Genomic DNA, 56,834 nt, shown 5'->3' on the forward strand with positions numbered 1-56,834 from the left:
AGGTGCTCAGAGCCCGGCTTGTCCAGGGACTCGACCTCGCGCTGCTGCCCGCCGGCGCTCCGGCTCCGAACACTCCGCTCTTCGCACGCTGAGCGTCACCGGCGGCGCCCCGAGAGGCACATTCAGCACTTCCGACGAATAATTGCGGAGAAATCCGACAATCTTCGTGAGGTGTGAGCTATGGAGACGACGGAGACGCGGAGGATAGCCGCGGAGTTCCTCGGGACTCTGCTACTGGTGTTCGTCGCGGTGGGGTCCGTGGTGCTCGCGAGTGAGTACATCGGTGCCTTCGGCATCGCGCTCACTTTCGGCTTCGTCATGCTGGCGCTTGCGTACTCGCTCGGTGCGATCTCGGGCTGTCACATCAACCCGGCCGTGACGCTGGGCATGCTGCTGGCCGGGCGTATCGATGTGCGCCGTGCGGTGGAGTACTGGGTCGCGCAGTTCCTCGGCGCCATCGTCGGCTCCGCACTGCTCTTCCTGCTCACGAAGCAGGTGCCGGGGATCAAGACCGACGGCCTGTTCGGCAGCAACGGGTACGACAGCCGCTCGGCCGTGCACATCAACCTGGGCGGCGCCTTCCTGGTGGAAGTGGTGCTCACCTTCGTCTTCGTCTTCGTCGTCCTGGCCGTGACGCACAAGGTGGCTGTCGTGGGCTTCGACGGACTGCCCATCGGCCTGGCGCTCGCCACGGTCCACCTGATCGGCATCCCGCTCACCGGCACATCGGTGAACCCGGCGCGGAGTCTCGGCCCGGCCCTCTTCGCCGGTGGCGCCGCGCTCTCCCAGCTGTGGCTCTTCATCGTGGCGCCACTGATCGGCGCGGCTCTCGCCGCCTACGCCCACCGGTTCACGCACCCCGCGGGGATCGCGCACGCCGACGCCACTGTCTGACGCCGCTGCCTGAGGCCTTCCGGTGTGCCCGGCGCCCGTGCCGCGGCGCAGTCCCCCCGCAGGGACCGGCCGCCGGTGATCCGGCGGCCGGTCCTCGGCGGTCCGGGCTCAGCCGTAGACCGGCCCGGTGAACTTCTCGCCCGGCCCGTCGCCCGGCTTGTCGGGCACGACCGACGCCTCGCGGAACGCCAGCTGGAGCGACTTCAGGCCGTCGCGCAGCGGAGCCGCGTGGAAGGAGCTGATCTCCGTGGCGCTCGCCGTGATCAGTCCGGCCAGTGCCTGGATCAGCTTCCGGGCCTCGTCGAGGTCCTTGTGCTTCTCGCCGTCCTCGGCCAGGCCCAGATTGACGGCGGCCGAGCTCATCAGGTGCACCGCGACCGTCGTGATCACCTCGACCGCGGGGACGTCCGCGATGTCACGGGTCATGGAGTCGAAGCCGGGGGCTTCTTCGGGGGTGGGGGAGGGGGTCGCGTCGCTCATGCGGCCCACGATATGCGGTGCCCTCCGCGCACTCGCGCGGAGGCCGGTGCGCACCGGTTCGCCGCATCCCGTCCAGGGTGCTAACCTTGTGTAACGACCGGCCGGACACATGTGTGCCCGGCCCACAAGTGGAGGCTCCGATCTCCCACCTGACTGTCCTCCGGGACGGCGGGTCACCGGTCAGGCGGCGCCCATCGTTCCGTACGGACGATGGAAGCCACCCGATGTGCGCCCCGCGGTTGACGCGGCGGTGCTCCGGTATGTGAGGAGCTCCCGCCTGTGTCCCGTCCGGGGCGTTTTTCTTGTTCCAGGTTCGGTTGGTCTGTCTAAACAGACGTTACGCGGCTGTCTGCCAGAGAGCCGTGTGGTGCTACCGAGGAGGATCCATCAGCGCCGAGCCCCGCATCAACGACCGGATTCGCGTTCCCGAGGTGCGACTTGTCGGACCCAGTGGTGAGCAGGTGGGCATCGTCCCGCTCGCGAAGGCCCTGGAACTGGCACAGGAGTACGACCTCGACCTGGTCGAGGTCGCGGCGACCGCCCGTCCGCCCGTGTGCAAGCTCATGGATTACGGGAAGTTCAAGTACGAGTCGGCCATGAAGGCCCGTGAGGCGCGCAAGAACCAGGCGCACACGGTCATCAAGGAGATGAAGCTCCGGCCGAAGATCGACCCGCACGACTACGACACCAAAAAGGGTCACGTCGTGCGCTTCCTCAAGCAGGGCGACAAGGTCAAGATCACGATCATGTTCCGCGGTCGCGAGCAGTCCCGCCCCGAACTGGGTTTCCGGCTGCTCCAGCGTCTCGCTTCGGACGTCGAGGACCTCGGGTTCATCGAGTCGAACCCGAAGCAGGACGGCCGAAACATGATCATGGTGCTTGGCCCGCACAAGAAGAAGACCGAGGCCATGGCCGAGGCGCGCGAGGCCCAGGCCGCCCGCAAGGCGGAGCGCCAGGGTTACGCGACCGACGGGTCCGCGGACGACGACGAGGTCGCCGAGGCTCCGGCCGAGGCAGAGGCCGAAGCACCGGCCGAGACCACATCCGACGCGTAACCGGAGGGGCCGCCAGCCAGGCGGCCCCGGGGTTCCGCCCGGAACACATACCAATGATCTGACGCTCCCGGTCTCCGGTGCCCGCACCGGGGGAGCGCCACTGACGAGGAGAGTACGGCGCGATGCCGAAGAACAAGACGCACAGCGGCTCCAGCAAGCGCTTCAAGATCACCGGCTCCGGCAAGGTGCTCCGTGAGCGCGCCGGCAAGCGTCACCTGCTGGAGCACAAGTCGTCCAAGAAGACGCGTTCGCTGTCCGGCACCGTCGTGGTGGCCCCGGCCGACGCCAAGAAGATCAAGAAGCTTCTCGGCAAGTGACGTCGCAGCCCCCGGTGACCACCGGGGGCGCGATGTCGGGACCGGGACCAATTCGTTTCCGGGCCGTGTGAGTTCACCCACGGCCCCGCTACAAGGAGTCAACAAGTGGCACGCGTCAAGCGGGCAGTCAATGCCCACAAGAAGCGCCGGGCAGTTCTCGAAGCGGCCAAGGGCTACCGCGGTCAGCGTTCGCGCCTGTACCGCAAGGCCAAGGAGCAGGTCACTCACTCCCTGGTCTACAACTACAACGACCGCAAGAAGCGCAAGGGCGACTTCCGTCAGCTGTGGATCCAGCGCATCAACGCCGCTGCCCGCGAGAACGGCATGACGTACAACCGCCTCATCCAGGGTCTGAAGGCCGCCAACATCGAGGTGGACCGCAAGATCCTCGCCGAGCTGGCCGTCAACGACACCAACGCGTTCGCCGCGCTGGTCGAGGTCGCGCAGAAGGCGCTCCCGAGCGACGTCAACGCGCCGAAGACCGCTGCCTGATCCAGGCAAGCTCTTCGACCGGAGCCCAACCGGCAGGACCCGCAGGCGGAAGCCGCCTGCGGGTCCGCTGTGTTCCACAGACCGATGTCCGACCGGGCGCGAGTGACCCGGGCGCACCGCACTTCCGTACCTGAGTTAGGTGAAACGCCGACCATGGGCACCCCCGCCGAGCTGATCTCTCCGCGCTCCCCGCGCGTCGCCGCCGCGAAGCGGCTCGCCCGGCGCAACTTCCGTACCAAGGAACGCCGGTTCATCGCCGAGGGGCCGCAGGCCGTGCGCGAGGCGGTGCAGCACCGGGTCGCCGGTGAACCGACCCTCGTGGAGCTGTTCACCACCGTGGAGGCCGCCGAGCGGTACGCCGGCGTCGTCGAAGCGGCACGGGGTGCCGGGGCGCGTATCCATCTGGCGGGCGACGACGTGCTCGCCGAGCTCTCGCAGACCATCACCCCACAGGGGATCGTCGGGGTCTGCCGCTTCCTGGACTCCCCCTTCGACGAGATCCTCGCGGCGCGGCCCCGGCTGGTGGCAGTGCTCGCGCACGTCCGCGACCCCGGCAACGCCGGTACGGTGCTGCGCTGCGCCGACGCGGCGGGCGCCGACGCCGTCGTCCTCACCGACGCGTCGGTGGATCTGTACAACCCCAAGTCGGTACGCGCGTCCGTCGGTTCGCACTTCCATCTGCCCGTCGCGGTCGGCGTTCCCGTCGAGCGGGCCGTCGCCGGGCTGAAGGCCGCCGGGGTGCGGATCCTCGCGGCCGACGGAGCGGGGGACGACGACCTCGACGCCGAGCTCGACGCGGGCACCATGGGCGGCCCGAGTGCCTGGGTCTTCGGCAATGAGGCCTGGGGACTCCCGGAGGAGACCCGAGCGCTCGCCGACGCCGTGGTGCGGGTCCCCATCCACGGCCGGGCCGAGAGCCTCAACCTCGCCACGGCCGCCGCCGTCTGCCTCTACGCCTCCGCGCGTGCGCAGCGTGCTTCCGGAGGGTGCCGCTCCGTCACCTCCACCTAGTAGGGTGACCAGTTCGGGGGCCCACTGCGCTATTCGGAGAGGTGGGATACGGGGATGGCCGGCTCAGCGGGCGGTGCGTCGTCGCACGGGAGGGGATCCGTGCTGAACGGATCCGGTGCGTCCGGCGGTCCCGGGGGTCTCACCTCGTGCGGGATCGACCCCGACGAACTCCCCGACGGCCTGGTCGTCGCCGACGAGCACGGCCGGATCACCTGCTTCAACGCGGCCGCCGCACGGATCACTGCCGTACCGCGCACCGCCGCACTCGGTTCCCCGCTGGAGCAGGCGCTGCCCCTCGAGGACCTCAAGGGGCGCCGCTGGTGGACGCTCACCGACCCGTACGGCGGGCTCGCGATCCGGTACGGCCAGCCGGAGCGCAATCTGCTGCTGCCCGGCGGACGCGAGGTGCTGGTCTCCGCGCGGTACATACGGAAGCACCCCACCGGTCCCGTCCAGCGGCTGGTGATCTCGATCCGGGGCACCGAGGCGCGGCGGCGCACCGAGCGCAGCCACGCCGAGCTGATAGCCACCGTCGCACACGAGCTGCGCTCCCCGCTGACCTCGGTCAAGGGGTTCACGGCGACGCTGCTCGCGAAATGGGAGCGCTTCACCGACGCCCAGAAGCGGCTCATGCTGGAGACCGTCGACGCCGACGCCAACCGGGTCACCCGGCTGATCGCGGAGCTCCTCGACATCTCGCGCATCGACTCGGGCCGCCTGGAACTGCGCCGCCAGCCCGTGGACATCGCCGCGGCCGTCCACCGTCACATCCAGGCCCACATCGCGTCGGGCCAGGCCCCCGACCGGTTCCTGGTCCGGATCGAGCAGCCGCTGCCCGATCTCTGGGCGGACCCGGACAAAGTGGACCAGGTGCTGGGGAACCTGCTGGAAAATGCGGTGCGCCACGGTGAGGGAACCGTCACCATCGAGGTCGCGGCGGCCGCCGCGAAGAACGACGAGAAGGGGACGGGCGTCACGGTGACCGACGAGGGCCCCGGTATCCCCGAGGAGTCGATGAGCCGCGTCTTCACCCGCTTCTGGCGGGGCAGCAAGCGCGGCGGTACCGGGCTCGGCCTGTACATCGTCAAGGGCATCGTCGAGGCGCACGGCGGGACGATCACTGTCGGCCGCGGATCCGGGGGCGGCGCCGAGTTCCGATTTATCCTGCCCGTGGGTGCTCCGGCCTACCTCACGTAGGAGGTATCGCGCAGCCTGGCGCCAAGTGCGGCGGCGGGCGACGGGCGGGCCGGGGGACCTGCGGGCCCCTCCCGCCCCGCGCGACCTCTAGAATCGACCTTTGGCACGTTTGCGTCCTTGACGTCGCTGTCGGCGAGCAGGTCGCCTCAGCCAGAAATCGGAAGTACGGGAAGAGATGTCGGCACCGAACAAGTCGTACGACCCTGTTGAGGTCGAGGCACTGAAACCGGAAGAGATCGAGCGGATGCGGAGCGAGGCGCTCGCCGCCTTCGCCACCGCGGGCGACCTCGACGCGCTCGCGCACGCGAAGACCGCGCACACCGGCGGCACCTCGCCGCTGGCGCTCGCCAACCGCGAGATCGGCGCGCTGCCGCCGCAGGCCAAGGCCGACGCGGGCAAGCGCGTGGGCATGGCGCGCGGCGCGGTGAACAAGGCGCTCGCGGCCCGCCAGGCGGAGCTGGAGACCGAGCGGGACGAGCGGGTCCTGGTCGAGGAGGCAGTGGACGTCACGCTGCCCTACGACCGCACACCCGCCGGCGCCCGCCACCCGCTGACCACCTTCATGGAGCGGGTCTCGGACATCTTCGTGGCCATGGGCTACGAGATCGCCGAGGGCCCCGAGGTCGAGGCTGAGTGGTTCAACTTCGACGCCCTGAACTTCACGCCCGACCACCCGGCCCGGCAGATGCAGGACACGTTCTTCGTCCAGGGCCCCGAGGGCACCGACGGCGACGAGTCCGGGGTCGTGCTGCGGACCCACACCTCACCCGTCCAGGCACGCACGCTGCTCGACCGCGAGCCGCCCGTCTACGTCGTCTGCCCGGGGCGGGTCTACCGCACCGACGAGCTGGACGCCACGCACACCCCGGTCTTCCACCAGATCGAGCTGCTCGCCGTGGACGAGGGCCTGACCATGGCCGACCTCAAGGGCACCCTGGACCACATGGTGCAGGCACTCTTCGGCCAGGACATGACGACCCGGCTGCGCCCGAACTACTTCCCGTTCACCGAGCCGTCCGCCGAGATGGACATGCAGTGCTACGTCTGCCGCGGCGCGTCGGTGGGCAACCCCGACCGCCCGTGCCGTACCTGCTCCAGCGAGGGCTGGATCGAGCTGGGCGGCTGCGGCATGGTCAACCCCAAGGTGCTCACCGCCTGCGGTGTGGACCCCCAGAAGTACAGCGGATTCGCCTTCGGGTTCGGCATCGAACGGATGCTGATGTTCCGCCACAACGTCGAAGACATGCGAGACATGGTCGAGGGTGACATCCGGTTCACCCGGCCGTTCGGGATGGAGATCTGATGCGGGTCCCGCTTTCCTGGCTGCGGGAGTACGTCGATCTCCCCGCCACCGAGACCGGCCGTGACGTGCAGGCCAAGCTGGTCGGCGTCGGCCTCGAGGTCGAGACCGTCGAGCAGACCGGCGCGGGCCTCAAGGGCCCGCTGGTCGTCGGAGAGGTACTGACCATCGAGGAGCTGGAGGGCTTCAAGAAGCCCATCCGCTTCTGCACGGTCGACGTCGGCGCCGCCAACGGCACCGGCGCGCCGCAGGAGATCGTCTGCGGCGCCCGGAACTTCTCCGTCGGCGACAAGGTCGTCGTGGTGCTCCCCGGTGCGGTCCTGCCCGGCGACTTCGCCATCGCCGCACGCAAGACGTACGGCAAGACGTCGCACGGCATGATCTGCTCGGGCGACGAGCTCGGCATGGGCGACGACGGGACTCACGGCATCATCGTGCTGCCCGCCGGACACGAGCCGGGCACCGACGCCATCGCGCTGCTCGAACTGGTCGACGAGGTCCTCGACATCGCCGTCACACCCGACCGCGGCTACGCCCTGTCGATCCGCGGCGTCGCACGGGAGACCGCCACCGCCTACGGCCTGCCGCTGAGCGACCCGGCGCTGCTCGACGTGGAGCCGCCCAACGCCTTCGGCTACCCGGTGCAGATCGCCGACCCGCAGGGCTGCGACCGCTTCACCGCCCGAACGGTCACGGGCCTCGACCTTGAGGCCCGTACCCCGATCTGGCTCCAGCGCCGCCTCCAGAAGGCGGGCATGCGACCGGTCTCGCTCGCCGTCGACATCACCAACTACGTGATGCTGGAGCTCGGACAGCCGCTGCACGCCTACGACCGCACCCGGATCGACGGGCCGATCGGCGTCCGCAGGGCCACGCCCGGCGAGAAGTTCACCACTCTCGACGGCGCCGCCCGCGTGCTCGACGCCGGTGACCTGGTCATCACCGACGACCGGGGTCCCATCGGTCTCGCCGGTGTGATGGGTGGGGCCAACACCGAGATCGCCGATGTCACCGCCGACCCGGAGACCGGCCTGCTCCACGGCACCACCGACGTGATCATCGAGGCGGCGCACTTCGACGCCCTCTCGATCTCGCGCACAGCGCGCCGCCACAAGCTGCCGTCCGAGGCGTCCAAGCGCTTCGAGCGGGGCGTCGACCCGGAGGCGGCATCGGCCGCCGCCCAGCGGACCGTGGACCTCCTGGTGCTGCTCGCGGGCGGTACCGCCGAGGCCGGCGTCACCGAGGTCGTCGCGCCCTCGGCGCCGCGCTCCCTCCAGATGCCCGCCGACCACCCGGACAAGGTGGCCGGCGTCGCGTACGGCCGGGAGACGGTCGTACGCCGGCTCCAGCAGGTCGGCTGCGACGTCTACGGACAGGACGTACTCGTCGTCACCGTGCCGTCCTGGCGCCCCGACCTCGCCTACCCCAACGACCTGGCCGAAGAGGTCATCCGGCTCGAGGGGTACGAGAACCTCCCGTCGACGCTGCCGAGGCCTCCGGCGGGCCGCGGGCTCACCGAGCGGCAGCGGCTGCACCGCAGGGCCGGCCGCGCGCTGGCCGGCGCCGGGTTCGTCGAGGCGCTGAACTACCCGTTCACCGGCGACGCCGCGTTCGACCAGCTCGGGCTCCCCGCCGACGACCCGCGCCGTGCGACGGTCAAGCTGGTCAACCCGCTCTCCGACGAGGAGCCCGCGCTGCGCACCACGCTGCTGCCGGGCCTGCTCGGCGCGCTGCGGCGCAACACCGGACGCGGCTCGCACGACCTCGCGCTGTTCGAGACCGGTCTGGTCTTCCGGCCGACGGGCGAGGAGCGCGTGCCCGCGCGGCTGCCCGTCGACCGCAGGCCCACCCAGGAGGAGATCGCCGGGATCACCGCCGCGCTGCCGCGTCAGCCGCGCCGGGTCGCAGCCGTCCTCGCCGGTGCGCGCGAGCAGGCCGGCTGGTGGGGCAAGGGCCGCCCGGCCGACTGGGCGGACGCCGTCGAGGCGGCCCGCACCGTCGCCCGCGAGGCCGGTGTGGAGCTGATCGTCCGCGCCGACCGGCACGAGCCGTGGCACCCCGGCCGCTGCGCCGCGCTGTACGTCACTGCCGACGGCGCGGAAGTACTCGCCGGGCACGCCGGTGAGCTGCACCCGCGCGTCATCAAGGCGTTCCACCTCCCCGAGCGCAGCTGCGCGATGGAGCTGGAGCTCGATGTACTGGAGCGGGCCGCCGTCGCGCTCGTCGCACCCCGGATCTCCTCCTTCCCGGTGGCGACCCAGGACGTCGCGCTCGTCGTTCCCGCCGGGGTACCGGCCGTCGACGTCGAGGCGGCGCTGCGCGAGGGCGCCGGTGAACTCCTCGAATCGCTGCGGCTGTTCGATGTCTTCACCGGTGAGCAGATCGGCGAGGGCAAGAAGTCCCTGGCGTACGCGCTGCGTTTCCGCGCGGGCGACCGTACGCTGACCGTCGACGAGGCCACGGCCGCGCGTGACGCCGCCGTCACGCTCGCCGCGGAGCGTACCGGGGCGGTGCTGCGCGGCGCGTAACAGCCGTACCGCGTGCGGGAACCACTGAGGGGCGTGTCCAGATGATCTCCGGGCGCGCCCCTCACCCGTTCGGGTGGGAGGGGCGCCCTTTCCCCGCGTCCGCCCCGGGTGATCGGGCGGCTGCGCGGGGCGGCACGCGGGGGGTGCGCCGCCCGTCCTGCCACGGAGCGCCGGGCAGTTCCGGCAGGGCGGGCGGCGCCGGGAGCGGGCCGTCGCACTGTACGAGGGGGAGCCGACGGCCCGGCCGCCTCCTGGGAGGCAGTTCAGTCAAGCGCTCGGGGTCCCGCGGCGGAAGGGAACTGGGCGCCCCGGCCGGGGTGTTCCGTTCGCACCCCGTGTGAACCCCGCTCCAGTACGCTCTCCCGCACCCCCATCCGCCGGTCGGTCCAGTCACCGGAAGGGCCCACATGCTGCCGAACACCCAGCTCGACGCCCTGCTCGACGAGGCCGGGATGTCCCATGCGGGCCTCGCTGTCCGGGTCAACCACGCGGGCGCCGCCCGCGGTCTGGCCCTGCGGTACGAGCACACCGCCGTCGCGCGCTGGCTGAAGGGCCAGCGGCCGCGCGGCCAGGTGCCCGACCTGCTCTGCGAGGTGCTGGCCGCCCGGCTGCGCCGTACGGTCACGCTCGACGACATCGGCCTGGGCGTACCCGGTGAGCCCGTGCCGGCGCATGCCACGCCGCTCCGCGGGTTCGTGGAGCGGGCGGCAGCGCTGTGGCGCTCCGACGCGCAGCACCGCCCCCACCTGCTGGGCTACGCCCCGGTGGCCGGGACGCCCGCGGTGCTGCCGGTCTGGGAGTGGGAGAACCCGCCCGAGGACGCCGATGTCTCCCGCAGCGGCGGCGGTTGCGGGGTCGGCCGGGCCGACACCGAAACGCTCCGGGCGGCCAGGACGCACTACGAGCAGATGTACCGGAAGGCGGGCGGTGTCGCGACCCGCGCCCGTATCGTCCGGTTCCTCGACTCCGGGACGGCTCCGCTGCTGCGCGGCACGTACGGCGATGCCACCGGGCGGGAGCTGCTGCGGGCCACTGGCGGACTGGTGGCCATCGCCGGTATCTGTGCCTACGACTCCGATGCTCAGGGCCTGGCCCAGCGTTACTTCCACCAGGCGCTGCGGCTCGCCAAGGCCAGTGGCGACCGGGCGCTCGGCGCGTACGTCGTCGCGCTCCTCGTCAACCAGGCGCTCTTCATGGGGGAACACCGGCAGGCCGTCGCCTTCGCGGAGGCGGCACTGCGTACGGCGGGGCGCGCGCTCACTCCCGCCCTCGGCAGTGATCTGCACGCGATGCAGGCCAAGGCGTACGCCTGTCTCGGCGACGGGGGCAGCGCGCTGGCCTGCATCGGGCGGGCGGAGGCAGCAGCGGGGCGCATCAGACCGGGCTCCGAACCCGACGAGACCGGCTATGTCCAACCGGGCCTCGTCCATGTGCAGGTGGCCGAGGCGCTGCTGACGCTGGGCGATCTGCCGGCCGCGAGGTCGCACGCGGTCGCCGCCGCCGGTGCCCCGGCACACGACCGTGGCCGGGTCCACCGGCTGGCGACGCTCGCCCGTATCGAACTGCGCCAGGGAGACGCCGACCGCGGTGTGGCCACCGCCGAGGAGATGGCGTTCCAGGCACGGGGGATGGAGTCGCGACGGCTCCGGGACCGGCTGCGGGGCGTACGCGACGACCTGCTGGAGAGCCGTTTCGGCCGGGCGGGCGAGGCCGCCGCTCTGATCGATGGGGCGCTGCGCGTTCCGCTGTGACCGTGCTCCTGCTGCCATATGGCCATCGACTTGTCGGAAGGTGGCAGAACTGTGCAGTGGACGAACTTGAGCGAACGAAATGTGTACAAGAACCGCTGGTTCCAGGTCAATCTGGCGGATGTCGCGCTCCCTGACGGCACCCGGCTCGACCACTACGTGATCCGGCTGCGAGCCGTGGCGGCGGCAACCGTCGTCAACGAGGGGAACGAGGTGCTGCTGCTCTGGCGGCACCGGTTCATCACCGACAGCTGGGGCTGGGAGCTGGCCGCCGGCGTGGTCGAGGACGGCGAGAGCGCCGAGGGGGCGGCGGCCCGCGAGATGGAGGAGGAGACGGGATGGCGGCCGGGCCCGCTGCGCCATCTGCTCACGGTCGAACCGTCCAACGGGCTCTCGGACGCCCGGCATCACCTCTACTGGTCGGAGCAGGGAACCTGCACCGGCGCCCCGCAGGACGCGTTCGAGTCCTCACGGCGTGAGTGGGTACCGCTGAAGCTGGTGCCGGACATGATCGCGCGCGGCGAGGTCCCGGCGGCCAACATGGCGGCGGGGCTGCTGATGCTGCACCATCTGCGGCGCGGCTGACCCCTGTCCGGCAGGGCAGCCGCTCACCGCCGGTGACCGCGCGGAGAGTGCGGGGCGGGCGCAGGGGCGCCGTCCGCCCCGCATACGCCCGGTCCCGTCACTCTCCGCGCGGACCGGTCAGGCGTACGGGTAGAAGCCCGAGCCGGTCTTCCGGCCGAGCCGTCCCGCGTCGACCATGCGCTGCAGCAGCGGGGGAGCGGCGTACAGCGGCTCCTTGAACTCCGCGTACATCGAGTCGGCGACGGATGCGACGGTGTCGAGACCGATCAGGTCGGCGAGCTTCAGCGGGCCCATCGGGTGGGCGCAGCCCATCTCCATGCCGTTGTCGATGTCCTCACGGCTCGCGATGCCGGACTCGAACATCCGGATCGCGGAGAGCAGATAAGGGATGAGCAGGGCGTTGACCACGAAGCCCGAGCGGTCCTGCGCGCGGATCGCGTGCTTGCCGAGTATGTCCTGGACCAGGGCCTCGGACCGCTTGACCGTTTCCTCGGACGTCGTCAGCGCCGGAATCAGCTCGACGAGCTGCTGCACGGGTGCCGGGTTGAAGAAGTGGATACCCATCACCTGGTCGGGGCGGGAGGTCGCCACGGCCAGCTTCACCAGCGGGATGGACGAGGTGTTGGAGGCCAGGATCGCGTCCTGCCGGGTCACCACCTGGTCGAGGACCTGGAAGATCTCCGTCTTCACCTGCTCGTTCTCCACGACGGCCTCGATGACGAGGTCGCGGTCGGCGAACTCCCCGAGGTCGGTCGTGAAGCTCAGTCGGCCGAGCGTCGCGTCGCGCTCCTCCTCGGTGATCTTGCCGCGTTCGGCAGCCTTGGAGAGAGAGTTGTGGAGCCGGGTGCGGCCGATTTCCAGAGCCTCGCCAGTGGTCTCGGCGACCATCACCTCAAGGCCGCTGCGGGCGCAGACCTCTGCGATCCCCGCGCCCATCTGGCCACAGCCCACCACTCCGACGCGTTCGATGTCGGTCACATCCAGCCTTTCGCAGATCGTCGCGGGCGAGTACCCCGTATGGTTCCGGCGCCCGCCCGGCCCCCAGACGTTACCTCCGACCTGCCGGTGACCGGGCCTCCGGGTTAACAATCGCTCACTCCGCAAATCCCGACTTTTCCGTCTATACCGTTCTCGATCGCTGGGTGACCGCGATGCAGACGAGGACCGCGACCGCGGCGACCGGAGCGGCCACCGGGAGATGCTCGTGCAGCAGGAGGACCGACCAGACCAGGGTCAGCAGTGGCTGTGCCAGCTGGAGCTGGCTCGCCCTGGCCACACCGATCTCCGCCATGCCGCGGTACCAGACCACCAGCCCCAGGAACTGTGAACCGGCCGCCACCCAGAGGACCCCGGCGATGCTGTGCCCGGTGAGATGTACGGGTTCCAGCGCCGACGTCACGACCGCGGCCGGCACCGCGAGCGGCAGGCAGAGGACCAGGGCCCAGCCGATCACCCGCCAGCCGGGCATCTCGCGCGCCAGCCGTCCGCCCTCGGTGTAGCCGGCGGCGCAGATCAGCAGGGCCGCGAAGAGATACATGTCACCCGTGGACAGCGCGCCGCCGGACTGCTGCACGGTGAACGCGATCACCACGGCGGCTCCGGACAGGGCGGCGGCCCAGAAGGTGCGCGAGGGACGGGACCCGGTCCGCACGGCGGAGAAGGCGGCCGTGGTGAGCGGCAGCAGCCCCACCACCACGGCCGCGTGCGAGGTCGTGGACGTCTGCAGTGCGAGCGTGGTCAGCAGCGGGAAGCCCACGACGACGCCGGCGGCCACCACGGCGAGACCTGCCCAGTGGCGCCTTTCCGGAACGTGGGCGCGCACGGCGAGGAGGGCGGCGCCGGCCGGCAGGGCGGCGAGCACACAGCGTACGGAGATGAGCGACCAGGGCCCGAAGCCTTCCAGCCCCCAGGCGGTCGCGGGGAAGGTCAGTGAGAAGGCGACGACACCGAGAGCGGCGAGCAGGGTGCCGTTGCGACCCGGACGGGCGGTCGCTCCCGCGACGCTCCCACCTCTGTGACTGCCGCTGACTGCTATCGGTGAATCCGCGGTAGCGCTATTATCTACTGTCATGTATCAGCGTAGCAGTGTGTCTGATCTGGCAAAACTGCTGAAAGACGAGCTCGACCGCTATCCAATTGATGGAAAGCTGCCATCGAGTCGTGCCATGGTCGAGGCCTACCGTGTCAGCCCGGTGACGGTTTCCAGGGCGCTCGCCCAGCTTGCCGCCGAGGGCCTAGTGGTGACCCGTCCGGGCGCTGGGGCGTTCCGCGTCCGGCCGCGCACGGAGCTGCCCGGACCCGGCGACACCTCCTGGCAGGAGATCGCGCTCAGCGCCCACGGCGCGTCGGACGCAGCTCCCCGCGCGGTGGACGCATCCGGGGTGCTGGTCACACTCGCCGTGCCGCCGCCCGGCGTCATCGAGTTCAACGGCGGGTATCTGCACGCCTCGCTCCAGCCGGAGCAGGCCATGGGCGCCGCTCTCGCCAGGGCGGGCCGCAGGCCAGGCGCGTGGGGGAGGCCGCCCGTGGACGGGATCCCCGAGCTGCGCGAGTGGTTCGCCCGGGGGATCGGCGGTCCGGTCACCGCGGCCGACTGCCTGGTCACCGCGGGCGGGCAGAGCGCCCTCAGTACGGCACTGCGCGCCCTCGCCCCGCCCGGCGCCCCCGTACTCGTCGAATCCCCGACCTATCCCGGCATGCTGGCCGTGGCCCGTGCGGCCGGGCTGCGGCCGGTGCCGGTGCCGGTGGATCCCGAGGGGGTGCGCCCCGGACTGCTCGCCGACGCGTTCCGCGCCACCGGGGCCCGGGTCTTCGTCTGCCAGCCGCTCTTCCAGAACCCGACCGGCGCGGTGCTCAGCGACGCGCGCCGACCGGAAGTCCTGCGCATCGCCCGGGAAGCGGGGGCGTTCGTCGTCGAGGACGACTTCGTCCGCAGACTCGTCCACGAGGACGCCGGGCCGCTCCCGAGGCCGCTGGCGGCCGACGACCACGACGGTGCGGTCGTCCATGTCTGCTCGCTCACCAAAGCGACCTCGCCGAGTCTGCGGGTGGGTGTGATGGCCGCTCGCGGCCCGGTGCTCGAACGGCTGCGGTCGATCCAGGTGGTCGACAGCTTCTTCGTTCCCCGCCCGCTCCAGGAGGCCACGATCGAGCTGGTCGGATCGCCCGCCTGGAACCGTCATCTGCGCTCGGTCGCAGGGCAGTTGAGGGCCCGCAGGGACGCACTCGCCGGCGCACTCCGCAGCAGTCTCCCCGAACTGGACCTCCCGTACGTCCCCACCGGCGGCTACCACCTCTGGCTGCGGCTGCCCGACGGCTCGGACGAGGCCGCGGTGGTCGCGGCTGCCCTTCGCGCCGGAGTCGCGGTAGCTCCGGGGCGCCCCTACTTCTCCGCCGAACCACCCGCCCCCCATCTGAGGCTGAGCTTCGCCGGGGTGGCCGGTGGGAGTGAGATCACCGAAGGTGTACGGCGGCTGCGTACGGCGTGCGACGAGGTGTTCGGCTGAGCCGGGGCGGACCGCGTCAGGGGTGTGCGTGCGACCCGCCGGTCCGGATGCTGCCCGGAGAGTCGGATCCCGGCCGACGGGACCCCGCTCCCGTGAGCCGGGTCGCCGCCACCTCTTGACCCGTCATGGATTCAGTCGCACGATCGCGGCCATGAGCACCCGCGTCACGCTGGTCGCCGCCGCGCGCAGTTCCTCCCGGCTCGCCGAGCGCTTCGACGACGACCGGCCACTCGACCGGGCCGGCTGGCACGAAGTGCAGCTCTCGGCGGGCTTCCTCGTCCCGCTGGCCGCGGCCGAGCTGCGCTACTGCTCGCCCACCGCCCGCAGCCGCGCCACCGGTGACGCACTCGGTTTCGCGCCGCTGCTCCAGCCCGCGCTGAGCGACTGCGACATGGGCCGGTGGCGCGGCTTCACCCTGGCGGAGGTGGCCGCACGTGAACCCGGGGCCGTCGATGTCTGGCTCTCCGACCCGCGCTCGGCACCACACGGCGGTGAATCACTGCTGGGGTTCATCTCGCGGATAGGGGGCTGGCTGGAGACCCGGCCCCCGTGCGACGGGTCCATCGTCGCGGTCGCCGAGCCGTCCGTTGTCCGGGCCGCCCTGGTCTACGCGCTCGGAGCGCCGCCGTCGACGTACTGGAACGTCGATGTCCGGCCACTCTCGACAGTGACCCTGACCGGTATGCCGGGGCGCTGGAGCCTGCGTCTCGAGGCGGCCGCGTGCTGACGTGCGGGGGGCTGTCACGCCCGGTCACGGGCTGAACCGGCCGCCCCGTGCCGTGGTCTCAGCCGGCCGGTGCGGTGCGCAGGTCGAGCTGGTCGAGGACCAGGGGCCACGCGTCGGCGGTGCGGTCGCAGGACTCCTCGTCCACGAAGCCGGCGTGGGTGAGCGTAAGGACGCTGCCGTCGCCCTCCGGTGCGAGTTCGACGGTGACGACGGTCTCGGCGCCTTCGGTGCCACCGGCTCCTGTGACCCAGGTGAGTTCGACCAGCCGGTCCCGCTCCAGCCGCAGGAACCTGCCGTAGTGCGGGTGCCGGGTCACCGGGCCGTCCGGCTCGGGCGCGTACTCCGTCTCGAAGAAGAAGGGCTCGGCCTGCTCGGCTGTCATCCGCACCGAACCGGGTGCGGCGAACCACTGGTCGATGTGTTCGGTCCAGGCCAGGTAGAGGACGCCGGGCGCGGCCCCCATGGTGCGCGTGGTCGTCAGCCGGAAGGGCCGGGACGTCAGATCCGGGATGCGGAAGGGTTCCTGGGGCATTCCGTACGCCTCACTCCACAGCTGGGCATCAGGACAGTTCTCCCCATCCGACCACACGCACTCGCCGGGCGCCGCGGCGGCGGCGCCGCGGGCCGGCCGACGTCACACCGTGGGCGCTTCCAGGGCCGCCTTGAGGTTGCGCAGCGTGGTCCCGATGTTCTTGCGCTGGAACACGGCGAATACGTGCCCGCGCGTAGCGATCCGGTCGAAGGCGTTGGCCGCGAAGTCCGGCCAGGAGCGCCGGTCGTCCGTCCAGGTCTCGGTGACCTTCGTGCCCGTACCGGCACTCTCGAAGCGGTACTCCCAGGTGGCGATGGGCCCCCGCAGCCGCGGCCGCCTGATCCCGATTGCGTGCACCCGGAACGCGAACCGCTCGCCGGGGTCGGCCGCTGTCACCGTGCAGCGTGTGGTCCAGCGGAAGGCCCCGCGCTTGTTGTGCCCGTCGAAGGCCATGCCGACGAACGCGCCGCCACCTGTGCCGTGCAGTGTCGCCCCGAGATTCTCCGGGCTCCACCGGCCCATCAGGGCGGGGTCGCTGACCTGCTCGTACACCGCGGAGGGTGAGGCGTCGACCACGACGCTGCCGGACACTGAGAATGTGCGGGCCATGGTGGCTCCGTTCCTCGGGGCCTCGACCCTACCGGCCAGTAGTAAACGTGTCAGCACCGGCCGCCCAGGACCTCGGGCGGCCGGCTGACGGCGCTCCGCGCTCGCACGAGTGGCGGCAGGCCGTCAGCAGGGCTCGCCGCCCGGGGGGCGGTTCCTGACCGGCCGCGTATGGATCTTCGCCATACAGGCCGGGACGGCGTCACCGGGGTCATGGCTCCGGGCCCGGTAGCTGCTCGGGCTCTCGCCGACCAGTTCGGTGAAGCGCGAGCTGAACGACCCCAGCGACATGCACCCGACAGCGAAGCAGACCTCGGTGACGGACAGATCGCCACGCCGCAGCAGCGCCGCGGCCCTCTCGATACGGCGGGTCATCAGATAGCTGTAGGGCGTCTCGCCGAAAGCGGCGCGGAAGCTGCGGGAGAAGTGGCCGGGCGACATCAGGGCGCCGTGCGCGAGCGCCGCGACGTCGAGGGGTTCGGCGTAGTCGCGGTCCATCCGGTCGCGGGCCCGCCGAAGCCGGACGAGGTCGTCGAGATCCTGCCGTGTCACCCGGCCAGTTTCCCACGGCGCCCGGAGGCGGGCGGGAGAACGTGTCGTGCACCGGAGAACGCGTCGTACACCGGGGCGCGGCCCCGGTACCGGTCAGGAATCGAGAAGCGCGGCCGTCCGGCCGCGGCTAGCGTGACGGCATCCGGGCCGGTGACAGGCCGCGCAAGCCGCTCCGCCCCACACGCAGCCCCGCCGCACAGATGGAGACACGAAGAGCATGGCCACCAGGAAGAACACGCGAGTGCCCGCGCTGCCCGCTGCCGACAGCCACGACGTGATCCGTGTCCACGGCGCTCGCGTGAACAACCTGAAGGACGTCAGTGTCGAGATCCCGAAGCGCCGGCTGACGGTGTTCACCGGCGTCTCCGGCTCGGGAAAGAGCTCCCTGGTGTTCGGCACGATCGCCGCGGAGTCGCAGCGGCTGATCAACGAGACCTACAGCACCTTCGTGCAGGGCTTCATGCCGACGCTCGCCCGGCCCGAGGTGGACGTACTCGACGGGCTGACGACAGCGATCATCGTCGACCAGGAGCGGATGGGTGCCGACCCGCGCTCCACCGTCGGCACCGCCACCGACGCCAACGCCATGCTGCGCATCCTCTTCAGCCGGCTCGGCAAGCCCCATATCGGTTCGCCCCAGGCGTTCTCCTTCAACGTCGCCTCGATCTCGGGGGCGGGTGCCGTCACCGTCCAGCGCGGCGGCCGCGCGGTGAAGGAGAGGCGGAGCTTCAGTGTCCTGGGCGGGATGTGCCCACGCTGCGAGGGGCGGGGCACGGTCAACGACATCGACCTCACCCAGCTGTACGACGACAGCAAGTCGCTCAACGAGGGGGCACTCACCGTCCCCGGCTACAGCATGGACGGCTGGTACGGCCGGATCTTCGGCGGCTGCGGCTTCTTCGACCCGGACAAGCCGATCAGGAAGTTCACCAGGAGGGAGCTCGCCGACCTGCTCCACAAGGAGCCGACCAGGATCAAGGTCGACGGCGTCAACCTGACCTACGAGGGGCTGATCCCGAAGATCCAGAAGTCGATGCTGTCCAAGGATGTCGACGCGCTGCAGCCGCACATCCGCGCCTTCGTGGAGCGGGCGATCACCTTCACCGTCTGCCCGGAGTGCGACGGCACCCGGCTCAGCGAGGAGGCGAGGTCCTCGAAGCTCAACAAGATCAACATCGCCGACGCCTGCGCCATGCAGATCAGTGACCTGGCCGACTGGGTCCGCGGCCTCGACGCGCCGTCGGTGGCGCCGCTGATCGCCACGTTGCAGCACACGCTCGACTCGTTCGTGGAGATCGGGCTGGGCTACCTCTCGCTCGACCGGCCGTCGGGCACACTCTCCGGCGGCGAGGCGCAGCGCACCAAGATGATCCGTCACCTCGGATCGTCACTCACCGACGTCACCTACGTGTTCGACGAACCGACGATCGGGCTCCACCCCCACGACATCGAGCGGATGAACGAACTCCTGCTGCAACTGCGGGACAAGGGCAACACGGTGCTCGTCGTGGAACACAAGCCGGAGGTGATCGCCGTCGCCGACCACGTCGTCGACCTCGGCCCGAGGGCCGGGACCGAGGGCGGTGACGTCATGTACGAGGGGACCGTCGACGGGCTGCGGGCGAGCGACACGATCACCGGCCGCCATCTCGACGACCGGGCGGTCCTCAAGCGGGAGGTCCGGACCTCGTCGGAGGTTCTGGAGGTCCGCGGCGCGGCCACGCACAACCTGCGGGATGTCGACGTCGACATCCCGCTCGGTGTCCTCGTCGTCGTCACCGGGGTCGCGGGCTCGGGCAAGAGCTCGCTGATCCGCGGCTCGGTGTCGGGGCGGGACGGTGTGGTGACGGTCGACCAGGGCGCGATCCGCGGTTCGCGGCGGAGCAACCCGGCGACGTACACCGGACTCCTCGACCCGATCCGCAAGGCGTTCGCGAAGGAGAACGGCGTGAAGCCGGGGCTGTTCAGCGCCAACTCCGAGGGCGCCTGCCCGAACTGCAACGGCGCCGGCGTCATCTACACGGACCTCGCGATGATGGCCGGTGTCGCCGCGCCCTGTGAGGTGTGCGAGGGGAAGCGGTTCCAGGCATCGGTGCTCGAATACCGGCTCGGCGGCAAGGACATCAGCGAGGTGCTCGCGATGCCGGTGGCCGAGGCCGAGGAGTTCTTCGGGGGAGGCGGGGCGAAGCTTCCGGCCGCTCACCGGATCCTGGGGCGGCTCGCAGACGTCGGGCTGGGCTACCTCACCCTCGGCCAGCCGCTCACCACACTGTCCGGCGGCGAGCGGCAGCGCATCAAGCTGGCCACGCACCTGGGGGAGAAAGGCGGCATCCACGTCCTGGACGAGCCGACCACGGGTCTCCATCTCGCCGACGTGCAACGGCTGCTCGGCCTGCTCGACCGGCTCGTCGACTCCGGCAAGTCGGTGATCGTCGTCGAGCATCACCAGGCGGTCATGGCGCACGCCGACTGGATCATCGACCTCGGCCCCGGCGCCGGCCACGACGGCGGCCGGATCGTCTTCGAGGGCACGCCCGCCGATCTCGTGGCCGACGGTTCCACCCTCACCGGCGAGCACCTCGCCGCCTACGCCCGCACCTGACCGGGGCCGCTTCGGCGCCGTGGGGCGGGTGGCCCGAGCCGCTGTCCGTACGGTGCCTGGCCCGCCGTACGGATGGCCGCTCGTCGCCCCCACGGCTTCGCGCCCTGCTCGTGAAGTGCGCACCGCGTCTCGCGGCGTTGCCGAAAGGCCCCGGTGGCGGGCCGAGGCGGGTGCCGCGGCTCCGGGAGGCGACACGAGGGGCCCGAGGCCCCGGGAAACAACGCAACAGCCCTTGGTGCAAAGCTGCTTCGGCCGTCCAGGTGCACCCGCCGCGCCGGGACGGACGCGTACGGCCGGGCGTTGCCCCGCTGCGATCCGGGCGGACAGCGCAATCGTCACCAGGGAGACCGCATGAACACCCCGCCATCGCCACCCGGAGTGGAGCGGACCGGCGGCCCGTCCGTTCGGATCGGCGCGCTCGTTCCGCTGACCAGGCCCGGCTGGACCGAGGCAGGCCGGCACCTGCTCGCTGGACTCGAATTGGCGGTCCGCGAAGTCAATGACGCCGGCGGAACAGCCGGAAGGCCGCTGGAGCTGGTGGTCCGGGACACCGCGGCTGACCCGCGGAAGGCCGCGGCGGCCGTGGACGAACTGGCCGGGTCGGGTGTGGCTGCCTTGGTGGGGGAGTATCACAGCGTCGTCGCACGCGCCGCTGCCTCCAGGGCCGATGCCCTCGGTCTGCCGTTCCTCTGCTCGTCAGCGGTGATCGACGCGCTCACCGAACAGCCGACGGAATGGGTGGCGCGCCTCGCCCCGGCGCAGTCCCACGGCTGGCAGATCTACGCGGACTTCCTCCTCGGCGCGGGTCACAGCCGTATCGCGGTGGCAGCCGCGCCGAGTGTCTACTGGTCATCAGGGACCCGCATCCTGCGGGACTGCCTCGCTCCGCGCGGCGGCACCGTCATCGAACTCGACATGCGCGCGCTCAGCCCCACGGCCGTGTGCGACCAAGTGGCCGCCCATCGCGCCACAGCCCTCCTCCTGCTGGTCGGCCATCCTGAACCGGCGGTGTCGGTCGTCAGGTCCGTCCGCCGCGACCCGCGCCTCGCCGGGATCATGATCGGTGCCCCGGCGGGGCAACCGGAGTTCGCCGAATGGGCGGACTCGCTCGGTGAGGACGGCGCCGCGATCCCGTTCCTGCGCTACCTGCCGGAGCGTCTCGGCCCACTCGGCGCGCGAGTCGGGGCTGCCCTTGCCGAGCGGCTGGCCGAAGCGCCCTCGTTCGTCGCCTTCGAGGGCTACGACAGCGTCGTCGTCCTGGCCGAGATGCTGCGTTCCCACGGCGCCGACCGGGCGTGTACCGCCGAATCCTGGAGGCGCATCGCGGTCGAAGGCACCCGCGGGGAGATCCGGTTCTCCCGTACGCCAGGCATCAGCGTCCGCCAGTGGGCCTGGCCGCCGGTCCAGGTCGTCGACCGTGATCCGGCGGAACCCGGTCGTTTCCGGGTCCTTCACGCGGGCTGAGAGCGCGGAGGTCCGGCTGCGCCGACAGGTTCCCGCAGCGGATGTGGCGGAGGATGTCGAGAGAGGCCCGGCTGCACCGTCCCAGGGCAGGTGGGCCTCGGTGGCCGCACCGCACCGAGGAGGCCGGGTATGACGATTCAGCGGATGGACCACGTCGGGGTGGTTGTCCACGATCTTGGGGCTGCTACGGCGTTCTTCGTCGAGCTCGGTATGGAGCTGGAGGGTGAGGCGCCGGTCGGGGGAGGCTGGGCGGACCGTGTCGTCGGGCTCGACGACGTGCGGGTCGATGTCGCGATGATGCGGACCCCGGACGGCCACGGCCGGCTTGAGCTGACGAAGTTCCGCACACCTGCGGCGGTCGGTGCCGAGCCCGCGAACGCACCGGCGAACACGCTGGGCATCCGCAGCATCATGTTCGCCGTCGAAGGCGTTGAGGACGTCATCGCCCGTCTGCGCACCCACGGCGCCGAACTCGTCGGGGGGCTGGAGCAGTAGGAGGACAGTTACCGGCTCTGCTACGTCCGCGGCCCCGACGGCATCATCGTCGCACTGGCCGAGCAGCTCGGCTGACTGTACCGGTGGGTGATCATCGTGTACCGGGCGACGCCGGGGAGCGCGTCCGGGGCGGCCCTGGCCCGGCTGCCGCGACGCGTGCGGCAACTGCACGCGACCCGGTGGCGATACGGCCCGCGACCGGAGCCCGGACGGCCACTCGTCGGCGACTGAGACCGAGTGCTTCATCCGGCGGGTGAGCACGTCAGTTGGCGGGCCACTGTGGCTCAGCCGGTGGGCACCGATCCGTCTCCGGCGACCTCGCGCCGGCCCATCGGTGCTGACATCGGGGCGGGGCTCACGGCTTCCGGCAAGTGTGATCCCGAGGCAGAGGTGGCACTTGACGTACAACCGTTCGAGATCGGCAAGGGTCTAGCAATCGAAGGACCGTTCTCCCCGAAGGCACCGTCCGTTTACCCGCATCCCAGCAGAGGGCCTCTCCATGCCGATACCCCCACACAACCGTCGTGCCGCCGCTGCCGCGGCCCTCGGCGCTGCCGGCCTGTTCGTGCTCGCCGCGGCCCCCGCCGCCTTCGGCGATGGAACCGCACCCGAACTGGTCGTCGGAGGCATCGAGCCGATCCACGGGTTGAAACCGGGGGGCACCTTCGACCTGCCGGTCACCGTGGCGAACAAGGGCGGGACCGCCGGGAAGATGTGGGTCTCCTATTCCGTCACCCGGGGGCTCGACTTCATGGACGTTCCCTCCAATTGCCGTGTACAGCACATCAGGTCCTACGACGAGATGCCCGAGACCTGGACCGCGACGTGCGCGTTCGACCAGGCGGTGGAGCCGGGCGTCGTCTACACGCCCGAGAAACCTCTCCGTGTCGAGGCACTGGACCGCGCGTACCACGACGAGCTGCACGTGGAGGTCGGGGACGGCGGCGCCCCGATGGACGACGAGAACGGAGAACCGTCGGTGGCGGGGACCGCGCCGGCGGTGAAAATGGTCGAAAAACAGGCCGGGCGCGAGGGCTCCGCGAAACGTGTCGATGTGTCGATCACCTCAGTCAACACGGCTGACTACCAGGTGACGGGTGCCGCGTTGAGGGGGAGGGTCGGTGACACGGTGACGATGAAGGTGAAGTTCGCCAACGCCGGGCCCGCCTGGCTTCTGGAAGACGAAGCGGAGCAGGACGTCCAGATCATGATCACGCCTCCCGCCGGAACCTCGGTCGTCAAGCGCGACTACTACTGCCACGCCGAGGGCGGGACGTATCGCTGCCCCCCGCACCTCGGTCCGTACATGGCTGAGGACGCCCAAATGGTCTACACCTTCAAGCTGAAAATCGACAAGCGGATCGCGGGCGCCAAGGGTTCGATCGCACTGACCACCCAACTGCGGCCGTTCGACCACAACAAGGCCAACGACAAGGCCGACATCACGCTGGACGTCACGGGCGGGGGGTCGACCGGCTCGACGGGCGGCTCGACCAGTGGCTCAGACAGTTCGACGGGCGGCTCGACCAGTGGCTCGAACGGTTCGACGGGCGGCTCGACCGCTGGCTCGGCCGGCGGGTCGTCGTCGACCGGTGACGACGGAACGTCGTCGAACGGCGGCAAGCTGGCAGAGACCGGCTCCTCGACACTGCCGATCACGGGCGCGGCTGCCGCGGCAGTGGTCACGGGGGCGGGCGCGCTCCTTATCGCGCGCCGCCACCGGGCCCGGAACCTGGGCTGACAACCGTCCGACGCGAGCGGAGGTGCCCGTCCCGGGCTTCTGGTCCGGGGCTTCCGCGCTGCCTTGACCGGTGGTGCCTCAGGCGGTTCCCGGTACCGGGCCTACGTGTTCGAGTCCGGGCGCGCCTTCGCCAGGTCGTGCGGCTCGACGGGCCCGGACTGATCGAAGTATCCGGCGACAGTCGACGACCAGGCGGATTGCTGTGCGGCGCCATCCGGACTGCTCCATCTCGCCAACCGCACCGCTCATCCGCCAACTGAATTGCTCAGTCACAGTGACCCGTAACGGCCACCCCCGACGCGTTGCATAAAAGTGCATGCTTGCGTATAGTCATGCCCTCGACGAGGAGGATTCGATGGCGGTACGTGCAGCAGTGGCAGGAGCAAGCGGATACGCCGGCGGGGAGCTCCTCCGCCTGCTCATCGGCCACCCGGATGTCGAGATCGGTGCGCTCACCGGCAACTCCAACGCGGGCCAGGCGCTCGGCGGCCTTCAGCCGCACCTGCGGCCACTGGCCGGGCGGGTGCTCCAGCCCACCACGGCGGATGTCCTCGCCGGTCACGACGTCGTCTTTCTCGCCCTGCCGCACGGGCAGTCCGCCGCCGTCGCCGACCAGCTCGGTGACGATGTCCTGGTCGTCGACATGGGTGCCGACTTCCGGCTGAAGGACGCCGGGGACTGGGAGCGGTTCTACGGCTCTCCGCACGCGGGAACCTGGCCGTACGGTCTGCCCGAGCTCCCCGGGGGGCGGACCGGGCTCGCCGGATCGAAGCGGATCGCCGTTCCCGGCTGCTACCCGACAGCGGTGTCCCTCGCGCTCTTCCCCGCCTACGCGGCCGGCCTCGCCGAGCCCGAAGCGGTGATCGTCGCCGCGTCCGGTACGTCCGGCGCGGGCAAGGCGGCCAAGCCGCACCTGCTCGGTTCCGAGGTGATGGGCTCGATGTCGCCCTACGGTGTCGGCGGCGGCCACCGGCACACCCCCGAGATGATCCAGAACCTCAGCGCGGTCGCCGGTGAACCGGTCACCGTCTCGTTCACGCCGACCCTCGCTCCCATGCCGCGCGGCATCCTCGCCACCTGCACCGCGAAGGCGAAGCCCGGTGTGAGCGCCGACGCCGTCCGTGCCGCGTACGAGAAGGCCTTCGCGGACGAGCCTTTCACCGAGCTCCTGCCGGAGGGGCTGTGGCCGTCGACCGGTGCTGTGTACGGCTCCAACGCCGTACAGATCCAGGTCGCGTACGACGCGGCCGCCGGGCGGATCGTCGCCATCAGCGCCATCGACAACCTCGCCAAGGGCACCGCGGGCGGTGCCCTGCAGAGCATGAACATCGCACTCGGACTTCCCGAGGGCCGAGGGCTCTCCACGGTCGGAGTGGCGCCGTGAGCGGCGGACGCACAGCCATCGGCAGGCACCCACGGACGGAGGCCGCGCCGCCGCGCAGCGCGGCCGGCAGTGATACGAGCCGCCACAGCGGCGGGGCGAACGAGGAGATGCAGTGAGCGTCACGGCAGCGAAGGGATTCACGGCCGCGGGTATCGCCGCCGGGATCAAGGAGATCGGCGGACCGGACCTGGCCCTCGTGGTCAACACCGGCCCCCGCCTGGCCGCCGCGGGTGTCTTCACCTCCAACCGCGTCAAGGCCGCGCCGGTGCTCTGGTCCGAGCAGGTACTCAAGGGCGGGGCCGTCGGAGCTGTGGTCCTCAACTCCGGTGGCGCCAACGCCTGTACCGGACCGAGGGGCTTCCAGGACACCCACGCCACCGCCGAGAAGGCGGCCGGGGTACTCGGCGGCAACGCCGGCGAGGTGGCCGTCGCGTCGACCGGGCTCATCGGTCTGCCGCTGCCCATGGACAAGCTGCTGCCCGGCATCGAGAAGGCCGCAGCCGAACTCTCGACGCACGGCGGCGAGAAGGCCGCCATCGCCATCAAGACCACCGACACCGTCCACAAGACCGCTGTCGCCGGCGGGGACGGCTGGAGCGTCGGCGGAATGGCCAAGGGTGCCGGCATGCTCGCCCCCGGCCTCGCCACCATGCTCGTCGTGCTCACCACCGACGCCGACCTGGACAGCGCGGCCCTCGACAGGGCGCTGCGCGCCGCCACCCGGACGACCTTCGACCGGGTCGACTCCGACGGCTGCATGTCCACCAACGACACAGTTCTGCTGCTCGCCTCCGGAGCCTCCCGAGTAGCGCCCGGTTACGAGTTGTTCGCCGAGGCCGTCCGCACCGTCTGCGCCGACCTGGCCCGCCAGCTGATCGGCGACGCCGAGGGCGCCAGCAAGGACATCCGGATCGAGGTGGTCAACGCCGCGACGGAGGACGACGCCGTCGAGGTCGGCCGCTCCATCGCCCGTAACAACCTTCTCAAGTGCGCCATCCACGGCGAGGACCCAAACTGGGGCCGGGTGCTCTCGGCGATCGGTACCACCGCCGCGGCCTTCGAGCCCGACGAGCTCAACGTCGCCATCAACGGCGTCTGGGTCTGCAAGAAGGGCTCCGTCGGCGAGGACCGCGAGCTCGTCGACATGAGGTACCGGGAGGTGAAGATCACCGCAGACCTGGCAGCGGGCGCCGAGTCGGCCGTGATCTGGGCCAACGACCTCACCGCGGACTACGTCCACGAGAACAGCGCGTACAGCTCATGAGCGCGCGAAAGCACACCGCGCTCCCCAAGGCCCAGACACTCATCGAAGCGCTGCCCTGGCTGACGCGCCACCACGGCAAGACCGTCGTCATCAAGTTCGGCGGCAACGCCATGGTCGACGAGGAGCTGAAGGCCGCCTTCGCGCAGGACGTCGTCTTCCTGCGGCACGCCGGACTCAGGCCGGTCGTCGTGCACGGCGGCGGCCCGCAGATCAGCGCGCAGCTCGACCGGCACGGCCTGGTCAGCGAGTTCAAGGCCGGACTGCGCGTGACGACGCCGGAGGCGATGGACGTCGTACGTATGGTCCTCGCGGGCCAGGTCCAGCGCGAACTCGTCGGACTGCTCAACCAGCACGGCCCGTTCGCCGTCGGGATGACCGGCGAGGACGCCAACACGATCACCGCGGTCCAGCACTTCCCGCAGATCGACGGCGAGGCCGTCGACATCGGCAGGGTCGGTGAGATCACCGGCATCGACATCGGCGCGATCGACGCGCTGCTCGACGACGGCCGCATCCCCGTCGTGTCCTCCATCGCACGCAGCGCCGACGACCACCATGTCTTCAACGTCAACGCCGACACGGCGGCCGCAGCTCTCGCGGCCGCGCTGAACGCCGAGACGCTGATGGTCCTCACCGACGTCGAAGGCCTCTACGAGGACTGGCCGAACAGCGACGACGTCATCAGCAGGCTCACGGCCAAGCAGCTGGAGAAGCTCCTCCCGGAGCTCGCCAGCGGCATGGTCCCCAAGATGCAGGGCTGCCTCTTCGCCGTACGCAACGGCGTCAACACGGCCCGCGTCATCGACGGGCGGGTCCAGCACTCGATCCTGCTGGAGATCTTCACCGACGAGGGAATCGGCACGATGGTCGTGCCGGACACAGAGACAGACACCGACGGCGCCACTGAGGGGGAGTCATGACGAACCAGGAACTCGCACAGCGCTGGCAGGGCGCTCTGATGGACAACTACGGCACACCGAAGCTCTCGCTGGTCCGTGGCGAGGGCGCCACCGTGTGGGACGCCGACGGGACCGCGTACACCGACTTCGTCGGCGGCATCGCGGTCAACGCGCTGGGTCACGCCCATCCCGCGGTCGTCGAGGCGGTCTCACGGCAGATCGCCTCGCTCGGCCACGTCTCCAACCTCTACATCGCCGAACCGCCCGTCGCGCTCGCCGAACGGCTGCTCCAGGTCTTCGGGCGCGACGGGCGGGTGTACTTCGCCAACTCCGGGGCCGAGGCCAACGAGGCCGTCTTCAAGATCGGCCGGCTCACCGGGCGTACGCACATGGTCGCCACCCAGGGCGCTTTCCACGGCCGGACGATGGGCGCGCTCTCGCTCACCGGGCAGCCCGGCAAGCAGAACGGGTTCGAGCCGCTGCCCGGTGTGGTCACCCATGTTCCGTACGGTGACGCGGAAGCCCTGCGCGCGGTCGTCACGGAGAACACCGCCTTCGTGATCATCGAACCGATCCAGGGCGAGAACGGCGCTGTCGTCCCGCCGGCCGGCTACCTCACGGCCGCCCGCGAGATCACCCGGGCCACCGGCACCCTGCTGGTGCTCGACGAGGTGCAGACCGGGATCGGGCGCACCGGCCACTGGTTCGAGCACCAGGCGCACGACGGGGTCGACCCCGACGTCGTCACGCTCGCCAAGGGCCTCGGCGGGGGGCTCCCGCTGGGCGCGGCCGTGGCCTTCGGCGCGGCCGCCGAGCTGCTGAACCCCGGTCAGCACGGCTCCACCTTCGGCGGCAACCCGGTGGCGTGCGCCGCCGGACTCGCCGTGCTCGACACGATCGCCGCGGACGGAATCCTCGACCGGGTGAAGCGCACGGGAGAGAAGCTGCGGACCGGAATCGAAGGCCTGGGACACCCGCTGGTCGGCCAGGTCCGCGGCGCCGGGCTGCTGCTGGGTATCGTGCTCACCGAGTCCCGCGCGCACCGGGTGCAGCAGGCGGCTCAGGACGCAGGATTCCTGGTGAACGTGACCGGCCCCGATGTCGTACGGCTGATGCCGCCGCTGATCATCGGTGACCACGACGTGGACGCGTTCCTCCGGGCGCTGCCCGGCGTTCTCGACCAGGCCAACGGGGAAGAGTGATCCGCAGAATGAGGCGACGATGACCGAGGCGCAGCAGACCGATCACGAGGCACACGACGCCGAGCACGGGGGGCCGTCCGTGCCGCAGACCCGGACCGCCCGCCACCGCCGGATCGTGGACATCCTGAACCGGCAGCCAGTGCGTTCGCAGAGCCAGCTCGCCAGGCTCCTCGCCGACGACGGGCTGAGCGTCACCCAGGCGACGCTCTCCCGTGACCTCGACGAACTGGGCGCGGTGAAGATCCGCAACACCGGTGGTGAGCTGATCTACGCGGTGCCCAGCGAGGGCGGATACCGCACGCCTCAGGCGCCGCTCGGCGAGTCGGCCAAGGAGGAGCGGATGCGCAGGCTCTCATCCGAACTGCTGATCTCGGCGGAGGCCTCGGCCAACCTGGTGGTGCTGCGCACGCCGCCCGGCGCGGCCCAGTTCCTCGCGTCGGCCATCGACCAGGCCGAACTGCACGACATCCTCGGCACGATCGCGGGGGACGACACGCTGATGCTGATCAGCAGGGACCCGGCGGGCGGGCAGGCGCTCGCGGACCATCTGCTGCGACTGGCCCAGAACCCGCGCTGAGAGCACGGCGGCATCGCCCGTACGGCGCTCAGTAGCGGCTCAGGGCGGTCGGCCCGGACCGCGTGCCGATCGCGATGTGCGGACTGCGCCCCGGATCCGCCCAGGTGAGGATCCGGTCGACCGCGGCCGCCGGTACGGACACACAGCCGGCGGTCGCACCGCGGCCGTTGACGTGCAGAAAGATCCCGGCGCCCCGGCCGCGTACCGGCCGGGAGTAGTTGAACCCGATGACGAGCGCCCGCGCGTACTGCGTGGGATAGCTGCTCAGCCGCTCCGCCTCACCCGCGCGGCAGTCCGCGGGCCGCGGATCCACCCAGCGGTTGTACGCACGGGACGCGTTGTCCTCGCACCACCACGAGTCCTTGTCGACCGACCGGTACGGGTAACGGGTGCCCGCGGGGGCCGCTCTGTTCCCGAACGCGTAGGGCAGGCCGTAGATCCCGGTGGGTGTGGTGTCCGTGCCCTGTCTGCGCGTCGCGCCCTCGGCAAGGCCCTTCGCCCCGAACCGGGCGGCCGCGGACCCGGTCTCCCGCCAGCTGCCGCCACGCAGGTCCCACCAGGTCACCGTGCCGGTGGTGGCATGGAGCGACGCGGCCTGTGCGGTGATCAGCTGGGAGCCCCCACCGGTGTCGGCGAGCCGTTCCGGCAGCGGCCCGGCCCCGGCGGGCCGCGCCGCGAGTGAACATCCGACGGCCAGCAGAACCGTCCCCGTCACCAGGAATCCGCGCATGGTCCGGACCGTATGCGGGGCCGGAGCGGACCGCTCGCGCGGCTGCTCCGTACGGTCCAGCGGGGCCGCCCCTCAGGCGGATCCGGCCTTGCGGGACCGGTACGACATCCAGGCCGCGACCAGCGCACCCGACACGTTGTGCCAGACCGAGAAGATCGCCGCGGGCAGTGCGGCCAGCGGGCTGAAGTGCGCGGTGGCCAGTGAGGCCGCGAGGCCCGAATTCTGCATACCGACCTCGAAGGCCATCGCCCTGCTCCCCGGCTTCCCGAGACCGGCCGCCTTGCCCGCTCCGTAACCGAGCAGCAGTCCCAGGCCGTTGTGCAGGACGACGGCAAGCAGCACCATCGCCGCCGCCGACTTGATCGCGGCCGCACTTCCCCCGACCACGACCGCGACGATGACCGCCACCGTGAGGGCGGACAGCCAGGGGAGCGCGCCCAGCACCCGGTCCACGTAACGGCCCGCCAGGAAGCGCACGGTGAGACCCGCGAGGACCGGCAGCAGCACCGTCTTGAGGATGTCGCTCATCATGGAGCCCGCGTCGACCGGCAGATAGGAGCCCGCAAGCAGCAGCGTCAGCGGCGGCGTGACCAGCGGCGCCAGCACGGTCGAGACGGTGGCCACCGATACCGAGAGCGCGACGTCGCCGCGCGCCAGATAGGTGACGACGTTGGAGGCCGTGCCGCTCGGGGCGCAGCCGACCAGGATGACGCCCGCCGCCAGCTGCGGGGAGAGGCCGAGGACATGGGCGATCAGCCAGCCGAGGCCCGGCATGATCACGTAGTGCGCGACCAGCCCGAGCCCCACGGCCCAGGGCCGCTTCGCCACTCCCAGGAAATCCACCTTGGTCATGGTCAGGCCCATGCAGAACATGACCACGCCCAGCAGGTACGGGACGGAGTCGCTCCACCCCGCGAAGGTGCCCGGCGAGGCGAGGCCCATCGCCCCCGCCACCAGGACGAGTACGGGAAAGACGGTGACCGCCCGGCGCGCGGCGCGGTCGGTGGAGCCCGTGGTGTCGGCGGGGACGCCGGTTTCCTGGATCACTTGTTCGTTCTGCACCTGTGTGATGCAACGCTGCTCGCGCACTCCGCCGCAATCCCGTCTCGTTATGTGGTCCATACATCGACTGCGCGGAGGCTCAAGGGGCTCAACCGGACAGCACGGCCAGCCGCTCGGCGAGCGGGTCGTCACCGAGGAACGCGACCAGTTCCGTGAGGTCCGGCGCGGTCGCGGGCCCGCGCCGGGTCACGGCGCAGGCCGCCGACGCGTTGGCGCCGCGCGCCGCCGACAGCGGGTCGAGCCCACGGCCCAACAGGGCGAGGAACGCCCCGACATGGGCGTCGCCCGCACCGTTGCTGTCCACCGCGTCGACCGGGAAACCCGGCACATGGACCGGCTCCGCACCGGGCACCGCCAGCCAGCAGCCGTCCTTGTCGGCGCGCACCAGCACCCCCGCGCCGGGAGCGAGCCGCTCGCGCAGCACGGCGGCGGCCTCGTACGGGTCCCCGTGTCCGGTCAGAAGCCGCCCCTCGCGGGTGTTGCAGCTGAGCCAGTCGGTCCGCGCGAGGACCGGATCGAGGACCTCACGAGGGATGTCCGCGACCAGGGGAGCCGGGTCGAAGCAGACCGTTACCCCGGCCGGCAGCGCGGCGGTGAAGCGGGAGAGGAGGGGGCCGTTCACGGGCATCACCAGGCCGTACCCGGACAGCTGGACCATGTCGCCGTCCCTGAGCCGTCCGGTGACGACGGCCAGTTCCGCCGCGGTCAGCCTGGCGTCGACCCCGAAGCTGGTCACGAACGTCCGCTCGCCCCCGGCATCCACCAGCGCGACGCAGAAGCCGGTGTCGCCGTCCTCGCGGACCGGCAGCACGGTCCGCACCCCCTCCGTGGACAGGGCCTCCCGTACGAGATCGCCGTGCGGGCCCGTGCCGTGCAGCCCCGCGTACACCGCGTCCGTACCCAGCCTGCGGGCCGCGACCAGGGTGTTGAACCCGCCGCCGGCAGTCCGGGACGCGTGCGAGCCGATGACGTCGCCGCCCCGCTCGGGCAGCGCGGGGATCTCGATGACCAGATCGACGATGACGTTTCCGGCGAGGACCAGGCGGGGGTTCATCGGACGGCCTCCTCAAGGGTGGGGTCGGGGGCGGCGGTCACCGTGGAGCGGCGCCCGGCCAGCAGGTGGACGGCGGCACCGACCGCCATGGAGACGGCCCAGCCGAGCCCGTTGGTGCCGAACCAGCTCCCGGCCAGCGGTCCGGAGAACCAGACGTCGTTCTTGCCGGTGGACGCCTCGGTGAAGAGGAGCCCGGCCACGATCGCGGCGACCCAGGCCAGGACGGCGGGCAGCCGGAAGCCGCCGGTGTACCAGTAGGCGCTGGTGCGGGTGGTGTTCATCAGGGCCGCCTCGTCGTAGGTGCGGCCGCGCAGCGTGTCCACGGCGATCACCCCGATCCACGCCGAGATCGGCACGGCCAGCAAGGTCAGGAAGGTGGAGAACGGACCGTAGAAGTCACCTGCGATCAGCATGAAGTAGATGCCGCCGAGGAACATCAGGACGACGTCGACGAGCACCGCGGCGGCCCGCGGCACCTTCAGACCCAGCGTGATCATGGTGAGGCCGGCCGAGTAGGTGGAGAGGTGGTTGGACATCAGCAGACCACCGAAGGCCGCGATCAGATACGGGATCGCCATCCAGGAAGGCAGCATCGCGTTGATGGCGGCGACGGGGTCCGACGCCGTGGCGAGGGCCGGGTCGCCCGCGGTGAGCAGTGAGCCGAGCGAGATCAGCAGCACCAGCGGGATTCCGGCGCCGAAGGCGGAAGCCGTGATCAGCCTGGAGCCCGGTACCGAGCGCGGCAGATAGCGTGCGTAGTCCGCGCCGGCGTTGGCCCAGCCGATGCCGGTGCCCGCGGCGATGAACCCGATCCCGGCGATGACGCCGCTGGTGGGTCCGGACGGCGCGTGCAGCACCTTCGTCCAGTCGACGGTCGCGACCAGGAAACCCATCACGATCAGGTTCAGTACGCCGAAGAGGACCGTGGCCCACTTGTTGATCCACATGATGGTGGCGTGGCCGAGACCGCTGATCAGCAGGGTGCAGGCGATGAAGACCAGCAGACAGACCACCGTGAGGAAGGCGTTCTTGTGCACCCCGAAGGCGACTCCGAGCAGCGCGAGAAGCGCGTAAGCGGCGGTGGTCGTCGTGATCGTCTCCCAGCCCACCCGGCTCAGCCAGGTGATCAGGGTCGGGCCCGCGTTCCCGCGCTGCCCGAAGACCGCCCGGGACAGTGTGAGCGCCGGGGCCCCGCCCTTCTGGCCCGCGATGCTCAACGCGCCGACCAGCGCGAACGAGCCGAACGCCCCCACGACGGCGACCAGCGCCGCCTGCCAGATGTTCAGGCCTCGGAAGGCGACGAGCGTCGCACCGAGCGGCAGCCCGAGGAGCGAGATGTTGGCGGCGAACCAGGTCCAGAACATCTGGCCCGCATGGCCATGGCGTTCGCTGTCGGGGACCGGTTCGATACCCCGGGTCTCCACGGTGCCGACGCGATCGTTCTTCGTTGAAGCGGCCATGACGGAACCTCCTTGCACGGTGCGTTGCGGATGGGGGTCTGGGGTGCGGGGCTCAGCGGAGCGCGAGCAATTCGGCGGTCAGTGATTCCAGGGCGAGACCGTTGACGGTGCGGAGTGTGCGTACGGCTTCGGAGGGAAGCCCCGCCAGGCCGTGCACGGACCCGGCGACCGCGCCTGCGATGGCCCCGATGGTGTCGCTGTCCCCGCCGAGGTTGGCGGCCAGCAGGGTGCTGCGCCAGGGGTCGCCGCCGGTCATCGCGAGGACGGCGAAGGCCGCGGGGACGGACTCCTGGCTGGCGACACTGGTGCCGATGAGCGCGACGACCCGGTCGAGTGCCTCCGCCTCGTCCAGGCCGCGCACCAGCTCGCGGGCCCAGATAATCCGGGCGGCGATGTCCGCGCCGGCGATCCAGTTGCCGCGTGCGGATCCCTCACGGGCCGCCAGGACCGCCGCCTTGAAGGCGTCGTCCAGGCTACCTCCCGCGACACCGGTGCTCACGGCTGCCGCGACGGCCGCTGCTCCCGCGATGCCGACGTTCGTGTCGTGCGTGACCTGGCAGGACTCCACCACGCGGTCGAGGAAGCGGGGCAGCGGCGCCACGGCGGACGCGATGCCGACGGGGGCGACGCGCATGGCGGCGCCGTTGGTCGTCCCGTACCGGCCCGCCTCCTTCAGGTCCGCGCCACCGGCGACGGCGTCGAGCGCCGCCTTCGTCGAGGGGCCGAGCAGATCGAAGGAGCCCTTGGCCTTCATCTCCTTCTCCCAGGCGAGCAGCTCACCGGCGAAGCGCAGCGGGTCGATGCGGCCGCCGCCCTCCACGAGCAGCCGCCCCACGATGACCGCCTGATCGGTGTCGTCGGTGACCGAGCCCGCAGGCATCCCGGCGCTGACCGGGTTGTCGTGCTGGGCGGGCTCGAAGCCGGTGACGCGGCCGTAGACCCGTACGACGTCCGCCCGGGACATCACCTGGGTGGGCATGCCCAGGGCGTCCCCGAGCGCGAGGCCGTAGAAGGCGCCGAGGGCGCGGTCGAGCAGGAGTGGGTCGGTCATGCGTGGCCTCCTCGGCCGGTGGTGCGGATGTGCAACTGGAACCGGGACGGGTCGAGCAGGCTGGTGACCTGTTCGACGACGGAGCCGTCGGCCGCCCGGAAGACCTGGGACTGGTGGAGGAACGCCTCACCGGGCGACCGGTGCAGCGTGGCGGCATCCGGCACATCGATGCCGGAGACCGAGATCCTGGCCTCGCCCGATTCGGCGATCCGGCCCGCGGCGACGAGCGCCTTGTGCAGCGAACCGTCCTCCAGGCCCCGGTCGGGCAGCCCGGCGAGCGCGCCCACGGCGGGCACGCGGCTGCGCTCCAGCGAGATGCCGTGCCCGCCGGGCAGCCGCCTGACCCGGTCCAGTGCGATGAAGTCGGCGGCCGCCAGACCGAGTTCGGCGGCGAGCGGCTGATCGGTGACGGTCTCGAACCGCAGCACCTCGGTGGTCAGTTCGGTGCCCCGGTCGGCGAGGGCCTGGGTCCAGCCGAGCCGGTTGTCCAGCGGCGTGCCGTCGAACGTGACGAACGAGCCGATCCCCGCGTGGGTGGCGATCAGTCCCTGCTCGCCGAGTTCGTTCAGCGCCTGCCGCACGGTGGTGCGGCTGACCCCGAAACGCTCGCGCAGGGTGTGCTCGCCCGGCAGCTTGCTGCCGTCGGCGTGCACACCGGCTCGGATCTCCTCGGCGAGGATGCGTGAGATGCGATGATGCTTATGAACCTGTCCAGGCATGTCTAGAACGTAAGCGGAATGGACCCCTCCAGTCCATGGGTCACGGCGAAAATTTTTCCGGCGGCCCCGGTGCGCTCCGTCTCGTCCCGGGGTGCTGGTGCGCGGGCGCGGCGCCGTGCGACCGGTCGGCAGGGGCTCGGGTGGGCCTCCTGGCCCGGTGGTCCGGGCAGGGCCTATGCGGCGTCCGTCCGCGGTGGCGCTGCGCCGTTCCGGCTCGCTCCGGTCAGGGGCGGCAGCGGAAGCGGCAGTCCGGGAAGGCCGTCGATACTGGTCGCGACGTGCTCCTTCTTCTCGAAGTACGCGCCGAGGCTGTTGTCGTCCTCGCGCTCGAAGCGTCGGGCGTGCAGTGTCCGGTCGCCCTCGTACGCCATGTCCGGCACCGCGAATCCACAGGTGTCCCGGATCAGTTCGGCGGTCACCACGATGATCGCGCGCAGCCCGTGCCTGGAGTGGCCGGAGCCGGGGAAGTGGCCGAGGAGCCCGGCGAACCGCGGGTCGTCGCGGAAGACGGCTTCGCCGCTGCCGTGTACCCGCACGATGCTGGGCGGCCCCTGGAAGGCACACCACATCAGGGTGATCCGCCCGTTCTCCCTGAGGTGGGCGATGGTCTCCGCGTTGCTCCCGGCGAAGTCCAGATAGGCCACGGTCCGCTCGTCGATGACGGCGAGCGAGCCGCTGATCCCCTTGGGGGAGAGGTTGACCGTCCCCTCCCTGTCGAGTGGGGCTGTCGCGGTGAAGAAGATGTGCTGTTCCTCGATGAAGGTCCTCAACCGTCCGTCTATGCGCTCGTAGATCTTTCCCATGCGGAAATTATCGGCCCGGCGCTGTCCGCGGGCGGGGGTTTCCACTCCGTGGGACCGGTGTGCGGCGCTCACCGATGCTTTGACAAAGCATACGGGTCACTGCATAGTTATGCCTATCGGTGATCGTGCCGACCGCCCGCACCGAGTGCTTGCCCCGTGAGGAGAAACCCGTGATTGAGCGCGTCGTACTCGCCCACTCGGGAGACCAGGACACCTCCGTGGCCATCGGCTGGACCGCCGAGGAGGCGGGTGCCGAGGTCATCGCGGTCGCTGGGGCGGGCCGGTCCACGGCGGACCGCGGTCCGCGCCGCTCGAACGGGCCCCGGCCGGTCCCGTCGACGAGGCCGGCCGGTCACGGCATCGGCGACAGCCGGACGGCGCAGCACGGTGGCCGCGCCACCGTCACCGGCCGGAAGCCCAGTGAGTCGCTGTACGACTTCAACCCGGCGCCCTATGGCTCGGGCGATACTTTCGACCGGTCCGGGGCAAAGGGCTTCATCGACGTCTTCGGCCTCCCCGCGAGGATCGCAGCCAAGCGCGACCTGGCCTGAACCGGCCTGCAGCGCAACCGCCTCCCCGGACCTCCGCGCGGGGAGGCCGTCGCACATCCCGTGTGTACCGATCGCGTTCGGTACCGCCACCGTCTTGAGGAGCAACACAGTGAGCAGCAGCAACGGCGACGTCCGGCTCTGGGGCGGACGTTTCGCCGACGGCCCCGCTGAGGCCCTGGCCCGGCTGTCCGCGTCCGTCCACTTCGACTGGCGGCTCGCCCCGTACGACATCGCCGGTTCCCGCGCCCACGCCCGCGCGCTGCACAAGGCCGGGCTGCTCACCGAGGACGAACTGGCCCGGATGCACGACGGCCTCGACCGGCTGGCGGCGGACGTCGCCGACGGCTCGTTCACCGGCACCGTCGCCGACGAGGACGTCCACACCGCACTGGAGCGAGGACTCCTGGAGCAGGTCGGTCCCGACCTCGGCGGCAAGCTGCGGGCAGGCCGGTCCCGCAACGACCAGATCGCCACCCTCTTCCGGATGTACCTGCGTGACCACGCCCGGACGATCGGCGCTCTGATCGCCGAATTCCAGGACGCGCTGGTCGGCCTCGCCGAGGCGCACCCGGATGTCGCGATGCCGGGCCGCACCCACCTCCAGCACGCCCAGCCCGTACTCTTCGCCCACCATGTGCTGGCTCACGCCCAGGCACTCTCCCGGGACGCCGAGCGGCTGCGCCAGTGGGACGAGCGCACCGCGGTCTCGCCGTACGGGTCGGGGGCGCTTGCCGGGTCGTCGCTGGGGCTCGACCCCGAAGCGGTCGCCGCGGACCTCGGGTTCGAGCGGGGCTCGGCCGGCAACTCGATCGACGGCACCGCCTCGCGCGACTTCGCCGCCGAGTTCGCCTTCATCACGGCGATGATCGGCGTCAACCTCTCCCGGATCGCCGAGGAGATCATCATCTGGAACACGAAGGAGTTCTCCTTCGTCACCCTCCACGACGCCTTCTCGACCGGCTCGTCGATCATGCCGCAGAAGAAGAACCCGGACATCGCGGAGCTGGCGCGTGGCAAGTCCGGGCGGCTGATCGGCAACCTGACGGGGCTGATGGCAACGCTCAAGGCCCTGCCGCTCGCGTACAACCGCGACCTCCAGGAGGACAAGGAGCCGGTAATCGACTCCTGCGACCAGCTCGAGGTCCTGCTCCCGGCCCTCACCGGCATGATGGCGACGCTGACCGTCCACCGTGAGCGGCTTGAGGAGCTGGCCCCCGCCGGCTTCTCGCTCGCGACCGACATCGCCGAGTGGCTGGTCAGGCAGGGTGTGCCGTTCCGGGTCGCGCACGAGGTGGCCGGTGAGTGCGTCAAGGAGTGCGAGCGGCACGGTATCGAGCTCGACCAGCTCACCGACGAGCAGTTCGCGAAGATCTCCGAGCATCTGACACCCGAGGTCCGTACGGTGCTCGACGTCCCCGGGGCGCTGGCCTCGCGCAACGGCCGCGGGGGCACCGCGCCGTCGGCGGTCGCCGCTCAGCTCGTCGAGGTCAAGGCGAATCTGGTCGTCCAGCACGCCTGGGCGGCGGCGAAGAAGTAGGCACGGCCCGGCCGGCCCCGGAACGACAGCGCCCGCACCTCCGTCCGGGGTGGCCGGGCGCTGTCGTGCGTGATCGTGGGTAGGGGTGTCAGGGACCGCATTCCCCGACTCGCGCAGGGAGCCCCCGATGCCCTTCGCCCGCCTCACGGCAGCGACCACCCCGACGGCCCATATCGGACTCGGCCTGGCAGCCGTCGGCAGGCCCGGCTACATCAACCTCGGCCGCGACCGGGATCTGCCGGGCGACCGCAGCCCGGAAGCCCTGCTCGCCCGTACGCATGAACTCCTGGACGCCGCCTATGCCCAGGGCGTGCGCTATTTCGACACCGCACGCTCCTACGGCCGCGCCGAGGCGTTCCTCGCCGACTGGCTGCGGGCCAGGCCCGCCGTCCAGGATGTGGTGATCGGCAGCAAGTGGGGGTACACGTACACCGCGGACTGGCGCACGGACGCCGAGGTGCACGAGGTCAAGGACCACGGCGTCGCCACCTTCGACCGGCAGCGCACCGAGACCGGCATGCTGCTCGGGGAGCGGCTCGACCTCTACCAGATCCACTCCCTGACCGCCGAAAGCCCGGCCCTCGCCGACACGGAGCTGCACGCCCGCCTGGCGGCGCTGGCGGCCGAGGGTGTGACGATCGGGTTCTCCACGAGCGGTCCCGCCCAGGCGGACACCATCCGCGCCGCACTCGGGGTCACGGTCGACGGCGAGCCGCTCTTCCGCGCGGTGCAGAGCACCTACAACCTGCTGGACCCGTCGGCGGGCGGCGCGCTGGCGGAGGCCCACGAGGCGGGGCTCGCCGTGATCGTCAAGGAGGCGGTCGCCAACGGCCGCCTCGCGGGCGGCGCGGCCCCCGCGCCGCTGCGCGACATCGCGGAGGAGACCGGCGTGACCGCGGACGCCGTCGCGCTCGCCGCGATCCTGAGCCGTCCGTGGGCGACCGTGGTGCTCTCGGGCGCCGCGACCGCCCTGCAGCTGTCCGCGAATCTGCACGCCGCCGTGGCCGACGTCGGCGAGGAGCAGCTGGAGCGGCTCGCCGGGCTCCGGGAGGAGCCCGCGGCGTACTGGCAGCAGCGGGCGAAACTGCCCTGGAACTGAGACGGACTGCCCCGCGAGCTCAGGTCGCGTCGAACAGCGCGCTCACCGATTCGCCGTTGTGGATGCGCCGCATCGCCTCGGCCAGCGCGGGAGCGATCGAGAGGACCGTGAGCTTGTCGGTGTGCTCTCGGGGCGGTATCGGCACGGTGTTCGTGCAGACGATCTCCAGCACGTCGGGCTGGTCCGACAGCCGCTTGAGCGCTCCCGCGGCGAAGAGTCCGTGCGTACAGGCCACCCGGATCGACCGGGCTCCCAACTCGCGGAGGCGGTCGAGGAGTTCCAGTACGGTGCTGCCCTTGGCGATCTCGTCGTCCAGGACGATGACGTCGCGCCCCGCGACCTCGCCGATGACGGAGCTGATCGCCACCCGGTCGTCGGCGAAGCGCTGCTTGGCTCCGGCCGCCACCTGCGCGCCCAGCATGCGCGCGAAGGCCGCCGCCTCCTTGGCGTTCCCGAGGTCCGGCGAGACGACCGTCGTGCGGGAGAGGTCGTAGCCGCGGAAGTGCTCGGCCAGCTCACGCAGGGCGTGCAGATGATCGACCGGGACGGAGAAGAACCCGTGCACCTGCGGTGAGTGCAGGGTCAGCGCCAGTACGCGGCTCGCTCCCGAGTTCACCAGCAGGTCGGCCACCAGGCGTCCCCCGATGGAGATCCGCGGGGCGTCCTTCTTGTCCGAACGGGCGTACGCGTAGTGCGGCATCACCACGGTGATCCGACCGGCCGAAGCGCCGCGGGCCGCGTCGCACATCAGCAGCAGTTCGACGAGGTTCTCCTGTACCGGGGTGACCAGGGGCTGGATCAGGAAGACGTCACGCTCACGGCAGTTGGCCTGGAGCTGTACCTCCAGGCAGTCGTTGGCGAACCGGTTGACCCGCACCGGGCTCAGGGGGACGCCCAGATGCGCGGTGACCTCCTCGGCCAGCTCGGGGTGGGCGCTACCGCTGAATACAGCGATGTCTCGCACGAACCGCTCCTCGTTCCGTCGAACCGGCGTGTCGTGCCCCATGCTAGTGGGCCTGTGAGCAGGCCGGTTACCGAGCACGTCATGATCCGGCGGGGCCCCCTCCCGGCCTCGCCAGGGCGCGGAAGCCCCGGTGGCGGGGGATATCAATGAGACATTAGTGTCTCATTGTGGTTATGGTTGTCTCATGACAGTCGACCGGGACCACGTGCTGCGCACCGCCGCCGGACTGCTCACCCGCAAGGCGACCGCCACCATGGACGAGGTCGCCAGAGCCGCCGGAATCGGCAGGGCCACCCTCCACCGCCACTTCGCGGGGCGTGACGCGCTGGTCAGGGCCCTGGAGGAGTTCGGCATCGCGGAGTTCGAAGCGGCCCTCGACGCGGCCAGGACGGATGAGGGGCCGGCCAGGGACGCCCTGCGGCGCTTCATCGCCGAGGTCGAACCCTCCGCCGGGCTGCTCGCCTTCCTGGTCACCGAGAACGAACTCTTCGAGGGCGAGGGAGTGAACGACGGCTGGGCCCGCCTCGACGCCCGTGTCTGCGCCCTCTTCCGACGGGGCCAGGAGACCGGCGAGTTCCGGATCGACCTCACGCCCCCGTGGCTGACCGAGGCGCTCTACGGGCTCATCGGCACCTGCGCCTGGGCGATACAGGACGGCCGGGTCGCGGCCAAGGACTTCTCGTACATGATCGCCGAGTTGCTGCTCGGCGGCGCACAACGGAGCGTGGAGAAATGACCGGTACCACCCGGCGGACGAACGACTCCGGGAACACTCGCAGTCCCGGCCGCTGGCTCGCCCTCGCCGTGCTCGTCCTGGCGGTGCTGCTGGTCGCCGTGGACGCGACCGTGCTCGGCCTGGCCACCCCCTTCCTCAGCGAGGACCTCAAGCCCTCGGGCACCCAGCTGCTGTGGATCGGTGACATCTACTCGTTCGTCATCGCGGGGCTGCTGGTCTCCATGGGCAGCCTCGGTGACCGGATCGGCCGCAAGAAGCTGCTGCTCACCGGTGCGGTCGCCTTCGGCGGGGTCTCCGTACTCAACGCCTATGCGACCAGTCCGGAGATGATGATCGCCGCGCGGGCCCTGCTCGGCGTCGCCGGGGCCACCCTGATGCCCTCCACACTCGCGCTGATCCGCAACATCTTCCACGACCCGCGGGAGCGCAGCCTGGCCGTCGGGATCTGGGGCGCGGCCGCTTCGGCGGGTACCGCGGTGGGCCCGGTGGTCGGCGGGTTCCTGCTGGAGAACTTCTGGTGGGGCTCCGTCTTCCTCATCAACCTGCCGGTGATGCTGGTGCTCGTCCTGGTCGGCGTCAAGGTGCTGCCCGAGTCGCGCGACCCGGACCCGGGCCCGTGGGACCTGGTCAGTGTGGGCCTCTCGCTGGTCGGTGTGATGGCGGTGGTGTACGCGGTGAAGGAGGCGGCGGCCGAGGGCTTCCACTGGGACGTCCTGGCGGCCGCGGTCCTCGGGGTGCTGACCCTGCTCTGGTTCGCCCGCCGCCAGCTGACCCTGGAGTCACCGCTGCTCGACATGCGGCTGTTCCACCACCGCGGCTTCTCCGGGGCCGTCCTGGCGGACCTGCTGACCATTCTCGGACTCTCCGGTCTCGTCTTCTTCCTCTCGCAGTTCCTCCAGCTGGTCCAGGGGCGCTCCCCGCTGGAGGCCGGACTGATCGAACTCCCCGCAGCCGTGGGCGCGGTCGCCACGGGACTGCTCGCCGGGTACGTCGCGCGCAGAGCATCGGTACGCAGTGCGGTGGCCGGCGGGCTCGCGGCGGTGGCGGTGGCCCTGGCGGGCTGTGTGGCCGTCAGCGCGTCGACCGGGGTCGTGGCTCTGGGGCTCGCGCTGTTCTTCGGCGGTCTCGGAGCGGGCCTGGCCTTCACCGTGACCTCCGACGTCATCCTCTCCAGCGTCCCCAAGGACCAGGCGGGCGCGGCGTCGGCCGTGTCCGAGACGGCGTACGAACTGGGTACGGCTCTGGGGATCGCCCTGCTCGGCTCGGTGGTCACCGGGATCTACCGGGGCTTCTCCATCCCGCACGGGGTCCCGGCCGGCGGCGCCGCCGCGGCACATGAGTCGCTCGGCGGCGCCGTCGAGACGGCGAAGACCCTGCCGCACGACCAGGGGGCCGCTCTGCTCTCCTCGGCCCAGGAAGCCTTCACCCACGGTTTCCAGGCGGCGGCCGGCGTCGGCTCCGCGGTCCTGCTCGCCACGGCGGTGACCTCGTGGTTCCTGCTCAGGGGGCAGAAGCTCGACGTCTGACGCACGGCGCGCCCCGGTACACATGACGGAGGGCCACCCGGGACGATCCGGGTGGCCCTCCGCTGCAGGCCGGTGGCGCGGGGTCAGGCCGCCTTGGCCTTCGTGGCGTAGATGTCGACGTACTCCTGACCCGAGAGGCGCATGACCTCGGCCATCACGGAGTCCGTGACCGCGCGCAGCACGTAGCGGTCGCGGCCCATGCCGTCGTACCGCGAGAACTCCATCGGCTCTCCGAAGCGGACGGTCACCTTGCCGGGCCTGGGCAGCCCCGAGCCTCCCGGCTGGATCTTGTCCGTGCCGATCATCGCGAACGGCACCACCGGCGCGCCCGTCATCAGCGTGAGCCGCGCGATGCCCGTGCGGCCGCGGTACAGCCGCCCGTCGGGGGAGCGGGTGCCCTCCGGGTAGATCGAGAACGCCTTGCCGTCCTCAAGCACCTGGCGGCCGGTCATCAGGGCGGCCACACCGCCGCGTCCGCCGTCACGGTCCACCGGGATCATCCCGACACCGGTGAAGAACCAGGCCATCAGACGGCCTTTCAGCCCCTTGCCGGTGACGTACTCGTCCTTGCCGATGAAGCAGACCTGACGCTGGACGCAGATCGGCATGATCATCGAGTCGATGAACGTCAGGTGGTTGCCCGCGAGGATGACCGGACCGGTCCCGGGGATGTTCTCGACGCCCTCCACCTGCGGGCGGAACATCAGACGCATGATCGGTCCGAGCACTGCCTTGATGAGTGCGAGTCGGGACAACGGTTCCTCCGGAGTCGGGGCCGGGCGGCCACGGTGAAGTATGTGCAGGTCGGTACGGTACTCGCGCGCCGTGGCACGGCGCACATCGGGTTCACCCCATTGAGGCGCGGTGTTGACGTGCGTTCGAGCCGGATCGGGAGGTGTTCCACCCCTACGTTAGGCGCAGCTGCCTACCATCGGGCCCTTCAGCGTTGACAGGTGCGGGACATCACAGCGAGGAGTGCCCATGTCGCAAGGCAGCCAGACAGGACCCGGACGGCGCACACTGCTCGGCGCGGCGGTGCTCGGTACAGCAGCGCTCGGGCTGCCCGGCACGGCGAGCGCCGACGGACGGAGCACCGGCCACACGGCGTACGGGGACCTGCCCGTCCCCACAGTCATCGGTCACCGCGGCACCGCGGGCTACCGCCCCGAGCACACACTCGGTTCGTACCAGCACGCCCTCGACCTCGGCGCGGACATCATCGAGCAGGACGTGGTGCCCACCAGGGACGGCCACCTCGTCTGCCGCCACGAGAACGACATCACCGCCACCACCGACGTCTCGGCGCACCCCCGGTTCGCGGACCGCAAGACGACCAAATCGGTCGACGGGGCAGATATCACCGGCTGGTTCACCGAGGACTTCACGCTGGCCGAACTCCGGACGCTCCGGGCCAAGGAGCGGATTCCGGCCAATCGCCAGCACAACACGCTCTACGACGGCCGCTGGTACGTGCCCACCTTCGAAGAGGTGCTGCGCTGGGCGGAAGAGGAGGGCCGCAGGCGCGGCAGGCCGGTCTGGCTCTACACCGAGACCAAGCACCCCACCTACTTCCGAGGGCTCGGGCTCGGCCTGGAGGAGCGCCTCGTCGCGCTGTTGCGCAAGTACGGCCGGGACCGCCGCAGTTCCCCGCAGTTCGTCCAGTCCTTCGAGCCCGGCTCCATCCAGCGCCTCGCCCGGCTCTGCGGCACTCCGGGCATCGTGCTGCTCGCCGATCCGGCGAGCAGGCCCTGGGACTTCGTGCAGTCGGGGGACCCGCGTACCGTCGCCGACCTCCAGAGCCCGGCCGGGCTGAAGTGGATCGGCTCCTACGCGCAGGGCATCGGCCCCACCCTCGACTCGGTCATCCCGAAGGACAAGGACGGCCGGCTCACCGAGCCGACCAGCCTGGTGCGCGACGCCCATGCCCAGGGCCTGCTCCTGCACCCGTACACGATGCGCAACGAGAACACCTTCCTGCCGGCGGACTTCCGGCGCGGTACGGACCCGAACGCGTACGGCGACGCCTTCGGCGCGTTCCGGGCGTACTTCGCAACGGGGATCGACGGGGTCTTCTCCGACAACGCGGACACGGCGCTGCTCGCGGCCGCCGACCACCGCGCCCGCTGACGGCCCGGCCGTCCTCCCCGTACGGGTGAGATGGCGCCGCCGGGGCAACCGCACCCGGCGGCGGCCGCGTCCCGCCCGGCATGGATCTCGTCACCGAACTGAGCCCGCTGCTCGCGGCCGAGGCAGCCGCCGAGGCCGCCGCGGCCGGAGTGGACCCGGCCGATCTCGAACAGGCCGTCTGGGTGCGGCTGCTGGAGCAGACCCCGGCCGAACCCCGGCGCTGGCTCCGCTCAGCCGTGCGGGCCGAGGCCCGCCGGGCGCGGCGCCGGGCCAGGCGGGAACTGCCGTACGCCGTCGAGCCGTACGCGGACACCGAGGCGCGCCCGGAGCCCGCGGCGCTCGCCGCCGAGCGGCGCCGGGCGGTGCGGGACGCCGTGAGCCGGACACCCGGACGCTGCCCGCGGCTGCTCGCCGCGATGCTTTCGCCGGCCGACCCCACCTACCGCGAGATCGCGGGGGAGTTGGGTATGTCACAGGGGAGTCTGGGGCCTGTTCGTTCCCGATGTCTGGGATGTCTGAGGCGAATGCTGGCGTCGGAGATTGCGGCCGGGGACCGGTGGGGAAAGGAGCGGTAGACATCCGGTGGACAGGTGAGCGGGAGGCATGCGCACATGGGCATGAGCGTGACCATCTCAGCGGCGACTGCGCAGGACGCCGAGCAGATTCTGAAACTGCAGTACCTCTGCTACCAGGGTGAGGCGGAGCTCTACGGCGACTACTCCATCGAGCCGCTCACCCAGACGCTCGACGCGCTGCGGGCCGAACTCGTCGGGGGCCACGTACTGGTGGCCCGCCTGGGTGGCGAAGTGGTGGCCTCCGTGCGCGGCGGCGTGGACGCCTCGGGCACGGCCCGGATTGCCAAACTGATCGTGCATCCGAGGATGCGGCGGCACGGCATCGGCGGGCGGCTGCTCACCGCCATCGAGGCCGAGTTCGCGTCGGACCCGGCCGCCAGGCGTTTCCGGCTGTTCACCGGTCACCGCGGCGACGGCAGCCTGCGGCTGTACCGCAGCCATGGATACGTCCCGGTCTCCACCGAGCAGACCGGCGGCGCGGTCACGGTGGTGACGCTGGAGAAGGAGGCCGGGGCGGGCGCGTACGTGAAGAGCGCCTGACCCCCGGGCGGGCGGCGGGCGCCGCCGTCAGCGCCTGGCGGCCCTGCGCAGCCACATCATGCCGAGGACCGGCAGGATCACCGGGATGAAGAGGTAGCCCATCCCGTAGTCCGACCAGACCGTGGCGTCCGGGAACGCGTCGGGGGCGGTCAGTGTCCAGGTGCCGACGACGAGGACGAAGACCAGCTCGGCGGCGCAGCACACCAGCGCCGCCCGGCGGGCCTTCTCGCCGCCCCGCACCAGCGAGTACGTGATGAAGCCGTACACCAGGGCGGCCACTGCCGACAGCGAGTAGGCGAGCGGCGCCTTCCCGAAGTCCATGATCATCTGAACGATCGAGCGGGAGGCCGCCGCGACCGTGAACACCCCGTAGAACCAGACGAGTACCCGGCCGGGGCCGGTGCCCAGCTCGTACCGGGGCTTCTCCTCAGCTGTGGTCATCGTCAGTTTCCCCAGATGTCGTAGAGCCGGACTTCCAGTACGGCCAGTACCACAGCGCCCGCGGCGACCGTCACCGATCCCCAGCGGGTCCGCTCGGTCAGCGAGAGGAACCCGGCGGCCGGCACGGCGGCGAAAGCGCCGACCAGATAGGCGATGAAGATCGCTTTGCCCTGCTCGGGCCGCTCGCCGCGGGCCAGTTGCACGATGCCGATCACCAGCTGCGCCAGGGCCAGCACCGAGACGACGGCCATGCCGATGAAGTGCCAGTCCTTCGTGGGCTGGTCCCGGTAGGCGGCGTAACCGCACCAGGCGGCGAGGGCGAGCGCGGCCACAGTGACCGCGACCGTCAGGGCGACAAGCATGGAGCCGAGGGTATTACGGCGTGGGCGGCCCGCCGCGCGCGGCCCCGGAGCAGGGCCGCGATCAAGGTCGTGGTCTTGGCCACAGCCCTGGCCTCCCGCAGCCCGTCCACCGGGATGTCGCACTCGTCGGCCCCTGCGGCGTCGCCGCAGGTGGGAAGGGGTTCACGGGTGCCGTGCGACTGGCGCGGAGGGCGTCCAGGCGTGTCCGTTATACGGACATGCGGGTCCGGGCCGTTCTCACTTCTGCTTTACTTGCCGCATGACCACGACGAGCAGCCGCACCTTTGCGACCGAGGCGATCAGCACGCCCGGTGCTCGTTGTATGTGTCGAATGCGCGCCTTCTGAGGGTCCCTGCCCGCGCCCCGAAGCGGGACCGAGAGCCACCGCGCCGCCCCCGCCCGCACTTCCGCGGGCACGGCAGCCGGGCGGCCACGCGCACGAAAGCCTTCCGGCCACCACCGTTACGGCCGTGCCGCGCTTCCAGACGAATGCCCCGTGCCGGCGGACACCGCGCCGCGCACTCGACAGTGACGGAAAATCTGTGATCACCACCACCGGCCTGACGAAGGTCTATGCCTCGCGCGGCCGTGAGGTCACCGCCCTGGACGGCGTCGACCTGCACGTCCGCGAGGGCGAGGTGTTCGGCGTCATCGGCCAGAGCGGCGCCGGCAAGTCCTCGCTCATCCGCTGCGTCAACCTCCTCGAACGCCCCACGTCCGGCACCGTGACCGTCGACGGCACCGACCTCACCGCGCTCGCGGGCCGCGGCAGCCGCGCGGGCCGGGAGCTGCGCGCGGCACGCAGCCGGATCGGCATGGTCTTCCAGCACTTCAACCTGCTGTCCTCGCGCACCGTGCAGGACAACGTCGAACTGCCGCTGGAGATCCTCGGCGTCACCGGCGGCGAACGCGCCCGCAAGGCGCTCGAACTCCTCGACCTCGTGGGCCTCGCCGACCGCGCGAAGTCCTACCCCGCGCAGCTCTCCGGAGGCCAGAAGCAGCGCGTCGGCATCGCCCGCGCGCTGGCCGGCGACCCGAAGGTGCTGCTCTCCGACGAGGCGACCTCCGCACTCGACCCCGAGACCACCCGGTCGATCCTCCAGCTGCTGCGCGACCTCAACCAGCAGCTCGGTCTCACCGTCCTGCTCATCACGCACGAGATGGACGTCGTCAAGACCGTCTGCGACTCGGCCGCGCTGATGAAGCGCGGCCGGGTCGTCGAGTCGGGAACCGTCGCCGGACTGCTCGCCACACCCGGCTCCGAACTCGCCCGCGAGCTGTTCCCGGTGGGCGGACCGCTGCCGGACGCCGGCCGTACGGTCATCGACGTCACCTTCCACGGGGAGAGCGCGGGCCGCCCGGTGATCTCCCAGCTGTCCCGCACCTACAACATCGACATATCGATCCTGGGCGCCGCGATGGACACCGTCGGCGGCAACCAGATCGGCCGGATGCGGATCGAACTGCCCGGCCCGTTCGAGGAGAACGTCGTGCCCATCGGCTTCCTGCGCGAACAGGGCCTCCAGATCGAAGTGGCAGGCGCCGAGCACCCCGCACTTGTGAAGGAGGACGTGAAGTGAACTGGTCCGAGATGCAGCCGCTGCTCTCGCAGGGCACCACCGACACCCTCTACATGGTCCTGTGGGCCACCGTCGTCACGATCATCGCCGGGCTGCCGCTCGGCGTGCTCCTCGTCCTCACGGACAAGGGCGGGCTGCTCCAGAACCGGCCGGTCAACAAGGTCGTCGGCGTGATCGTGAACATCGGGCGCTCGCTGCCCTTCATCATCCTGCTGATCGCGCTCATCCCCTTCACCACCTTCGTCGTCGGCACCTTCATCGGCCCCACCGCGATGATCGTCCCGCTCGCGATCGGCGCCGTCCCGTTCTTCGCCCGGCTCGTCGAGACAGCCGTCCGTGAGGTCGACCACGGCCTGGTCGAAGCGGTCCAGTCGATGGGCGGCAGCGTGCCCACCATCGTCAGGAAGGTGCTGCTGCCGCAGGCGCTGCCCTCGCTGGTCTCCGCGGTCACCACCACCGTCATCGTGCTCATCGGCTACTCGGCGATGGCCGGTGCGGTCGGTGGCGAGGGGCTGGGCTCCAAAGCGATCACCTACGGGTACCAGCGCTTCGAGAACAGCTTCATGATCGCGACCGTGATCGTCCTGGTCGTGATCGTCACAGCGATCCAGCTCATCGGCGACGGAGCCGTACGTCTGCTCGCGCGCCGGGGGCGCACCTCCTCGTAGGACTTCTCATCCGCTCACAGCCCGCACTCCTTGTCCGGGCGCTGTCCGCACCACTGGAAAGAGGCACTTTTCGTGCGTAACTCCCGCAAGATATCCGCGTCCGCCGCTGCCGTCGCCGCTCTGGCCATCGGTCTCACCGCCTGCGGAACCTCGTCCGACCCGTCGAGCAAGCCCGAGGGCGCGAAGGCCGACACGAGCAAGCCGCTCGTCGTCGCGGCCTCACCCGTCCCGCACGCCGACATCCTCAACTATGTGAAGACCCACCTGGCGGCCAAGGCCGGACTCAAGCTCCAGGTCAAGGAGTTCACGGACTACGTCCTGCCCGACAGGGCCACCCAGACCGGCCAGGTCGACGCCAACTTCTTCCAGCACAAGCCGTACCTCGACGACTACAACAAGAAGAACCACTCCGACCTGGTCCCCGTCGTCAGCGTGCACCTGGAGCCGCTGGGTCTGTACTCCAAGAAGGACAAGGACCTCAAGTCCGTCAAGTCCGGGCAGACCGTGGCGGTCCCCAACGACACCACCAACGAGGGCCGCGCGCTCAAGCTGCTGGCGGACAACGGGCTGATCACCCTCAAGAGCGGTGTGGGCAGCGAAGCCAAGCTCTCCGACATCAAGGACAGCAAGGGCCTGAAGTTCAAGGAGCTGGAGGCCGCCACGCTGCCCCGCGCCCTGGGCAGCGTCGACGCCGCCGTCATCAACGGCAACTACGCGATCGACGCCAAGCTCAAGCCCGCCAAGGACGCCCTCGTCCTGGAGAAGGCTGCCGGCAACCCGTACGCCAACCTCCTCGTCGTCAAGAAGGGCAGCGAGAAGGACCCGCGCGTCGAGAAGCTCGCGAAGCTCCTCAACTCCCCGCAGGTGAAGAAGTACATCGACGACAAGTACCAGGGCGCTGTCATCCCCGCCTTCGGCGCCGTCAAGTCCTGACACCCGTACCGCTCTTGCCCGTGCCGGCCCCGCGTACCCTCACGTGGTACGCGGGGCCTCCCGCACCCACCCGGTCATGCGGCGCGCGGTTCCCATGCTGCATGCTGTGGCTTTACGTCGGTCCCCGGCCATGGAGCAGCGCATGACGACCACCTTCCCGGACATCTCCATCAGCACGGACCGGCTGGTGCTTCGCCCCTTCGAGGAGGCGGACATCCCGCCGCTGGCGGACATGATGAACGACGAGATGGTCACCGCCTGGACCACGGCGCCCCACCCCTACCAGCACATCGACGGCGAGCGCTGGGTGCGCAGGATCGCACCCGCGGAACGCACCGCCGGGCGGGGGATCGTCCTGGCCGTCACGGAGTTCCTGACCCAGCGGCTGGTGGGCACCGTCCACCTGCGCGCCACCAACTGGCGCACCATGGCCACCGAGGTCCGCTATGTCACGGCCCCCTGGGCGCGTGGTGAGGGATACGCCACCGAATCGGTCCTCGCCGTCGCACAGTGGCTCTTCCGCGACCTGCGGTTCGAGCGCATCGAGCTGCGCACCCCGGCGGACAACACGGCGGCGCAGCAGGTGGCACAGAAGATCGGCTGCATCAGCGAGGGGGTGCTGCGCAACGCCTGGATAGCGCGCACCCGCACCGAGAACGGCACGGACGGCGGCTGGACCGACATCCGCACCGACCTCATCGTGTGGAGCCTGCTCCCGGAAGACCTGGAAGGCGTCGCCGATCAGCTGGCCGACGCCAACGGATACGGCACCTACAACGACTGGCAGTGACCCCCTCGTCGGCCGCCGGCCGCAGCGGGTAACCTCGCGGGTGCCGCCGTTCCGTACCGCAGCCCCCGCGTTCGGGCCCCGACGTTCCCGCGCCACCGGAACCAGTCCGGCCGGAACGGCTGTCCGGACACCGGCAGAGCGCCTTGCACCGCCCCGAGCGACGACACCAGGAGAATGACGACGATGGCCGACCGGGTCACGGTGATCGGCTGGGACGGTTCGTCCCTCACGGCAGCCGCCAGGTCCGCCCTCTCCGCGGCCACGCTGGTGGCTGGTGCCGCCCACCATCTCGCGCTTCCCGAAGTGCCCCCCGGCGCGGAGCGCATCCGCCTCGGCAGCGTGAGCCTCGCCGCCCGCCGGATCGCCGGGCACCGCGGCAGCGCCGTGGTGCTCGCCGACGGCGACCCGGGCTTCCACGGAGTCGTACGCACCCTGCGCGCCCCGGAGTACGGCCTGGAGATCGAGGTGGTCCCCGCCGTCTCGTCCGTCGCCGCGGCCTTCGCCCGCGCCGGTATGCCCTGGGACGACGCCGAGATCGTCGTCGCCCACCCGCGTACGCTGCGGCGCGCGGTCAACGTCTGCCGGGCGCACCCCAAGGTCGCCGTACTCACCTCACCCGGCGCCGGCCCCGCCGAGCTGGCCCTGCTCCTCGAAGGGGTGCACCGGACCTTCGTCATCTGCGAGGAGCTGGGCACAAGCCGCGAGCAGGTCACCGTCCTCACGTCGGACAGGGCAGCCGACCACACCTGGCGGGACCCCAACGTCGTCATCGTCATCGGTGGCAGCGCTCCCGCGGACGCCCCGTCGGTCCGCGGCTGGGCGCTGCCGTCCGCCGAGTACGGCGAAGGGCTCAGTGAGGGGGAGCACTCGGGGCTGCGCGCCGCCCAACTGGCCAGGCTCGGCCCGCGCACCGGCGATCTGGTCTGGGACATCGGTTCGGGCAGCGGGGCGCTGGCCGTCGAGGCCGCCCGGTTCGGTGCCGCGGTCATCGCCGTCGACGCCGACCGGGAGAGCTGTGTCCGTACGGATGCGGCCGCGCACCGGTTCGGTGTCCAGCTGCAGGTCGTCCATGGGCGTGCGCCGCACGTGCTGGAGCGGCTGCCGGAGCCCGACGTGGTCCGGATCGGCGGCGGGGGAGTGGCAGTTGTCACCGGATGCGCCGACCGAAGGCCCCGGCGCATCGTCACGCACGCGGCCACCCGCGACGAGGCCGAGGCGCTCGGAGCGGCCCTGGCGGACGGTGGCTACCTCGTGGAATGCGCACTGCTCCAGACCGTTGACCTCGACACCCGGTCCTGGGCTGAGCGCGAGCGCTCGGTGGTCTTCCTGGTCTCGGGCCGCCGTCCGGAAAGTGGCCCCTGACCCTGCTCCGGGACGGCGCGGGGTAGGCTGGCCGACTGTTGTACCGCAGCTGGGGGTTCGGCGCTTCGTTCGCCAATGTCCGGAAAAAGGGACCGTTTTGGGGCCTGGTGTGGTACGGCGGCACCGGGGACGCGCAACGTGGCGCAGCCCACAGCGGACCGTGGCAGGAACCCCTGCACGGCGTCGAACGGCCGTGACCATACTGAGTGTCCGCAGGCCTTTCGTACCGCACGGCGTGCCCGCTCGTTGTCTCAGTACGGGCGACCCGGTAAAGGGCTGAAGGAGCACTATGGATGGGCGAGGGGTACGCATGACCGACACCGGCCAGGTCCCGGGCGAGGGACAGCCGGGGAACGCAGGCATGGTGGAGCAGCCGGGCCTCCCCGCCCCCGGTGCCTACACCTTCCTCGACCCCTCAGAGACTCCCCCCGAGGACGACGATCTGCTGCTGATGCCGGGCGCGCAGGGCGCGTGGAGCGAGCCGCAGGGGCAGCCGCAGTTCCAGCCCCGGGCCGCCGACGCGGCAGGCCCGCTGCCCGAGCCGGGTGCGCACGAGACCGGCGGACGCGACTCGGGTTCCGTCGAGGTCGGCGCTGTGCGCGCCCAGTCGCCCCCGCCGCCCCGCAGGCCCCTGCACATGGGCCCGCCCCTGCCCGACACCACCGGTGGCGTAGTGCGCTCACTGGCCGACCGGGGCCCGACCGCCGCGCCGGCGCAGCCCGTTCCGGTCTCCACTGCCGGTCCGCAGACGCTCGGACCCGAGTACCTGGACTTCCCGCGCGACGAGGCGGAGGTGCTTCCCGGCCCGCAGCTGGGGGAGATCCCCCCGCATGCCGCTCCGTGGTCGCCGCAGCCCGTGCAGGCGGCACCGGAACCCGTCCCCCCGGCCGCGCACCCCGGGCAGTCGGAGCAGGCCCCCCTGCCCGACGAGGCGCCCGCCGCCCCGGCCGTCGCAGCAGAAACGGTCGCTCCCGAGCCGGTCGCTCCCGAGCCGGTCGCTCCCGAGCCGGTGGCCGTGCAGGCCCCGGCCGTCCCGGCGCCGGCGGTGCCGGACACCGCGGCCGAGCCGGCCCAGTCCGTGGCCGGGCAGCACTCGATGGGCAGGTTCGTCCCGGTCGAGGGATCGCTGCCGTCCGCGCCGCATCTGGCCCCGACACCGGTCGCCGCCATGACAGCCCCGGAGACCGCCGAACCGGATCAGCCGGAGGCCGAAGCCGCACAGAGCGCCGCACGGCCTGCCGAAGAGCTCCCGGCGGACCTGGCCGCCGCCGAGCCCGCGGTCCCCGCCCCGGCGGCTGAGACGCCGGCCGTGACGCCGCACACGGCCGATGGGACCGCCGCGCAGGCAGGCGTCCCGGTGGCGGACGCCGTGCCGGCCGCGGCGCCGGAACCGGTGGCCGATGCCGTGGCCGAGGCCGTCCCCCAGCCCGTACCGCAGGCCCGTCCGGAGCCGGTCGCCGCCGCGGAGGCGGAGGCAGCGGGCGCGGACGGTGCGGAGCGTGAAGCGGTCGGTACAGGTACCGGGGGGCCGGAGAGCACACCGGCGCCCGTCCACGTACCCGAATCCGTACCCATAGAGGCCGGGGAGCAGCAGTCCGAGGCCGTGGCCTCGGTGCCCGCCCCCCGTCACGGCGGAGCTCCCGGGCAGCAACTGCCCGCGGTGGAGCCCCTGCCGCACTCCGGCGCGCAGGCAGAACCGGAAGCGCAGGCTGCTCCGTGGACGGACGCGGCCGTCCCGCCGGCCGCCGATCCCGCCGTCCCGCCGGCCGCCGATCCCGTCGCCCCGCCGGCCGCGGAGCCCGCCGGAGCAGCCGCGGCAGAACCGATGGCAGAACCGATGGCAGAACCGGCGGCAGAGCCCGCTGCCGCAGCCACGGCGGACGCGCCGGCCGCAACCACTGCCGATGCCATGCCCGACGTGCAGCCCGAGCCCGCTGCCACCGAGCGGACCGAGCCGGTGCCGGCCGCCGCGGCCGGGCCGGTACAGCCCCCCGAGGCCCAGCCGTTCCCGGTGAGCCCGGAACAGCCCGCCGAAGCCCAGCCCGGTCCGGAACAGTCCGACGTCCCGCAGCAGGGCGAACCCGAGCCGGGCGTTCAGCCGCACACCGGCCAGGACGCCTTCCTCGCCGCCGAGGCGCAGCCCGCGGAGGCCGAGCCCCTCACGGCCGCCGCCCCCGGCTACGACGACGCCGAACGCGAAGCCGTCCTGCGGGTCATGCGGGAGCGCCGCGACATCCGCAACGGCTTCCGCAGCGACCCCATCCCGCACGAGGTGCTGCTTCGGGTGCTCGAAGCCGCGCACACCGCCCCGAGCGTCGGCCACTCCCAGCCCTGGGACTTCGTCGTCATCCGCTCCGCGGAGACCCGCCGCTCGATGCACGAACTGGCCCAGCGCCAGCGCGAGGCGTACGCCAAGTCGCTTCCCAAGGGCCGCGCCAAGCAGTTCAAGGAACTGAAGATCGAGGCGATCCTCGACACCCCGGTCAATATCGTCGTCACCGCCGACCCGACCCGGGGCGGCCGCCACACGCTCGGCCGGCACACCCAGCCGCAGATGGCGCCGTACTCCTCCGCACTCGCCGTGGAGAACCTCTGGCTCGCCGCCCGTGCCGAAGGGCTCGGCGTCGGCTGGGTCAGCTACTTCGACGAGCGCGAGATGGTCCGGGCACTCGGCCTGCCCGAACACCTCGAAGTCGTCGCCTACCTCTGTGTCGGCTACGTCGACGAGTTCCCCGAGGAGCCCGAGCTGATGCAGGCGGGCTGGTCCAAGCGCCGCCCGCTGTCCTGGGTCGTCCACGAGGAGACGTACGGCCGCCGGGCGCTGCCCGGCGAGGAGCCGCACGACCTGCTCCAGGAGACCATCACCAACATCCGGCCGCTGGACGCGAAGGCGCTCGGCGAGGCGTGGGACCGCCAGAAGCGGATGACCAAGCCCGCGGGCGCACTGGGCATGCTGGAGATCATCTCCGCCCAGCTCAGCGGACTCTCCCGGATGTGCCCGCCACCCATCCCGGAACCCGCGGCCGTCGCCATCTTCGCCGGGGACCACGGGGTGTACGCCCAGGGCGTCACCGCGTGGCCGCAGGAAGTGACCTGCCAGATGGTGGCCAACTTCCTCGGAGGCGGCGCGGTCTGCAACGCCTTCGCCAACCAGGTCGGCGCCGAGGTCTGCGTCGTGGATGTCGGTGTCGCCGGGGAACTCCCGGCCACGCCCGGCCTGCTGCCCCGCAAGGTCCGCGCCGGGACCGCCGACTTCACCACGGGCCCCGCGCTGACCCGCGAAGAAGTCCTGGCCGCCATCGAGGTGGGCATCGAGACGGCCCGCGATCTGGTGGCCGCGGGCAACAAGGTGCTGCTCACCGGCGAGATGGGTATCGCCAACACCACGGTCTCCGCCGCCTTGATCTGCGTCTACACCGGCCAGGACGCCGGCGAGGTCACCGGTCGGGGCACCGGAATCAACGACGAGATGCACGCCCGCAAGGTCGATGTCGTCCGGCGCGGACTGGACCTCCACCAGCCCGACCCGGCCGACCCGATCGGCGTCCTCGCCGCAGTCGGCGGACTCGAACACGCCGCGCTGGCCGGCTTCCTGCTCGGCGGCGCCTCGCTGCGTACGCCGGTGATCCTGGACGGCGTCAGCGCGGGAGCCGCCGCGCTGGTCGCCCGCGCCATCGCGCCGGAGGCGCTCGCCGCCTGCATCGCGGGCCACCGCAGTGCGGAGCCAGGCCATGTCGCCGCGCTCAACAAGCTGGGCCTGCGCCCGCTCGTCGACCTCGACCTCCGCCTGGGCGAGGGCACCGGTGCGCTGCTCGCGCTGCCCGTCGTCCAGAGCGCGGCCAGGGCGATGCACGAAGTGGCCACCTTCGACTCCGCGGGTGTCACCGAGAAGTAGCCGCCAAACGACGGTGAGGGGCCGGGAGCAGTGACCCCGGCCCCTCACCGTCGTCCTGACCACCCCGGGACCGTACAGTGTCCCCGGGGTACGACCCCCTCCCCACCAGCCGCTTCACCGTCGCAGCGGCGCACACAGCCGACCTCCCCGCGCGAGGAGCCCGCCACGCCATGGCCGAGCACGCCGAGTACCCCGCCTACCCCGTAGGACTCCGCCTCTCCGGCCGCCGCGTCGTCGTCGTGGGCGGCGGGCAGGTCGCGCAGCGCCGCCTCCCCGCGCTCATCGCGGCCGGTGCCGACATCCTTCTCGTCTCGCCGTCGGCCACACCGTCGGTCGAAGCGATGGCATCGGCCGGCGAGATCATCTGGGAGCGGCGCGCCTACGCGGACGGTGACCTGGCCGGGGCCTGGTACGTGCTGATCGCCACCGGCGACACGGCAGCCAACGAACAGGCGTCGTCCGAGGCCGAGCGCCACCGGATCTGGTGCGTACGGAGCGACGACGCCGCAGCCGCCACCGCCTGGACACCCGCCACCGGGCGCAGCGAAGGCGTGACCGTGGCAGTCCTCACCGGCCACGACCCGCGCCGATCGGCCGCCGTGCGCGACGCCGTCGTGGAAGGCCTGCGTGACGGAACGCTCGCCGCCCCGCGTGACCGCGACCGCGCCCCGAGCGTCGCCCTGGTGGGCGGCGGCCCCGGCGACCCCGATCTGATCACGGTGCGCGGACGGCGCCTCCTCGCCGAGGCCGACGTCGTCATCGCCGACCGGCTGGGCCCGCGGGATCTCCTCGACGAGCTTCCCCCGCACGTCGAGGTCATCGACGCCGCCAAGATTCCGTACGGCCGGTTCATGGCACAGGAAGCCATCAACAACGCCCTCATCGAGCACGCCAGGGCCGGAAAGACCGTCGTACGGCTCAAGGGCGGAGACCCGTTCGTCTTCGGCCGGGGCATGGAAGAGGCCGAGGCCCTCGCAGCGGCCGGTATCGCGTGCACGGTGGTACCGGGGATCTCCAGCTCCATCAGCGTCCCGGGAGCCGCCGGCATCCCAGTCACTCACCGGGGTGTCGCCCATGAATTCACCGTGGTCAGCGGCCATGTCGCTCCTGA

Annotated in this window: 53 protein-coding genes and 1 pseudogene (2 of these 54 running past the window's edge); 37 read left to right on the forward strand and 17 right to left on the reverse strand. The window is 71.3% G+C overall.

The annotated features are described in order from the left end of the window. Together OG584_RS29060 and OG584_RS29065 are read left to right on the forward strand one after the other, a co-directional pair. A protein-coding gene (locus OG584_RS29060) for an SseB family protein (protein ID WP_405782250.1) crosses the window boundary here: on the forward strand, positions 1-92 show its final stretch. 634 nt of this gene lie to the left of the window's left edge; 92 of the gene's 726 nt are visible here — the last part of the coding sequence; the start codon falls outside the window, past its left edge; the stop codon is at positions 90-92. Positions 93-180: 88 nt separating this feature from the next. Further along, entirely contained in the window at positions 181-894 is a 714-nt protein-coding gene (locus OG584_RS29065) for an MIP family channel protein (RefSeq protein WP_405782252.1), read from the forward strand. A 108-nt stretch (positions 895-1,002) separates the two neighbouring features. On the opposite strand, the gene OG584_RS29070 is transcribed toward OG584_RS29065, so the two are convergent. Then, entirely contained in the window at positions 1,003-1,374 is a 372-nt protein-coding gene (locus OG584_RS29070; protein ID WP_405782254.1) for a DUF1844 domain-containing protein, read from the reverse strand. Positions 1,375-1,736: 362 nt separating this feature from the next. On the opposite strand from OG584_RS29070, the gene infC reads away from it, so the two are divergent. The 9 genes from infC (at position 1,737) to OG584_RS29115 (ending at position 11,607) form a co-directional block, all read left to right on the forward strand. Further along, positions 1,737-2,429: a translation initiation factor IF-3 gene (gene infC / locus OG584_RS29075; protein ID WP_405782256.1), complete on the forward strand. Its 693-nt coding sequence runs from the start codon at positions 1,737-1,739 to the stop codon at positions 2,427-2,429. A 122-nt stretch (positions 2,430-2,551) separates the two neighbouring features. Beyond that, entirely contained in the window at positions 2,552-2,746 is a 195-nt protein-coding gene (gene rpmI / locus OG584_RS29080; protein WP_405782258.1) for a 50S ribosomal protein L35, read from the forward strand. A gap of 105 nt (positions 2,747-2,851) precedes the next feature. Continuing rightward, a complete protein-coding gene (gene rplT, locus OG584_RS29085) occupies positions 2,852-3,238 on the forward strand; it encodes a 50S ribosomal protein L20 (protein WP_164266673.1) in 387 nt (128 codons plus the stop codon). A gap of 153 nt (positions 3,239-3,391) precedes the next feature. Then, entirely contained in the window at positions 3,392-4,249 is an 858-nt protein-coding gene (locus OG584_RS29090) for a TrmH family RNA methyltransferase (RefSeq protein WP_405782259.1), read from the forward strand. Positions 4,250-4,348: 99 nt separating this feature from the next. Beyond that, positions 4,349-5,446 (forward strand): ATP-binding protein, encoded by a 1,098-nt coding sequence (locus OG584_RS29095; RefSeq protein ID WP_405782260.1) that lies wholly within the window; start codon positions 4,349-4,351, stop codon positions 5,444-5,446. Between the two features lie 175 nt (positions 5,447-5,621). Next, positions 5,622-6,749: a phenylalanine--tRNA ligase subunit alpha gene (gene pheS, locus OG584_RS29100; protein WP_405782262.1), complete on the forward strand. Its 1,128-nt coding sequence runs from the start codon at positions 5,622-5,624 to the stop codon at positions 6,747-6,749. Continuing rightward, a complete protein-coding gene (pheT, locus tag OG584_RS29105) occupies positions 6,749-9,274 on the forward strand; it encodes a phenylalanine--tRNA ligase subunit beta (protein WP_405782264.1) in 2,526 nt (841 codons plus the stop codon). The genes pheS and pheT overlap by 1 nt, the downstream gene beginning before the upstream one ends. Before the next feature lie 407 nt (positions 9,275-9,681). After that, positions 9,682-11,025, forward strand: coding sequence for a transcriptional regulator (locus OG584_RS29110; RefSeq protein WP_405782266.1), 1,344 nt, complete (start codon positions 9,682-9,684; stop codon positions 11,023-11,025). 51 nt (positions 11,026-11,076) lie between these two features. After that, positions 11,077-11,607, forward strand: coding sequence for an NUDIX hydrolase (locus OG584_RS29115; protein WP_405782268.1), 531 nt, complete (start codon positions 11,077-11,079; stop codon positions 11,605-11,607). Between the two features lie 117 nt (positions 11,608-11,724). Here the strand turns inward: OG584_RS29115 and OG584_RS29120 are convergent, their stop codons facing one another. Continuing rightward, positions 11,725-12,585 (reverse strand): 3-hydroxybutyryl-CoA dehydrogenase, encoded by an 861-nt coding sequence (locus OG584_RS29120; RefSeq protein WP_405782269.1) that lies wholly within the window; start codon positions 12,583-12,585, stop codon positions 11,725-11,727. Positions 12,586-12,727: 142 nt separating this feature from the next. Continuing rightward, entirely contained in the window at positions 12,728-13,678 is a 951-nt protein-coding gene (locus OG584_RS29125) for a DMT family transporter (RefSeq protein WP_405782271.1), read from the reverse strand. Here OG584_RS29125 and OG584_RS29130 point away from each other — a divergent pair. Together OG584_RS29130 and OG584_RS29135 are read left to right on the forward strand one after the other, a co-directional pair. Continuing rightward, a complete protein-coding gene (locus OG584_RS29130; RefSeq protein WP_405782272.1) occupies positions 13,677-15,113 on the forward strand; it encodes a PLP-dependent aminotransferase family protein in 1,437 nt (478 codons plus the stop codon). The genes OG584_RS29125 and OG584_RS29130 overlap by 2 nt on opposite strands. A gap of 151 nt (positions 15,114-15,264) precedes the next feature. Then, positions 15,265-15,840 (forward strand): histidine phosphatase family protein, encoded by a 576-nt coding sequence (locus tag OG584_RS29135; RefSeq protein ID WP_405782274.1) that lies wholly within the window; start codon positions 15,265-15,267, stop codon positions 15,838-15,840. A 58-nt stretch (positions 15,841-15,898) separates the two neighbouring features. On the opposite strand, the gene OG584_RS29140 is transcribed toward OG584_RS29135, so the two are convergent. From OG584_RS29140 to OG584_RS29150, 3 genes are all read right to left on the reverse strand, one after another. Beyond that, complete coding sequence (locus tag OG584_RS29140; RefSeq protein ID WP_405782276.1) at positions 15,899-16,372, reverse strand: SRPBCC domain-containing protein; 474 nt, start codon at positions 16,370-16,372, stop codon at positions 15,899-15,901. A gap of 102 nt (positions 16,373-16,474) precedes the next feature. Continuing rightward, positions 16,475-16,981 carry an SRPBCC family protein gene (locus OG584_RS29145; protein WP_405782278.1) on the reverse strand — a complete coding sequence of 169 codons (507 nt, stop codon included), beginning with the start codon at positions 16,979-16,981 and terminating at the stop codon, positions 16,475-16,477. 123 nt (positions 16,982-17,104) lie between these two features. Then, a complete protein-coding gene (locus OG584_RS29150) occupies positions 17,105-17,530 on the reverse strand; it encodes a helix-turn-helix transcriptional regulator (protein ID WP_405782280.1) in 426 nt (141 codons plus the stop codon). 217 nt (positions 17,531-17,747) lie between these two features. Between OG584_RS29150 and OG584_RS29155 the strand changes: the two genes are divergently transcribed. The 9 genes and pseudogenes from OG584_RS29155 (at position 17,748) to OG584_RS29195 (ending at position 29,158) form a co-directional block, all read left to right on the forward strand. Beyond that, positions 17,748-20,132, forward strand: coding sequence for an ATP-binding cassette domain-containing protein (locus OG584_RS29155; protein WP_405782282.1), 2,385 nt, complete (start codon positions 17,748-17,750; stop codon positions 20,130-20,132). A 351-nt stretch (positions 20,133-20,483) separates the two neighbouring features. Next, positions 20,484-21,596 (forward strand): ABC transporter substrate-binding protein, encoded by a 1,113-nt coding sequence (locus OG584_RS29160; RefSeq protein WP_405782284.1) that lies wholly within the window; start codon positions 20,484-20,486, stop codon positions 21,594-21,596. A gap of 129 nt (positions 21,597-21,725) precedes the next feature. Then, a pseudogene (locus OG584_RS29165) lies at positions 21,726-22,166 on the forward strand (VOC family protein). 424 nt (positions 22,167-22,590) lie between these two features. Continuing rightward, a complete protein-coding gene (locus OG584_RS29170; RefSeq protein ID WP_405782286.1) occupies positions 22,591-23,832 on the forward strand; it encodes a hypothetical protein in 1,242 nt (413 codons plus the stop codon). 355 nt (positions 23,833-24,187) lie between these two features. Further along, a complete protein-coding gene (argC, locus tag OG584_RS29175; protein ID WP_405782287.1) occupies positions 24,188-25,216 on the forward strand; it encodes an N-acetyl-gamma-glutamyl-phosphate reductase in 1,029 nt (342 codons plus the stop codon). A 112-nt stretch (positions 25,217-25,328) separates the two neighbouring features. Next, a complete protein-coding gene (argJ, locus tag OG584_RS29180) occupies positions 25,329-26,480 on the forward strand; it encodes a bifunctional glutamate N-acetyltransferase/amino-acid acetyltransferase ArgJ (RefSeq protein WP_405782288.1) in 1,152 nt (383 codons plus the stop codon). Then, complete coding sequence (gene argB, locus OG584_RS29185; RefSeq protein ID WP_405782290.1) at positions 26,477-27,400, forward strand: acetylglutamate kinase; 924 nt, start codon at positions 26,477-26,479, stop codon at positions 27,398-27,400. The genes argJ and argB overlap by 4 nt, the downstream gene beginning before the upstream one ends. After that, positions 27,397-28,581, forward strand: coding sequence for an acetylornithine transaminase (locus OG584_RS29190; RefSeq protein WP_405782292.1), 1,185 nt, complete (start codon positions 27,397-27,399; stop codon positions 28,579-28,581). Before argB ends, OG584_RS29190 begins: the two co-directional genes overlap by 4 nt. A gap of 19 nt (positions 28,582-28,600) precedes the next feature. Then, on the forward strand, positions 28,601-29,158 hold the full coding sequence (locus OG584_RS29195) for an arginine repressor (protein ID WP_405782294.1): 558 nt from the start codon (positions 28,601-28,603) through the stop codon (positions 29,156-29,158). A 28-nt stretch (positions 29,159-29,186) separates the two neighbouring features. On the opposite strand, the gene OG584_RS29200 is transcribed toward OG584_RS29195, so the two are convergent. The 7 genes from OG584_RS29200 to OG584_RS29230 all read right to left on the reverse strand — a co-directional run bounded on the left by OG584_RS29200 (position 29,187) and on the right by OG584_RS29230 (position 36,037). Further along, positions 29,187-29,888, reverse strand: a complete 702-nt coding sequence (locus OG584_RS29200; RefSeq protein ID WP_405782296.1) for a L,D-transpeptidase — start codon at positions 29,886-29,888, stop codon at positions 29,187-29,189. Between the two features lie 72 nt (positions 29,889-29,960). Next, on the reverse strand, positions 29,961-30,950 hold the full coding sequence (locus tag OG584_RS29205; protein WP_405782298.1) for a bile acid:sodium symporter family protein: 990 nt from the start codon (positions 30,948-30,950) through the stop codon (positions 29,961-29,963). Between the two features lie 88 nt (positions 30,951-31,038). Next, complete coding sequence (locus tag OG584_RS29210; RefSeq protein ID WP_405782299.1) at positions 31,039-32,004, reverse strand: PfkB family carbohydrate kinase; 966 nt, start codon at positions 32,002-32,004, stop codon at positions 31,039-31,041. After that, positions 32,001-33,464: a purine-cytosine permease family protein gene (locus OG584_RS29215; RefSeq protein ID WP_405782300.1), complete on the reverse strand. Its 1,464-nt coding sequence runs from the start codon at positions 33,462-33,464 to the stop codon at positions 32,001-32,003. The genes OG584_RS29210 and OG584_RS29215 overlap by 4 nt, the downstream gene beginning before the upstream one ends. Positions 33,465-33,516: 52 nt before the next feature. Continuing rightward, positions 33,517-34,515, reverse strand: a complete 999-nt coding sequence (locus OG584_RS29220; RefSeq protein ID WP_405782301.1) for an ADP-ribosylglycohydrolase family protein — start codon at positions 34,513-34,515, stop codon at positions 33,517-33,519. Next, complete coding sequence (locus OG584_RS29225; protein WP_405782303.1) at positions 34,512-35,234, reverse strand: GntR family transcriptional regulator; 723 nt, start codon at positions 35,232-35,234, stop codon at positions 34,512-34,514. The genes OG584_RS29220 and OG584_RS29225 overlap by 4 nt, the downstream gene beginning before the upstream one ends. A 173-nt stretch (positions 35,235-35,407) precedes the next feature. After that, positions 35,408-36,037, reverse strand: coding sequence for a pyridoxamine 5'-phosphate oxidase family protein (locus OG584_RS29230; protein WP_405782305.1), 630 nt, complete (start codon positions 36,035-36,037; stop codon positions 35,408-35,410). Positions 36,038-36,207: 170 nt separating this feature from the next. On the opposite strand from OG584_RS29230, the gene OG584_RS29235 reads away from it, so the two are divergent. From OG584_RS29235 to OG584_RS29245, 3 genes are all read left to right on the forward strand, one after another. Next, on the forward strand, positions 36,208-36,588 hold the full coding sequence (locus tag OG584_RS29235) for a hypothetical protein (protein WP_405782307.1): 381 nt from the start codon (positions 36,208-36,210) through the stop codon (positions 36,586-36,588). 109 nt (positions 36,589-36,697) lie between these two features. After that, the gene (argH, locus tag OG584_RS29240; RefSeq protein ID WP_405782308.1) at positions 36,698-38,125 is read left to right on the forward strand and encodes an argininosuccinate lyase; all 1,428 of its coding nucleotides are present in this window, start codon (positions 36,698-36,700) and stop codon (positions 38,123-38,125) included. Between the two features lie 127 nt (positions 38,126-38,252). After that, entirely contained in the window at positions 38,253-39,224 is a 972-nt protein-coding gene (locus tag OG584_RS29245) for an aldo/keto reductase (protein WP_405782310.1), read from the forward strand. Positions 39,225-39,243: 19 nt separating this feature from the next. Here OG584_RS29245 and OG584_RS29250 read toward each other — a convergent pair whose 3' ends face one another. Next, a complete protein-coding gene (locus OG584_RS29250) occupies positions 39,244-40,188 on the reverse strand; it encodes a ribose-phosphate diphosphokinase (RefSeq protein ID WP_405782312.1) in 945 nt (314 codons plus the stop codon). Between the two features lie 184 nt (positions 40,189-40,372). Between OG584_RS29250 and OG584_RS29255 the strand changes: the two genes are divergently transcribed. Together OG584_RS29255 and OG584_RS29260 are read left to right on the forward strand one after the other, a co-directional pair. Then, on the forward strand, positions 40,373-40,924 hold the full coding sequence (locus OG584_RS29255; protein WP_405782313.1) for a TetR/AcrR family transcriptional regulator: 552 nt from the start codon (positions 40,373-40,375) through the stop codon (positions 40,922-40,924). Continuing rightward, entirely contained in the window at positions 40,921-42,450 is a 1,530-nt protein-coding gene (locus tag OG584_RS29260; protein ID WP_405782315.1) for an MFS transporter, read from the forward strand. Before OG584_RS29255 ends, OG584_RS29260 begins: the two co-directional genes overlap by 4 nt. An 83-nt stretch (positions 42,451-42,533) precedes the next feature. Here the strand turns inward: OG584_RS29260 and OG584_RS29265 are convergent, their stop codons facing one another. After that, the gene (locus OG584_RS29265) at positions 42,534-43,205 is read right to left on the reverse strand and encodes a lysophospholipid acyltransferase family protein (RefSeq protein ID WP_405782316.1); all 672 of its coding nucleotides are present in this window, start codon (positions 43,203-43,205) and stop codon (positions 42,534-42,536) included. A 226-nt stretch (positions 43,206-43,431) separates the two neighbouring features. Here OG584_RS29265 and OG584_RS29270 point away from each other — a divergent pair, with 226 nt between their 5' ends. The 3 genes from OG584_RS29270 to OG584_RS29280 all read left to right on the forward strand — a co-directional run bounded on the left by OG584_RS29270 (position 43,432) and on the right by OG584_RS29280 (position 45,692). Then, positions 43,432-44,577 (forward strand): glycerophosphodiester phosphodiesterase, encoded by a 1,146-nt coding sequence (locus OG584_RS29270; protein ID WP_405782317.1) that lies wholly within the window; start codon positions 43,432-43,434, stop codon positions 44,575-44,577. A gap of 80 nt (positions 44,578-44,657) precedes the next feature. Further along, entirely contained in the window at positions 44,658-45,152 is a 495-nt protein-coding gene (locus OG584_RS29275; protein WP_405782319.1) for a sigma-70 family RNA polymerase sigma factor, read from the forward strand. Between the two features lie 36 nt (positions 45,153-45,188). Then, positions 45,189-45,692 carry a GNAT family N-acetyltransferase gene (locus OG584_RS29280; RefSeq protein ID WP_405784333.1) on the forward strand — a complete coding sequence of 168 codons (504 nt, stop codon included), beginning with the start codon at positions 45,189-45,191 and terminating at the stop codon, positions 45,690-45,692. A gap of 27 nt (positions 45,693-45,719) precedes the next feature. Here OG584_RS29280 and OG584_RS29285 read toward each other — a convergent pair whose 3' ends face one another. Both OG584_RS29285 and OG584_RS29290 read right to left on the reverse strand, forming a co-directional pair. Beyond that, on the reverse strand, positions 45,720-46,133 hold the full coding sequence (locus OG584_RS29285; protein WP_405782321.1) for a hypothetical protein: 414 nt from the start codon (positions 46,131-46,133) through the stop codon (positions 45,720-45,722). A 2-nt stretch (positions 46,134-46,135) separates the two neighbouring features. After that, entirely contained in the window at positions 46,136-46,495 is a 360-nt protein-coding gene (locus OG584_RS29290) for a hypothetical protein (RefSeq protein ID WP_405782323.1), read from the reverse strand. A 542-nt stretch (positions 46,496-47,037) separates the two neighbouring features. Between OG584_RS29290 and OG584_RS29295 the strand changes: the two genes are divergently transcribed. The 7 genes from OG584_RS29295 to cobA form a co-directional block, all read left to right on the forward strand. After that, positions 47,038-48,075 (forward strand): methionine ABC transporter ATP-binding protein, encoded by a 1,038-nt coding sequence (locus OG584_RS29295; RefSeq protein WP_405782325.1) that lies wholly within the window; start codon positions 47,038-47,040, stop codon positions 48,073-48,075. Then, positions 48,072-48,743 (forward strand): methionine ABC transporter permease, encoded by a 672-nt coding sequence (locus tag OG584_RS29300; RefSeq protein ID WP_405782327.1) that lies wholly within the window; start codon positions 48,072-48,074, stop codon positions 48,741-48,743. Before OG584_RS29295 ends, OG584_RS29300 begins: the two co-directional genes overlap by 4 nt. Positions 48,744-48,815: 72 nt before the next feature. Continuing rightward, positions 48,816-49,676, forward strand: coding sequence for a MetQ/NlpA family ABC transporter substrate-binding protein (locus OG584_RS29305; RefSeq protein ID WP_405782328.1), 861 nt, complete (start codon positions 48,816-48,818; stop codon positions 49,674-49,676). A gap of 142 nt (positions 49,677-49,818) precedes the next feature. Beyond that, complete coding sequence (locus tag OG584_RS29310) at positions 49,819-50,466, forward strand: GNAT family N-acetyltransferase (RefSeq protein ID WP_405782330.1); 648 nt, start codon at positions 49,819-49,821, stop codon at positions 50,464-50,466. Between the two features lie 183 nt (positions 50,467-50,649). Next, entirely contained in the window at positions 50,650-51,828 is a 1,179-nt protein-coding gene (cbiE, locus tag OG584_RS29315) for a precorrin-6y C5,15-methyltransferase (decarboxylating) subunit CbiE (protein WP_405784335.1), read from the forward strand. Between the two features lie 310 nt (positions 51,829-52,138). Next, the gene (cobT, locus tag OG584_RS29320) at positions 52,139-55,723 is read left to right on the forward strand and encodes a nicotinate-nucleotide--dimethylbenzimidazole phosphoribosyltransferase (RefSeq protein WP_405782332.1); all 3,585 of its coding nucleotides are present in this window, start codon (positions 52,139-52,141) and stop codon (positions 55,721-55,723) included. Positions 55,724-55,893: 170 nt separating this feature from the next. Continuing rightward, positions 55,894-56,834, forward strand: the 5' portion of a protein-coding gene (gene cobA, locus OG584_RS29325; RefSeq protein WP_405782333.1) for a uroporphyrinogen-III C-methyltransferase. The gene runs 292 nt beyond the window's last position; 941 of the gene's 1,233 nt are visible here — the first part of the coding sequence; its start codon is at positions 55,894-55,896; its stop codon lies beyond the right edge, outside the window.

Origin of the sequence: Streptomyces sp. NBC_00859, assembly GCF_045161865.1 — a bacterium.
Classification (GTDB): domain Bacteria; phylum Actinomycetota; class Actinomycetes; order Streptomycetales; family Streptomycetaceae; genus Streptomyces.

What these genes read in the sequence shown, in the direction of transcription:
- OG584_RS29225 (WP_405782303.1), bottom strand. Translation starts at nt 35,234, where the DNA reads ATGCCTGGACAGGTTCATAAGCATCATCGCATCTCACGCATCCTCGCC.
- argC (WP_405782287.1), top strand. Translation starts at nt 24,188, where the DNA reads ATGGCGGTACGTGCAGCAGTGGCAGGAGCAAGCGGATACGCCGGCGGG.
- OG584_RS29065 (WP_405782252.1), top strand. Translation starts at nt 181, where the DNA reads ATGGAGACGACGGAGACGCGGAGGATAGCCGCGGAGTTCCTCGGGACT.
- cobT (WP_405782332.1), top strand. Translation starts at nt 52,139, where the DNA reads ATGACCGACACCGGCCAGGTCCCGGGCGAGGGACAGCCGGGGAACGCA.
- pheT (WP_405782264.1), top strand. Translation starts at nt 6,749, where the DNA reads ATGCGGGTCCCGCTTTCCTGGCTGCGGGAGTACGTCGATCTCCCCGCC.
- OG584_RS29070 (WP_405782254.1), bottom strand. Translation starts at nt 1,374, where the DNA reads ATGAGCGACGCGACCCCCTCCCCCACCCCCGAAGAAGCCCCCGGCTTC.
- OG584_RS29220 (WP_405782301.1), bottom strand. Translation starts at nt 34,515, where the DNA reads ATGACCGACCCACTCCTGCTCGACCGCGCCCTCGGCGCCTTCTACGGC.
- OG584_RS29280 (WP_405784333.1), top strand. Translation starts at nt 45,189, where the DNA reads ATGGGCATGAGCGTGACCATCTCAGCGGCGACTGCGCAGGACGCCGAG.
- OG584_RS29290 (WP_405782323.1), bottom strand. Translation starts at nt 46,495, where the DNA reads ATGCTTGTCGCCCTGACGGTCGCGGTCACTGTGGCCGCGCTCGCCCTC.
- OG584_RS29260 (WP_405782315.1), top strand. Translation starts at nt 40,921, where the DNA reads ATGACCGGTACCACCCGGCGGACGAACGACTCCGGGAACACTCGCAGT.
- OG584_RS29125 (WP_405782271.1), bottom strand. Translation starts at nt 13,678, where the DNA reads ATGACAGTAGATAATAGCGCTACCGCGGATTCACCGATAGCAGTCAGC.
- OG584_RS29275 (WP_405782319.1), top strand. Translation starts at nt 44,658, where the DNA reads ATGGATCTCGTCACCGAACTGAGCCCGCTGCTCGCGGCCGAGGCAGCC.
- OG584_RS29130 (WP_405782272.1), top strand. Translation starts at nt 13,677, where the DNA reads ATGTATCAGCGTAGCAGTGTGTCTGATCTGGCAAAACTGCTGAAAGAC.
- pheS (WP_405782262.1), top strand. Translation starts at nt 5,622, where the DNA reads ATGTCGGCACCGAACAAGTCGTACGACCCTGTTGAGGTCGAGGCACTG.
- cbiE (WP_405784335.1), top strand. Translation starts at nt 50,650, where the DNA reads ATGGCCGACCGGGTCACGGTGATCGGCTGGGACGGTTCGTCCCTCACG.
- OG584_RS29155 (WP_405782282.1), top strand. Translation starts at nt 17,748, where the DNA reads ATGGCCACCAGGAAGAACACGCGAGTGCCCGCGCTGCCCGCTGCCGAC.
- OG584_RS29090 (WP_405782259.1), top strand. Translation starts at nt 3,392, where the DNA reads ATGGGCACCCCCGCCGAGCTGATCTCTCCGCGCTCCCCGCGCGTCGCC.
- OG584_RS29145 (WP_405782278.1), bottom strand. Translation starts at nt 16,981, where the DNA reads ATGGCCCGCACATTCTCAGTGTCCGGCAGCGTCGTGGTCGACGCCTCA.
- OG584_RS29160 (WP_405782284.1), top strand. Translation starts at nt 20,484, where the DNA reads ATGAACACCCCGCCATCGCCACCCGGAGTGGAGCGGACCGGCGGCCCG.
- OG584_RS29140 (WP_405782276.1), bottom strand. Translation starts at nt 16,372, where the DNA reads ATGCCCCAGGAACCCTTCCGCATCCCGGATCTGACGTCCCGGCCCTTC.
- OG584_RS29170 (WP_405782286.1), top strand. Translation starts at nt 22,591, where the DNA reads ATGCCGATACCCCCACACAACCGTCGTGCCGCCGCTGCCGCGGCCCTC.
- OG584_RS29190 (WP_405782292.1), top strand. Translation starts at nt 27,397, where the DNA reads ATGACGAACCAGGAACTCGCACAGCGCTGGCAGGGCGCTCTGATGGAC.
- OG584_RS29210 (WP_405782299.1), bottom strand. Translation starts at nt 32,004, where the DNA reads ATGAACCCCCGCCTGGTCCTCGCCGGAAACGTCATCGTCGATCTGGTC.
- OG584_RS29230 (WP_405782305.1), bottom strand. Translation starts at nt 36,037, where the DNA reads ATGGGAAAGATCTACGAGCGCATAGACGGACGGTTGAGGACCTTCATC.
- OG584_RS29310 (WP_405782330.1), top strand. Translation starts at nt 49,819, where the DNA reads ATGACGACCACCTTCCCGGACATCTCCATCAGCACGGACCGGCTGGTG.
- OG584_RS29110 (WP_405782266.1), top strand. Translation starts at nt 9,682, where the DNA reads ATGCTGCCGAACACCCAGCTCGACGCCCTGCTCGACGAGGCCGGGATG.
- OG584_RS29270 (WP_405782317.1), top strand. Translation starts at nt 43,432, where the DNA reads ATGTCGCAAGGCAGCCAGACAGGACCCGGACGGCGCACACTGCTCGGC.
- OG584_RS29195 (WP_405782294.1), top strand. Translation starts at nt 28,601, where the DNA reads ATGACCGAGGCGCAGCAGACCGATCACGAGGCACACGACGCCGAGCAC.
- argB (WP_405782290.1), top strand. Translation starts at nt 26,477, where the DNA reads ATGAGCGCGCGAAAGCACACCGCGCTCCCCAAGGCCCAGACACTCATC.
- OG584_RS29135 (WP_405782274.1), top strand. Translation starts at nt 15,265, where the DNA reads ATGAGCACCCGCGTCACGCTGGTCGCCGCCGCGCGCAGTTCCTCCCGG.
- OG584_RS29285 (WP_405782321.1), bottom strand. Translation starts at nt 46,133, where the DNA reads ATGACCACAGCTGAGGAGAAGCCCCGGTACGAGCTGGGCACCGGCCCC.
- OG584_RS29255 (WP_405782313.1), top strand. Translation starts at nt 40,373, where the DNA reads ATGACAGTCGACCGGGACCACGTGCTGCGCACCGCCGCCGGACTGCTC.
- OG584_RS29215 (WP_405782300.1), bottom strand. Translation starts at nt 33,464, where the DNA reads ATGGCCGCTTCAACGAAGAACGATCGCGTCGGCACCGTGGAGACCCGG.
- rpmI (WP_405782258.1), top strand. Translation starts at nt 2,552, where the DNA reads ATGCCGAAGAACAAGACGCACAGCGGCTCCAGCAAGCGCTTCAAGATC.
- OG584_RS29245 (WP_405782310.1), top strand. Translation starts at nt 38,253, where the DNA reads ATGCCCTTCGCCCGCCTCACGGCAGCGACCACCCCGACGGCCCATATC.
- OG584_RS29200 (WP_405782296.1), bottom strand. Translation starts at nt 29,888, where the DNA reads ATGCGCGGATTCCTGGTGACGGGGACGGTTCTGCTGGCCGTCGGATGT.